60 protein-coding genes and 1 riboswitch (2 of these 61 cut by a window edge) are annotated in these 54793 nt (G+C 71.1%); of the genes, 26 read left to right on the top strand and 34 right to left on the bottom strand.

Annotation, left to right across the window (positions count from 1 at the left end; genetic code table 11):
• From ASE01_RS07810 to ASE01_RS07790, 5 genes are all read right to left on the bottom strand, one after another.
• Positions 1 to 574: the 5' portion of a SigE family RNA polymerase sigma factor gene (locus ASE01_RS07810; RefSeq protein ID WP_082605953.1), read on the bottom strand. It extends 8 nt beyond the left edge of the window; 574 of the gene's 582 nt are visible here — the first part of the coding sequence; the start codon lies at positions 572 to 574; its stop codon lies beyond the left edge, outside the window.
• A 66-nt stretch (positions 575 to 640) separates the two neighbouring features.
• Positions 641 to 1318: an SIMPL domain-containing protein gene (locus ASE01_RS07805; RefSeq protein WP_157537163.1), complete on the bottom strand. Its 678-nt coding sequence runs from the start codon at positions 1316 to 1318 to the stop codon at positions 641 to 643.
• Positions 1319 to 1342: 24 nt separating this feature from the next.
• Positions 1343 to 1942: a class I SAM-dependent methyltransferase gene (locus tag ASE01_RS07800; protein ID WP_056749612.1), complete on the bottom strand. Its 600-nt coding sequence runs from the start codon at positions 1940 to 1942 to the stop codon at positions 1343 to 1345.
• The gene (truA, locus tag ASE01_RS07795; RefSeq protein ID WP_056749611.1) at positions 1939 to 2820 is read right to left on the bottom strand and encodes a tRNA pseudouridine(38-40) synthase TruA; all 882 of its coding nucleotides are present in this window, start codon (positions 2818 to 2820) and stop codon (positions 1939 to 1941) included. The genes ASE01_RS07800 and truA overlap by 4 nt, the downstream gene beginning before the upstream one ends.
• A gap of 30 nt (positions 2821 to 2850) precedes the next feature.
• Entirely contained in the window at positions 2851 to 4182 is a 1332-nt protein-coding gene (locus ASE01_RS07790) for a hypothetical protein (protein ID WP_056749610.1), read from the bottom strand.
• 111 nt (positions 4183 to 4293) lie between these two features.
• On the opposite strand from ASE01_RS07790, the gene xseA reads away from it, so the two are divergent.
• Both xseA and ASE01_RS07780 read left to right on the top strand, forming a co-directional pair.
• A complete protein-coding gene (gene xseA / locus ASE01_RS07785) occupies positions 4294 to 5550 on the top strand; it encodes an exodeoxyribonuclease VII large subunit (RefSeq protein ID WP_056749609.1) in 1257 nt (418 codons plus the stop codon).
• Positions 5547 to 5759: an exodeoxyribonuclease VII small subunit gene (locus ASE01_RS07780; RefSeq protein WP_056749608.1), complete on the top strand. Its 213-nt coding sequence runs from the start codon at positions 5547 to 5549 to the stop codon at positions 5757 to 5759. Before xseA ends, ASE01_RS07780 begins: the two co-directional genes overlap by 4 nt.
• A 10-nt stretch (positions 5760 to 5769) precedes the next feature.
• On the opposite strand, the gene ASE01_RS07775 is transcribed toward ASE01_RS07780, so the two are convergent.
• The gene (locus tag ASE01_RS07775; protein ID WP_056749607.1) at positions 5770 to 6351 is read right to left on the bottom strand and encodes a DUF4245 family protein; all 582 of its coding nucleotides are present in this window, start codon (positions 6349 to 6351) and stop codon (positions 5770 to 5772) included.
• A 110-nt stretch (positions 6352 to 6461) separates the two neighbouring features.
• On the opposite strand from ASE01_RS07775, the gene ASE01_RS07770 reads away from it, so the two are divergent.
• The 5 genes from ASE01_RS07770 to glpX are packed head-to-tail and all read left to right on the top strand — an operon-like array spanning position 6462 to position 10558.
• The gene (locus tag ASE01_RS07770; RefSeq protein WP_056749606.1) at positions 6462 to 6872 is read left to right on the top strand and encodes a TOBE domain-containing protein; all 411 of its coding nucleotides are present in this window, start codon (positions 6462 to 6464) and stop codon (positions 6870 to 6872) included.
• A complete protein-coding gene (gene modA, locus ASE01_RS07765) occupies positions 6872 to 7654 on the top strand; it encodes a molybdate ABC transporter substrate-binding protein (protein WP_056749605.1) in 783 nt (260 codons plus the stop codon). The genes ASE01_RS07770 and modA overlap by 1 nt, the downstream gene beginning before the upstream one ends.
• The gene (locus ASE01_RS07760) at positions 7651 to 8436 is read left to right on the top strand and encodes an ABC transporter permease (RefSeq protein ID WP_056749604.1); all 786 of its coding nucleotides are present in this window, start codon (positions 7651 to 7653) and stop codon (positions 8434 to 8436) included. Before modA ends, ASE01_RS07760 begins: the two co-directional genes overlap by 4 nt.
• The gene (locus tag ASE01_RS07755) at positions 8433 to 9509 is read left to right on the top strand and encodes a sulfate/molybdate ABC transporter ATP-binding protein (protein WP_056749603.1); all 1077 of its coding nucleotides are present in this window, start codon (positions 8433 to 8435) and stop codon (positions 9507 to 9509) included. The genes ASE01_RS07760 and ASE01_RS07755 overlap by 4 nt, the downstream gene beginning before the upstream one ends.
• A gap of 35 nt (positions 9510 to 9544) precedes the next feature.
• Positions 9545 to 10558: a class II fructose-bisphosphatase gene (gene glpX / locus ASE01_RS07750; RefSeq protein WP_056749602.1), complete on the top strand. Its 1014-nt coding sequence runs from the start codon at positions 9545 to 9547 to the stop codon at positions 10556 to 10558.
• 10 nt (positions 10559 to 10568) lie between these two features.
• On the opposite strand, the gene ASE01_RS07745 is transcribed toward glpX, so the two are convergent.
• Positions 10569 to 11402 carry an esterase/lipase family protein gene (locus ASE01_RS07745; protein ID WP_056749601.1) on the bottom strand — a complete coding sequence of 278 codons (834 nt, stop codon included), beginning with the start codon at positions 11400 to 11402 and terminating at the stop codon, positions 10569 to 10571.
• 58 nt (positions 11403 to 11460) lie between these two features.
• Here ASE01_RS07745 and ASE01_RS07740 point away from each other — a divergent pair, with 58 nt between their 5' ends.
• Both ASE01_RS07740 and ASE01_RS24350 read left to right on the top strand, forming a co-directional pair.
• Entirely contained in the window at positions 11461 to 12399 is a 939-nt protein-coding gene (locus tag ASE01_RS07740; protein WP_056750113.1) for an alpha/beta fold hydrolase, read from the top strand.
• A 150-nt stretch (positions 12400 to 12549) separates the two neighbouring features.
• Entirely contained in the window at positions 12550 to 12927 is a 378-nt protein-coding gene (locus ASE01_RS24350) for a hypothetical protein (RefSeq protein ID WP_056749600.1), read from the top strand.
• Positions 12928 to 12943: 16 nt separating this feature from the next.
• On the opposite strand, the gene ASE01_RS07730 is transcribed toward ASE01_RS24350, so the two are convergent.
• The 4 genes from ASE01_RS07730 to ASE01_RS07715 are packed head-to-tail and all read right to left on the bottom strand — an operon-like array spanning position 12944 to position 17238.
• The gene (locus ASE01_RS07730; RefSeq protein ID WP_056749599.1) at positions 12944 to 14146 is read right to left on the bottom strand and encodes an ABC transporter ATP-binding protein; all 1203 of its coding nucleotides are present in this window, start codon (positions 14144 to 14146) and stop codon (positions 12944 to 12946) included.
• A 5-nt stretch (positions 14147 to 14151) separates the two neighbouring features.
• Positions 14152 to 14985 carry a carbohydrate ABC transporter permease gene (locus tag ASE01_RS07725; protein WP_056749598.1) on the bottom strand — a complete coding sequence of 278 codons (834 nt, stop codon included), beginning with the start codon at positions 14983 to 14985 and terminating at the stop codon, positions 14152 to 14154.
• Between the two features lies 1 nt (position 14986).
• A complete protein-coding gene (locus ASE01_RS07720) occupies positions 14987 to 15928 on the bottom strand; it encodes a carbohydrate ABC transporter permease (RefSeq protein WP_056749597.1) in 942 nt (313 codons plus the stop codon).
• Positions 15925 to 17238 (bottom strand): extracellular solute-binding protein, encoded by a 1314-nt coding sequence (locus ASE01_RS07715; protein WP_157537160.1) that lies wholly within the window; start codon positions 17236 to 17238, stop codon positions 15925 to 15927. Before ASE01_RS07715 ends, ASE01_RS07720 begins: the two co-directional genes overlap by 4 nt.
• A gap of 141 nt (positions 17239 to 17379) precedes the next feature.
• Here ASE01_RS07715 and ASE01_RS07710 point away from each other — a divergent pair, with 141 nt between their 5' ends.
• Positions 17380 to 18582, top strand: a complete 1203-nt coding sequence (locus tag ASE01_RS07710; RefSeq protein WP_056749595.1) for a DUF4032 domain-containing protein — start codon at positions 17380 to 17382, stop codon at positions 18580 to 18582.
• Between the two features lie 15 nt (positions 18583 to 18597).
• Here the strand turns inward: ASE01_RS07710 and ASE01_RS07705 are convergent, their stop codons facing one another.
• The gene (locus ASE01_RS07705) at positions 18598 to 19605 is read right to left on the bottom strand and encodes an asparaginase (protein WP_157537158.1); all 1008 of its coding nucleotides are present in this window, start codon (positions 19603 to 19605) and stop codon (positions 18598 to 18600) included.
• A gap of 54 nt (positions 19606 to 19659) precedes the next feature.
• Between ASE01_RS07705 and ASE01_RS07700 the strand changes: the two genes are divergently transcribed.
• Positions 19660 to 20337 carry a YdeI/OmpD-associated family protein gene (locus ASE01_RS07700; protein WP_082605951.1) on the top strand — a complete coding sequence of 226 codons (678 nt, stop codon included), beginning with the start codon at positions 19660 to 19662 and terminating at the stop codon, positions 20335 to 20337.
• Here the strand turns inward: ASE01_RS07700 and thiC are convergent.
• The 7 genes from thiC to ASE01_RS07665 form a co-directional block, all read right to left on the bottom strand.
• The gene (gene thiC, locus ASE01_RS07695; RefSeq protein WP_056749594.1) at positions 20268 to 22004 is read right to left on the bottom strand and encodes a phosphomethylpyrimidine synthase ThiC; all 1737 of its coding nucleotides are present in this window, start codon (positions 22002 to 22004) and stop codon (positions 20268 to 20270) included. The genes ASE01_RS07700 and thiC overlap by 70 nt on opposite strands.
• Positions 22001 to 22687, bottom strand: a complete 687-nt coding sequence (locus ASE01_RS07690) for a bifunctional hydroxymethylpyrimidine kinase/phosphomethylpyrimidine kinase (RefSeq protein WP_056749593.1) — start codon at positions 22685 to 22687, stop codon at positions 22001 to 22003. The genes thiC and ASE01_RS07690 overlap by 4 nt, the downstream gene beginning before the upstream one ends.
• Positions 22684 to 23244, bottom strand: a complete 561-nt coding sequence (locus ASE01_RS07685) for a thiamine phosphate synthase (protein ID WP_056749592.1) — start codon at positions 23242 to 23244, stop codon at positions 22684 to 22686. The genes ASE01_RS07690 and ASE01_RS07685 overlap by 4 nt, the downstream gene beginning before the upstream one ends.
• Positions 23245 to 23251: 7 nt before the next feature.
• Entirely contained in the window at positions 23252 to 24019 is a 768-nt protein-coding gene (locus ASE01_RS07680) for a thiazole synthase (RefSeq protein ID WP_056749591.1), read from the bottom strand.
• Entirely contained in the window at positions 24016 to 24219 is a 204-nt protein-coding gene (gene thiS / locus ASE01_RS07675; RefSeq protein WP_056749590.1) for a sulfur carrier protein ThiS, read from the bottom strand. Before thiS ends, ASE01_RS07680 begins: the two co-directional genes overlap by 4 nt.
• Positions 24216 to 25265 carry an FAD-dependent oxidoreductase gene (locus tag ASE01_RS07670; RefSeq protein ID WP_056749589.1) on the bottom strand — a complete coding sequence of 350 codons (1050 nt, stop codon included), beginning with the start codon at positions 25263 to 25265 and terminating at the stop codon, positions 24216 to 24218. Before ASE01_RS07670 ends, thiS begins: the two co-directional genes overlap by 4 nt.
• Positions 25265 to 25891, bottom strand: a complete 627-nt coding sequence (locus ASE01_RS07665) for a thiamine phosphate synthase (protein ID WP_082605950.1) — start codon at positions 25889 to 25891, stop codon at positions 25265 to 25267. The genes ASE01_RS07670 and ASE01_RS07665 overlap by 1 nt, the downstream gene beginning before the upstream one ends.
• Positions 25883 to 25993: riboswitch (TPP riboswitch) on the bottom strand. It overlaps the preceding gene by 9 nt.
• Positions 25994 to 26121: 128 nt before the next feature.
• On the opposite strand from ASE01_RS07665, the gene ASE01_RS07660 reads away from it, so the two are divergent.
• From ASE01_RS07660 to ASE01_RS07650, 3 genes are read left to right on the top strand one after another with little or no spacing between them, the layout of a single operon-like run.
• Positions 26122 to 26367 carry a hypothetical protein gene (locus tag ASE01_RS07660; RefSeq protein WP_056749587.1) on the top strand — a complete coding sequence of 82 codons (246 nt, stop codon included), beginning with the start codon at positions 26122 to 26124 and terminating at the stop codon, positions 26365 to 26367.
• Positions 26368 to 26369: 2 nt separating this feature from the next.
• Entirely contained in the window at positions 26370 to 27524 is a 1155-nt protein-coding gene (locus ASE01_RS07655) for a cupin domain-containing protein (protein WP_235535909.1), read from the top strand.
• Positions 27521 to 28426, top strand: a complete 906-nt coding sequence (locus ASE01_RS07650) for a sucrase ferredoxin (protein ID WP_056749585.1) — start codon at positions 27521 to 27523, stop codon at positions 28424 to 28426. The genes ASE01_RS07655 and ASE01_RS07650 overlap by 4 nt, the downstream gene beginning before the upstream one ends.
• Before the next feature lie 6 nt (positions 28427 to 28432).
• On the opposite strand, the gene ASE01_RS07645 is transcribed toward ASE01_RS07650, so the two are convergent.
• On the bottom strand, positions 28433 to 29518 hold the full coding sequence (locus ASE01_RS07645; protein ID WP_056749584.1) for an FAD-dependent oxidoreductase: 1086 nt from the start codon (positions 29516 to 29518) through the stop codon (positions 28433 to 28435).
• A 267-nt stretch (positions 29519 to 29785) separates the two neighbouring features.
• Here ASE01_RS07645 and ASE01_RS07640 point away from each other — a divergent pair, with 267 nt between their 5' ends.
• The 4 genes from ASE01_RS07640 (at position 29786) to ASE01_RS07625 (ending at position 34153) form a co-directional block, all read left to right on the top strand.
• The gene (locus ASE01_RS07640; protein WP_162260279.1) at positions 29786 to 31018 is read left to right on the top strand and encodes a choice-of-anchor P family protein; all 1233 of its coding nucleotides are present in this window, start codon (positions 29786 to 29788) and stop codon (positions 31016 to 31018) included.
• 84 nt (positions 31019 to 31102) lie between these two features.
• Positions 31103 to 32806 (top strand): fumarate hydratase, encoded by a 1704-nt coding sequence (locus ASE01_RS07635; RefSeq protein ID WP_056749582.1) that lies wholly within the window; start codon positions 31103 to 31105, stop codon positions 32804 to 32806.
• A 132-nt stretch (positions 32807 to 32938) separates the two neighbouring features.
• Entirely contained in the window at positions 32939 to 33229 is a 291-nt protein-coding gene (locus tag ASE01_RS07630; protein WP_056749581.1) for a zf-TFIIB domain-containing protein, read from the top strand.
• Between the two features lie 12 nt (positions 33230 to 33241).
• Positions 33242 to 34153 carry a serine hydrolase domain-containing protein gene (locus ASE01_RS07625; RefSeq protein WP_157537153.1) on the top strand — a complete coding sequence of 304 codons (912 nt, stop codon included), beginning with the start codon at positions 33242 to 33244 and terminating at the stop codon, positions 34151 to 34153.
• On the opposite strand, the gene ASE01_RS07620 is transcribed toward ASE01_RS07625, so the two are convergent.
• Positions 34143 to 35351 carry an acyl-CoA dehydrogenase family protein gene (locus tag ASE01_RS07620; protein WP_056749580.1) on the bottom strand — a complete coding sequence of 403 codons (1209 nt, stop codon included), beginning with the start codon at positions 35349 to 35351 and terminating at the stop codon, positions 34143 to 34145. The two genes, ASE01_RS07625 and ASE01_RS07620, sit on opposite strands and share 11 nt — an antisense overlap.
• Before the next feature lie 76 nt (positions 35352 to 35427).
• Here ASE01_RS07620 and ASE01_RS07615 point away from each other — a divergent pair, with 76 nt between their 5' ends.
• A complete protein-coding gene (locus ASE01_RS07615; RefSeq protein WP_056749579.1) occupies positions 35428 to 36015 on the top strand; it encodes a TetR/AcrR family transcriptional regulator in 588 nt (195 codons plus the stop codon).
• Positions 36016 to 36025: 10 nt separating this feature from the next.
• Positions 36026 to 37414: a class II fumarate hydratase gene (locus tag ASE01_RS07610; protein WP_200958778.1), complete on the top strand. Its 1389-nt coding sequence runs from the start codon at positions 36026 to 36028 to the stop codon at positions 37412 to 37414.
• A 3-nt stretch (positions 37415 to 37417) separates the two neighbouring features.
• On the opposite strand, the gene ASE01_RS07605 is transcribed toward ASE01_RS07610, so the two are convergent.
• A complete protein-coding gene (locus ASE01_RS07605; RefSeq protein ID WP_235535907.1) occupies positions 37418 to 37678 on the bottom strand; it encodes a GlsB/YeaQ/YmgE family stress response membrane protein in 261 nt (86 codons plus the stop codon).
• A 96-nt stretch (positions 37679 to 37774) separates the two neighbouring features.
• Here ASE01_RS07605 and ASE01_RS07600 point away from each other — a divergent pair, with 96 nt between their 5' ends.
• Positions 37775 to 39217: an acyl-CoA synthetase gene (locus ASE01_RS07600; protein WP_056749578.1), complete on the top strand. Its 1443-nt coding sequence runs from the start codon at positions 37775 to 37777 to the stop codon at positions 39215 to 39217.
• Positions 39218 to 39227: 10 nt separating this feature from the next.
• On the opposite strand, the gene ASE01_RS07595 is transcribed toward ASE01_RS07600, so the two are convergent.
• Positions 39228 to 39881, bottom strand: coding sequence for a hypothetical protein (locus tag ASE01_RS07595; RefSeq protein WP_056750096.1), 654 nt, complete (start codon positions 39879 to 39881; stop codon positions 39228 to 39230).
• A gap of 226 nt (positions 39882 to 40107) precedes the next feature.
• On the opposite strand from ASE01_RS07595, the gene ASE01_RS07590 reads away from it, so the two are divergent.
• Positions 40108 to 40455, top strand: a complete 348-nt coding sequence (locus ASE01_RS07590) for a DUF2200 domain-containing protein (RefSeq protein WP_056749577.1) — start codon at positions 40108 to 40110, stop codon at positions 40453 to 40455.
• Between the two features lie 3 nt (positions 40456 to 40458).
• Here the strand turns inward: ASE01_RS07590 and ASE01_RS07585 are convergent, their stop codons facing one another.
• From ASE01_RS07585 to ASE01_RS07550, 8 genes are all read right to left on the bottom strand, one after another.
• On the bottom strand, positions 40459 to 41784 hold the full coding sequence (locus tag ASE01_RS07585; protein ID WP_200958777.1) for a PhoH family protein: 1326 nt from the start codon (positions 41782 to 41784) through the stop codon (positions 40459 to 40461).
• Positions 41785 to 41991: 207 nt separating this feature from the next.
• Positions 41992 to 42729 (bottom strand): tRNA (guanosine(46)-N7)-methyltransferase TrmB, encoded by a 738-nt coding sequence (gene trmB / locus ASE01_RS07580; protein WP_056749575.1) that lies wholly within the window; start codon positions 42727 to 42729, stop codon positions 41992 to 41994.
• A gap of 91 nt (positions 42730 to 42820) precedes the next feature.
• Positions 42821 to 44014 (bottom strand): elongation factor Tu, encoded by a 1194-nt coding sequence (tuf, locus tag ASE01_RS07575; protein WP_056749574.1) that lies wholly within the window; start codon positions 44012 to 44014, stop codon positions 42821 to 42823.
• Between the two features lie 80 nt (positions 44015 to 44094).
• The gene (fusA, locus tag ASE01_RS07570) at positions 44095 to 46167 is read right to left on the bottom strand and encodes an elongation factor G (RefSeq protein ID WP_235535936.1); all 2073 of its coding nucleotides are present in this window, start codon (positions 46165 to 46167) and stop codon (positions 44095 to 44097) included.
• Positions 46168 to 46304: 137 nt separating this feature from the next.
• The gene (gene rpsG / locus ASE01_RS07565) at positions 46305 to 46775 is read right to left on the bottom strand and encodes a 30S ribosomal protein S7 (protein WP_056749572.1); all 471 of its coding nucleotides are present in this window, start codon (positions 46773 to 46775) and stop codon (positions 46305 to 46307) included.
• Position 46776: 1 nt separating this feature from the next.
• Positions 46777 to 47151, bottom strand: a complete 375-nt coding sequence (gene rpsL, locus ASE01_RS07560; protein ID WP_056708632.1) for a 30S ribosomal protein S12 — start codon at positions 47149 to 47151, stop codon at positions 46777 to 46779.
• A gap of 232 nt (positions 47152 to 47383) precedes the next feature.
• On the bottom strand, positions 47384 to 48592 hold the full coding sequence (locus ASE01_RS07555; RefSeq protein WP_235535906.1) for an MFS transporter: 1209 nt from the start codon (positions 48590 to 48592) through the stop codon (positions 47384 to 47386).
• A gap of 84 nt (positions 48593 to 48676) precedes the next feature.
• Complete coding sequence (locus ASE01_RS07550; RefSeq protein ID WP_056749570.1) at positions 48677 to 49123, bottom strand: MarR family winged helix-turn-helix transcriptional regulator; 447 nt, start codon at positions 49121 to 49123, stop codon at positions 48677 to 48679.
• Between the two features lie 58 nt (positions 49124 to 49181).
• On the opposite strand from ASE01_RS07550, the gene ASE01_RS07545 reads away from it, so the two are divergent.
• On the top strand, positions 49182 to 49469 hold the full coding sequence (locus tag ASE01_RS07545) for a DUF2530 domain-containing protein (protein WP_235535905.1): 288 nt from the start codon (positions 49182 to 49184) through the stop codon (positions 49467 to 49469).
• 10 nt (positions 49470 to 49479) lie between these two features.
• The gene (locus tag ASE01_RS07540; protein ID WP_056749569.1) at positions 49480 to 50127 is read left to right on the top strand and encodes a class I SAM-dependent methyltransferase; all 648 of its coding nucleotides are present in this window, start codon (positions 49480 to 49482) and stop codon (positions 50125 to 50127) included.
• A gap of 24 nt (positions 50128 to 50151) precedes the next feature.
• Here the strand turns inward: ASE01_RS07540 and ASE01_RS07535 are convergent, their stop codons facing one another.
• Positions 50152 to 50946, bottom strand: coding sequence for a DUF3027 domain-containing protein (locus ASE01_RS07535; RefSeq protein WP_056750090.1), 795 nt, complete (start codon positions 50944 to 50946; stop codon positions 50152 to 50154).
• Positions 50947 to 51038: 92 nt separating this feature from the next.
• On the opposite strand from ASE01_RS07535, the gene ASE01_RS07530 reads away from it, so the two are divergent.
• Positions 51039 to 52529 (top strand): MFS transporter, encoded by a 1491-nt coding sequence (locus ASE01_RS07530; protein ID WP_235535903.1) that lies wholly within the window; start codon positions 51039 to 51041, stop codon positions 52527 to 52529.
• 26 nt (positions 52530 to 52555) lie between these two features.
• On the opposite strand, the gene ASE01_RS07525 is transcribed toward ASE01_RS07530, so the two are convergent.
• The gene (locus ASE01_RS07525; RefSeq protein ID WP_056749567.1) at positions 52556 to 52951 is read right to left on the bottom strand and encodes a cold-shock protein; all 396 of its coding nucleotides are present in this window, start codon (positions 52949 to 52951) and stop codon (positions 52556 to 52558) included.
• Positions 52952 to 53084: 133 nt separating this feature from the next.
• Here ASE01_RS07525 and ASE01_RS07520 point away from each other — a divergent pair, with 133 nt between their 5' ends.
• Positions 53085 to 53672 carry a GNAT family N-acetyltransferase gene (locus ASE01_RS07520; protein ID WP_056749566.1) on the top strand — a complete coding sequence of 196 codons (588 nt, stop codon included), beginning with the start codon at positions 53085 to 53087 and terminating at the stop codon, positions 53670 to 53672.
• 9 nt (positions 53673 to 53681) lie between these two features.
• On the opposite strand, the gene ASE01_RS25415 is transcribed toward ASE01_RS07520, so the two are convergent.
• Positions 53682 to 54793, bottom strand: partial view of an RDD family protein gene (locus ASE01_RS25415; RefSeq protein ID WP_082605902.1) — the 3' portion only. The gene runs 88 nt beyond the window's last position; only the last 1112 of its 1200 coding nucleotides appear in the window; the start codon falls outside the window, past its right edge; its stop codon occupies positions 53682 to 53684.

Here is a 54793-nt window from a genome sequence, read left to right as displayed (position 1 = left end):
CGTCCCCACCTCCGTCAACGTCTGCACCCGCACCCGCACCAGCAGCGACAACAGCACCCAGCTGCTCGCGCAGGACCGCGATCCCCCGCGAGACCCGCGAGCGGACCGTCCCCTCGCGCACGCCTGTCAGCGCGGCGATCTCGTCGTACTCCAGCTGCTCGTAGTAGCGCAGCACCACCGCGGTGCGCTGCGCCTCCGGCAGCGCGCGACAGGCGAGCCAGAGCCGCCGCCTCTCGTCATGGCCCAGGTCCTCGCCGGGGCCTGGCGTGACCTCGCCGGTGCGCACGTCGGCGGCCGGCGACTCGCGGCGGCGGAACTTGCGCCACCACGACGTGTGCGCGTTGACGACCATCCGCTTCACGTAGGCGTCGACGTCCTCGACGCGGCCGATCCGCTCCCACCGGGGCAGTGCCCGGGACAGTGCGTCCTGGACGACGTCCTCGGCATCCGCGGCGTTGCCGGTCAGGACCAGGGCCAGCCGCAGCAGCGCAGGTCCGCGTGCTGCGACCCAGCGGTCGAAGTCCGGCGGGTCAGTCGCGGTTCCGCTCGCCGGCCCGGCCGCATCGTCCGTCATCAGTGCCTCCACACCCTTCCAACGCAACCACCGCCGATCCTGTTGCGAACGGGAGGCTGGCTCGACTCAGTCGACGACGAACCGGGCGTCGACCTCGGCCGACACCTCGATGTCGTCGGGCGCGAGCTCCATCTCCGAGCCGCCGCTGGAGTCCTTGGCCATCGCCGACATGCGCTGGTACGGCGCCGCAGCGCCCCCCATCGGCGAGAGGCCGGTGCTGAGCATCCCGGCATCGGCCACCGCCACGGCCCGCACGGGTCCGAGGCCGAGCGCGTCGGCGTACTCCTGCGCGCGGCGTGCCGCGTCCTGCACTGCGCGGGTCCGCACGGAGCGCTCGAGCTCCTGACGGTTCTTCTCGGTCAGCGCCCACACGACGCCGTCGAGGGAGAAGCCCTGCGTCGAGGTGACGTGTCCGCCGACCCAGGCCGAGAGCCTCGCGAAGTCCCGGAACTTCACCTCGACACCGACGCTGGCGTGGTGGACGAGCGGGAGCTGCTTGCCGTCCTGGTTCCACGGACGCTCCGCCCACGTGCGCACGTGCTTGGTCGACCACCAGGTCACCGGACCGTGCTCGGGGTCGTGCAGCGCCTTCACGGACTGCTGGACCGACTCGAGGTCGTGGACCACCCGGTCGTAGACGGGTTTCAGCTGCGGTCCCTCGAAACCGAGGGTGACGCGCACGGTGCCCCGCTCCGGCCGCTGGTAGGCGATGTGCGAGCCGCGCACGGTGAACTCGGTGGTCATGGACCCACCTTAGGCACCGGCCCGTCAGCCGCGGCGGGTCTCGAGGACCCGGAAGCCCTTCGCGCTCGCCGTGCGTGTGGTCGGGAAGCCCTGCTCTCCCAGCCACCGCTGCAGCGAGTCGGCGCCGAGGTTCTTGCCGACCACCATCACCGCGCGCCCCTCGGGCGCCAGCCGCGGGAGCCAGGCGAGGAGCAGGGCGTGCAGCGCGACCTTGCCGATCCGGATCGGCGGGTTCGACCAGATCTCGTCGAACGTCGCGTCCGCGGGAACCTCCTCGGGGAGCGAGGCGGTGAACCGGTCGGTGATGCCGAGCGACGCGGCGTTCTCGTTGGCGAGCAGGACCGCTCGCTGGTTGACGTCGACCGCGGTGACGACTGCCGTGGGGGCGGCGACGGCGCAGGCGAGCCCGATCACGCCGTACCCGCAACCGAGGTCGAGGATCCGCCCACCGGCGGGCGTCTCGGTCTCCCGGAAGAGCACGGACGTGCCGATGTCGACCCGACCGCGCGCGAACACCCCGGAGCCGCTCACCAGGTCGAGGTCGTGGCCCCACACCGACGCCGTGAGCTCGGCGCGCTCGAACGCGACCGACGGGTCGGCGGAGAAGTAGTGGTCCTCGTTCATCCCTCGAACTCCCCGGTCTGGTCTGTCTGGTCGGGCGCGCCGGCCCGCTCGATGGGGGTACGACGTGCGGCGGTCTGCTCGACGCGGGCAGCGAGCTCCGCGTCGGCCGGGTAGGCGACCTCCTCGAGGGTGAGCCCGTGCGCCGGGACCACCGTCACGAGCGGGTCGCGCCGGCGACCGCTCAGGATCTCGGCGGCCCAGGCGGGGCTCTTGCGCCCCTCCCCGACCGCGATCATGCAGCCCACCAGTGCGCGCACCATCGAGTGGCAGAAGGCATCCGCGCGGACGTGCCCGAGGATCACCCCGTCGACGCCGCGGCTCCACCCGAAGTCGAGCAGGGTGCGCACCGTGGTGGCGCCCTCCCGGTGCTTGCAGAAGGCCGCGAAGTCGTGGAGGCCGACGAGTCCCTGGGCGGCCTCGTCCATGCCAGCGACGTCCAGCGGCCGCGGCCAGGCGAGCACGTGGTTGCCGGTGAGCGGGTCGACCAGGGCCGGGTCGTCGACGATCCGGTAGGCGTAGCGCCGCCACAGCGCCGCGAAGCGGGCGTCGAAGCCCTCCGGCGCGGCACTGATCCGGCGTACTCGCACATCGCGGTCGAGCACACCGTTGACCCGGCGGGTGAGCACGTCGAGCCGCTGGAGATGGCTGGCGGCGGTCTCCGACCCGTCCGGGGGTACGTCGACGTGGGCCACCTGCCCGCGGGCGTGGACCCCGGAGTCGGTGCGGCCGGCGCAGGTCACCTGGAGCGAGCCCACCGGGAGCCGGAGCACGGTGGTGAGTGCGTTGGTGAGCTCGGTCTGGACCGTGCGCAGTGCCGGCTGTGCCGCCCAGCCACGGAAGTCGCCCCCGTCATAGGCAAGGTCGATCCGCAGGCGCACCCGAGGATCCTAGGCCGTGCCCCGGGTCCCTCAGGTCCAGGGAGTGGCGCCGCTGCCGTCCTTGACCTCGCGGTGGTGCTTCTCGAGGTCGTCCTCGGCGGCGGTGTCGGCGCGACCGATGTCCTCGATCGCGAGGTCGAGGGTCTTCGCACCGTTGCGCGTCTCCCACTCGAGGTCGCGGACCAGATCGATCAGGATCCACTGCAGCTCGGAGAACTCCGGACTGATGCCGTTGGACCCGCGCCCGATGCTGCCGTCGCGATAGGCCTCGTACGTCGCGAGGTAGGCCTGGCTCCGGGCCGAGTCGAGCTCGTCGGCCGTGAAGGGCAGGTAGGTGCGGGTGATCTCGTCGACCAGGGGCCGCGAGATCACGATGATGTCGGCCTGCGAGTCGTCGCTGATGTCGAGCAGACCCGGTCGCTTGAGGTCGTAGGACCCCTGGTCGGCGCGGACCTTGCCGGTGTTGAGCGTGAGGTTGTCGGCGAGCGCGTCCTCCTCCGCCTTGATCGCGTCGGACAGCTCCTGGAGGGAATTGCCGAAGCCCGTCATCAGGCTCTCGTAGTCGCCGGAGGGCGCGGTGGCCTTGGTGTCCTTCTTGGTGGTGGTCTCGGTCAGGATCTTCAGGCCCTGGCCGGCTCCCTTGAGCGCGATCTCGGCGCCGCCGGTCGCGAAGAGGCCGGCGCCCTCGACGGCGTACCCCGCCACCTGGAGGATGACCTCCCAGCTGATGTCGCCGCCCTCGGCGTAGGCGTGGAGGGCCTGCTGGGTCTCGCCGACGATGTCCGCGACGGTCTTGCGGGCCCGGATCCAGATCTCGTTGCTCGCCGCGAGCGCGCTGCCGAGGATGACGGTGATGCCGTGGTGACCGCCGATCGCCTTCTCCAGCTGCAGGAGGAACTCGGCCTTGAACGTCGCGATGGTGGTGCCCGACATCGCGTCGAGGTTCTCGTTGATGCCGGTGAGGTAGCCGGGGATGTTGCCGCCGCCGGTGCCACCGGACGGGGAGAAGGACAGGAGCCGGTTGGCCTGGCGCATCTGCTCGATGTCGTCCTCGAGCAGCGCGGCGGTGTCCGGCAGGTCCAGCCAGGGCTGCAAGGTCTCGTCGATGTTGGAGCGCACGGAGTCGAACGCCGCGCGCCACTTGGAGTCCTGGCCGTCGTTGCCGATGTCCCAGAAGCCGATCCAGCTCCAGTCGCCCCCGCCCGACCCGTCCGCGGCCGGGCGGGTCACGTTGCTGTCACCGAGGTGGTACTTCGTGCCGTCGTCGATGTGCCAGCCCTGGGACTTCATGTAGGCGTCGATCGCAGAGCGCTTGAGCTCGCCGATCAGCGTGGGCAGGTTCTCGTAGGTCCGGTCCGTCATCGCTTCCTCACTTGCTTCCAGTGCTGCCCGAGCCGGCATCGGCCGCGACAATCGCCCTGCGATCCTTTCCATCCCCGCGGATCCCAAACGGGCGGCGATAGGCTCGCCGCCGTGTCCCTGGAGACCTCCCTCGAGAAGCCGGCCCCGGTGCGGGCGATCGCCAACGCGATCTCCGGCTGGATCGACCGGCTGGGCGCGGTGTGGGTCGAGGGCCAGGTCACCCAGATCAGCCGCCGTCCCGGGCTCGCCACGGTCTTCTTGACCCTGCGTGACTCCGTTGCCGACATCTCCGTGCCGGTCACCTGCTCGAAGGTCCTCTTCGACAGCCTGCCCACCCCGTTGCAGGAGGGCGCGAGCGTGGTCATCCACGCCCGGCCGTCGTACTACGCCAACCGCGGCACGCTCTCCCTGGCTGCCCGCGACATCCGGCTGGTCGGCCTGGGCGAGCTGCTGGCCCGGCTCGAGCAGCGCCGCCAGCTGCTCGCCGCGGAGGGCCTGTTCGCGCTGGAGCGCAAGCGCCGCCTGCCGACGCTGCCGGCACGGGTCGGCCTGGTGACGGCCGCCAACTCTGCCGCCGAGCGTGACGTCGTCGAGAACGCCACCCGTCGCTGGCCCGCGGTGGCCTTCGAGATCGCCCACGCCTCGATGCAGGGCCACCGCTCAGCCGCCGAGGTCATCGAGGCCGTGCGCCGGCTCGACGCGCACCCCGAGGTCGACGTGATCGTGATCGCCCGGGGCGGTGGCTCCGTCGAGGACCTGCTGCCCTTCTCCGACGAGGGCCTGATCCGCGTCGTCGCCGCCGCCCGCACCCCGGTGGTGTCGGCGATCGGCCACGAGCCGGACTCGCCCCTGCTCGACCTGGTCGCCGACCTGCGGGCCTCGACGCCGACCGACGCCGCCAAGCTGGTCGTGCCCGACATGGCCCAGGAACGCGACCGCGTGCTCGAGGCACGGGCCAGGATCCGGCGCGCGATCCGCACCCGGGTCGAGCGCGAGCAGGCCCAGCTCGATGCGATCCGCTCGCGGCCGGTGCTCGCCGAGCCCACGGTGCTGCTCGATGCCCGCGCCGACGAGCTGGCCGACTGGCGCGGCCGGATCCGCCGACAGCTGGAGGCGCGGCTCGACCGGGCCGCCGACGACATCGACCACCGCCGGGCGCGGGTCACGGCCCTGTCCCCGCTCGCCACCCTGCAACGCGGCTACTCCGTGCTGCAGGACGCCGAGGGTCGCGTGGTGACCTCCATCGACGGTGTCGGCGCCGGCGCCGCACTGTCGGTCCGGGTCGCCGACGGACGGATCCTGGTCACCGCCACCGAGACCGAGCACCCCCACGACCGCACCGACCGCCCCGACCGAGGAGAGCCATGACTGACGAGACCACCGGCGACACCCCGTCCTACGAGGACGCCCGCGCCGAGCTCGTCGAGGTCGTGCGCCAGCTCGAGGCCGGTGGCACCACCCTGGAGGAGTCGCTCGCGCTCTGGGAGCGCGGCGAGAAGCTCGCGACCGTCTGCCAGGACTGGATCGACGGGGCCCGGGAACGCCTCGAGGCCGTCCTGGACCCGGACGAGGACTGAACCGGCGCGATCAGCCGAGCGGCTCGGTCGACAGCGAGTCGATGACGGACTGGAGGTCCTTCGCCGAGGCGGAGCCGTAGACCAGGACGGTCTCGTCGCCGCGCTCGGCGGCGTAGGCCGTGTCGCCACCGTCGTCGGTGTAGCCCTTCCACGTGCGGGCCACCGGGCGTCGTACGTCGTCGGGGACGGTGTAGCCGTCGGCCGGCTCGGTCTTCTCGTCGACGCGCGCGGCCAGCAGCGCAGGGATCGTGGCGTCCTCGAGCCGGATGCCGACGTAGCGGTTGCCCTCGGTGAGCAGGCTGATCTGGAAGGACGCGTCGTCGCCGGGCTCGACGTCCACGCGCGTCGCGATCCAGCCCTCCGGAAGGGCGGCGGGATAGACCGGACTCAGTCCGGCCTGCTGGGCGGACTCGACGGTCGCGAGGTAGTCGATGGACTCCGGCGTGGCCTCGAAGTCGTTGCGGAAGTTGCTCATGAAGTAGAGGACCGCACCGATCCCGAGCACCGTCACCACGAGGGAGGAGACGAGTCCGGCCGCCGACCGGTTGTACCTGCCGGGGCGCCCCGTGGGCTCGGCCTGTTCGCTGCTCATGAGGCCACCATTCTCCCAGCCCGTCGCGCTTGACCGACATCCAGGTGCCAGTTCGACGCAGATGCGTCTGATCGTGTGACTTTTCGCCGCGGATGCGCCAGTGTGCTGGCATGACCGACTACCGGGTCTCCGAGGCCGCAGAGCTGCTGGGCGTCAGCACCGACACCGTGCGCCGCTGGATCGACGCCGGGCGGATCACGGCCACGACCGCTGACGGGCGCACCGTCGTGGACGGCGTCGACCTGGCCGCCCTGGCCGCCACCCTGGTCGACGAGGCAGAGCGCGATCGGACCCGCGCCGGCTCGGTCAGCGCACGCAACCGGATGACGGGCATCGTCACCCGGGTCGTGGCCGACACCGTGATGGCCCAGGTGGAGATGGTGTGCGGCCCCTACCGGGTGGTGTCGCTGATGAGCGCCGAGGCCGCCGCCGAGCTCGGCCTCGAGCCGGGGGTGCGTGCCATCGCCTCGGTGAAGTCCACCAATGTCGTCGTCGAGCGACCCGTGCAGAGGAAGAGCTGATGAACAGGACCTGGGCCCTGGCCGGAGCCGCCGTGCTCCTCACCCTCCCGCTCGCCGCGTGCGGCGACAGCGACGACGGGGACGCGGGTGAGTCGGGGTCGGGTGACCGGACGACGCTCACCGTGTTCGCGGCCGCATCGCTCACGGCGACCTTCGAGCAGCTGGAGAAGCAATTCGAGGCCGACCACCCCGACGTCGACGTGAAGCTCTCCTTCGGCGGGTCCTCCGACCTGGTCGCGCAGATCACCGACGGCGCCGAGGCCGACGTCTTCGCCTCGGCCGACACGAAGAACATGGACAGGCTCGCCGACGCCGACCTCGCCGCCGGCGACCCGTCGGAGTTCGCCACCAACACCCTGGTCATCGCCGTCCCGCCGGGCAACCCGGCCGGTGTCACCGGTCTGTCCGACCTCGCGAAGGAGGACCTCAACGTCGTCCTCTGCGCACCCGAGGTCCCCTGCGGCAATGCGGCCGTCCAGGTCGCCGAGATGGCCGGCGTCGAGCTCAGCCCCGACAGCGAGGAGCAGTCGGTGACCGACGTCCTCGGCAAGATCGAGGCTGGGGAGGGCGACGCGGGACTCGTCTACGTCACCGACGTCGAGGCAGCCGCCGGCAAGGTCGAGGCCATCGCGTTCGACGAGTCGGGCGAGGTCGTCAACCACTACCCGATCGTCGTGGTCGAGGGCACGGAGGAGGCCGACCTGGCGAGGGAGTGGATCGACCTGGTGCTCGGCGACGGCCAGTCCGTCTTCACCGCGGCCGGGTTCGGTCCGCCGGCATGAGTCGCACCCGGCACGTCGGCCTCCCGCCCTGGGTCTTCGTCCCGGCGCTGCTGGCCGGCGTGTTCGTGGTGCTTCCCGTCGCCTCCCTGGCGACCCGCATCGCCTGGGCCGACTTCCCGGGGCTGATCACCTCCGACTCCGCCCGCACGGCCCTGTGGCTCAGCCTGCGGACCTCGTCCGCCAGCACCCTCCTGTGCCTGGTCTTCGGGATCCCGCTGGCCCTGGTCATCGCGCGCAGCGAGTCCCGCTGGCTCGGCGTCCTTCGCTCCCTGGTGCTGCTCCCCCTCGTGCTGCCCCCGGTGGTCGGCGGCATCGCGCTGCTCGCGACCTTCGGCCGCCAGGGCCTGCTCGGCGAACACCTCGACGCCTGGGGCATCAAGATCGCCTTCTCCACGATCGCGGTCGTGATGGCGCAGACCTTCGTGTCCCTGCCCTTCCTCGTCGTGAGCGTGGAGGGCGCGCTGCGCACCGCCGGCGAGAGGTACGACGTCGTGGCCGCCTCGCTCGGGGCCGCCCCCACCACGGTGCTGCGCCGGGTCACCCTCCCGCTGGTCCTGCCCGGGCTGGCGTCCGGCGCGGTGCTCGCCTTCGCGCGCTCGCTCGGCGAGTTCGGCGCGACCGTCACCTTCGCCGGCAGCCTCGAGGGCACCACCCGCACCATCCCCCTGCTGATCTACAACCTCCGTGTCACCGACTCCGATGCGGCGGTCGCGATGTCCCTGCTCCTGGTCATCGTCGCCGTCGCGGTGATCGGGCTGATCCGGCCGAGGGGTGCCCTGTGAGCCTGTCGGTCGACCTGCGGGTGCACGAGCGCGACGTCACCGTCTCCTTCGAGATCGCCGACGGCGAGACCGTCGCCCTGCTCGGACCCAACGGCGCCGGCAAGTCGACCACCCTCGACGTCGTGGCCGGGCTGCTGCGGCCCGACGCCGGCGAGATCCGCCTCGACGGGGAGGTCCTCACCGGTCCCGACCGGTGGGTGGCACCGCACGCACGGCGCACCGCGCTGCTCGCCCAGGACCCGCTGCTCTTCCCCCACCTCGACGTGCTCGAGAACGTCGCCTTCGGCCCCCGCAGCCGGGGCGTCGCCCGGCGCACCGCCCGCGAGACGGCCCGACACTGGCTTGCCGAGGTCGGCGCGGAGGACCTGGCCGAGCGCCGGCCTGCGCGACTCTCCGGCGGCCAGGCCCAGCGCGTGGCCGTCGCCCGGGCCCTGGCCGCCGACCCGCGGGTGCTGCTCCTCGACGAGCCGATGGCCGCCCTGGACATCGCTGCAGCTCCTGCGGTGCGCCACCTGCTGCAGGGCGTGCTCGCCGACCGCACCGCGCTGATCGTCACCCACCACGTCCTCGACGCGCTGCTCCTGGCCGACCGGGTCGTGGTGCTGGACGGCGGCCGCGTGGTCGAGGACGGGCCCACGGGCGTCGTACTCTCCCGACCGCGGAGCGCCTTCGCGGCCAGCTTCGCCGGCCTCAACCTCGTCACCGGAACGGCCACCCCGGGCGGCCTGCGACGCGAGGACGGCACGGTCCTGCACGGTACGACGGCCGATCCCTCGCCCGCGCACGGCGACCCCGTCGTCGCCGTGTTCCGACCGTCCGCGGTGGCGGTGCACCGCGACCCACCGGGCGGCAGCCCCCGCAACGTGCTCCGGACCAGGGTCAGCGCGATGGAGCCGCTCGGCGGCACCATCCGGGTGCGGGCCGGCGAGCTCGCCGCGGACGTCACCCTCGAGGCCGCAGCGGAGCTCGGGCTCGCGCCGGGAGAGGACGTCACCTTCGTGGTCAAGGCGACCGAGGTCGACATCCACGGCGCGTCAGGGCCCTCACGGCATTCGCATGGTGGCGCAGAGTAACCAAGCACCGGCCGTTCAACGATAAGATTCGATCCATGAACGACGCCCTCGCCGTGGAGCCGCCCGCCCCCGACCGCAACCTCGCCCTCGAGCTGGTGCGGGTCACGGAGGCAGCCGCCATGGCCGCGGGCCGCTGGGTCGGACGTGGGGACAAGAACGGCGCCGACGGCGTCGCCGTCCAGGCGATGCGCGTGATGATCTCGACGATCGGCATGAACGGCACCGTGGTCATCGGTGAGGGCGAGAAGGACAACGCCCCGATGCTCTACAACGGCGAGCAGGTCGGCGACGGCACCGGTCCCGAGTGCGACGTCGCGGTCGACCCGATCGACGGCACCACGCTGACCGCGAAGGGCATGGCCAACTCCATCGCCGTCCTCGCCGTGTCGCCGCGCGGCACGATGTACGACCCGTCGGCCGTCTTCTACATGGAGAAGCTCGTCACCGGCCCCGAGGCCGCCGACGTCGTGGACATCCGCTACCCCGTCGCCGAGAACATCCACCAGATCGCGAAGGCGAAGGGCTCCAACCCCTCCGACGTGACCGTCGTGCTCCTCGATCGACCGCGCCACAACAAGCTCGTCGAGGACATCCGCGCCACCGGCGCCCGGATCAAGTTCATCTCCGACGGCGACGTCGCCGGCGCGATCATGGCAGCGCGGGCCGACACCGGCATCGACCTGCTGCTCGGCATCGGCGGCACCCCCGAGGGCATCATCGCCGCGTGCGCGATGAAGGCGCTCGGCGGCACGATCCAGGGGCGCCTCTGGCCGACCGACGACGAGGAGCGCCAGCGCGCCATCGACGCCGGCCACAACCTCGACCCCGACCACATCCTCACCACCGACGTGCTGGTCACCGGCGACGACTGCTTCTTCGTCGCGACCGGCATCACCGACGGCGAGCTGGTCCGCGGCGTCCGCTACCGCGGCGGCGGCGCCGTGACGCAGTCGCTGGTCATGCGCTCGCGCAGCGGCACGATCCGCACGATCACCTCCGAGCACCAGCTCTCGAAGCTGCGCGGCTTCTCCAGCATCGACTTCGACTGAGCCGGACCGCTCAGGCGGTCTCGACCACGCTGAGCGGTGTCGCGACGGCGGAGCTCTGCCGCAGCAGCGACGTCGCCACCAGGTCCATCACCCGCGGGTCGAGGGCCATGCCGATGTGCGACGCGCGCACCTCGACGGCGTCGCCCTGGGGGTCGATGCACGCCTTCCAGTCGACGATCCCGTCGCGGCGGGAGTAGATGTTGGTCATCGCCACGTCGTGGCGCAGTGACTCCTGCGACTCGGTGAAGCTGAGGTGGGCGCACTCCCCCGCGACGCAGTCCTCGGAGAGCAGCGAGGAGAACCCGGCGTCGGAGAGCCGGTTGAGCACCCGGACACCGCGGGTCAGCACGGCGTGGTGGGCGGCGGGGGCCCGCATCGGGCTGCCCATCGTCACGATGCCGGCCACCAGGTCGGGGCGGCGGGCGGCCAGGCCACGGGCGATCATGCCGCCGAGGCTGTGGCCGACGATCTGCACGCGAGCACCGCGGCGCTCGGCCAGGTCCTCGAGGCGTCCCTCGAGGGTGAGCGCCGAGTTGAGGGTGCACCCGACGTTGGCGTGGATCTGGGAGCGATAGGTGCGAAAGCCCCGGGCGCGCAGGTCGGCCGCCATCGCGGTCAGCGTCCAGTCACCGGCGAGGAACCCGGGGACGAGCATGACCGGCTCCGCAGCGCGGGCAGCGGCCCGCGCAGCATAGGGAGTACGACGTCGCACGGTCCGCGTCGTGCCTCGACGGACCGCCAGGCGGCCCGCCTCTGTCACCAGACTGCCCTCGCGCAGCAGCGCGGCCAGTGCCGGTCGGCCGTAGCCGTCGGGCAGCAACCAGGGGGCCATCGTGTTGCTCACGTCACAAACGGTACCCAGTTGACACCTCAACTACACGGGATTCGGCACACTGGTGGACATGTCCCCGCGCCGAGACAACCGGCAGTTGCCGGAAGTGGTCATCTCCGACGAGCTCATCGCCCCCGTCTGCTCCGGTGTCGAGCTCTGCTACCAGACCTTCGGTGACCCCGACGCCGAGCCACTGCTGCTCGTGATGGGCCTGGGCGGCCCGATGACCTGGTGGGACACCGAGCTCTGCGTCGAGCTCGCCGGACAGGGGTTCCACGTCATCCGCTACGACAACCGCGACACGGGCAGGTCCTCGCGGTCGAGCGGCCGGGTCACCCGCCCCACCTTGATGCGCGCCTTCCTCGGCGCGCCCACCCGGGCGCCGTACTCGATCTCGGACCTGGCAGCCGACGCGTTCGGCCTGCTGGACCACCTCGGCCTCTCCTCCGCGCACGTCGCCGGGGTGTCGATGGGCGGGATGATCGCGCAGACCATGGCGCTCGAGGCACCGGACCGGGTGCGCAGCCTGGCCAGCATCATGTCCTCGACCGGGCGTCGCACCGTCGGTCGCCAGCACCCGAGCCTGCTCCCGACGCTGCTCCTCGCCCGCAAGGACCGCGACAGCTATGTCGAGGGCAGCCTCGCGGTGTGGCGCATCATCGGGTCCCCGCGCTTCCCCAAGGACGAGGACGAGCTGCGCGCCCGCGGTCGCGAGACCTGGGACCGAGGTGTCTCGCGTCCCGGTGTGCTCCGCCAGATGATGGCCGTGCTCACCCAGCCGGACCGCACGCGCGCGCTCATGTCCCTGGCGGTCCCGACCCTGGTGATGCACGGTTTGGCCGACAAGATGGTGCACGTCTCCGGTGGCCGGGCCACGGCAGCGGCCGTGCCCGGAGCCCGGGTGGTGATGATCGAGGGCTGGGGTCACGACCTCCCCACCCCGCTCTTCGCGACCTACGCCCGGGCCATCCGCAGCAACGCCGACCGCGCGACCGCAGTGGTCTCCTGAGCACCTGACCGGGCCACGCCTCCTCCACAACGCCTCCCGTGGGCGCCGTCGTCCACAGCCCTCGCACCGCCTGACCGCGGGACCGGCCCTGCGCTCCTAACGTCTGTCTCCCGCGCCGGACAGGTCGGCGCACGAGGACGAGGAGTGCAGATGGGACCGAGGACGATCGGCATGGCCGGGGCCATGGGTGTGCTGGCCGCCGGGCTGGTGAGCGGTCTGCTCGCCGCACCGGGCGACGCGGCGACCGGCGAGCGTGAGCGCGGACCCCGGTGGCAACCGGCGGGCGAGACGATCGTGGCCGTGGAGGGGGACGCCGACAACGGCTTCACCATCCACCACCACGACGGCACCACGCTGTCCCCGCCGACGCTGTCGGAGAGCACGGCGGAGTGCAGTGAGTACGACACCGAGGTGCAGGTGGTCGCCTGCCAGGTCGAGACGGAGACGTGGTTCCGCGACCTCGCAGCGACCAGGGCCGCGATCGCGTGGGCGAGGTACGACGCGTCGCGTCCCCGCCCCGGGACCTGAACCCGGAGGCGTCGGGTCAGCCGGCGCCGACCTCCGCGCCCGGGATCCGTCCGGCGCGCTCGCGGTCGACGGTGAGGTTCTCGCCGGTCGCGGGGTCGAACAGGTGGATCTTGCGCCCGTCGACCCAGATCTCGGCATCCTGACCCTCCGCGATCCGGCTCGCGCCGTCGAGGGACACGACCAGCTGGGTACGCATCGCCTCGCCGTCGAGGTCCTTCTCCAGCTGGTGGAGCTGGGCGCGGACCTCCTCCGGAGCCTCGAAGGGGATGTAGGCGTAGGTCTCGTTGCCCAGCCACTCGACGGCGTCGACCTTGGCGGTGAACGTCGACCCGGCCCTGCCCTCCTCCGAGGCCAGGGAGGCGTCCTCGAAGTGCTCGGGACGGATGCCGGCGATGAGCAGGCCCCGGCCGGCGGCCCGCTCGGCCTTCTCTGCCGGGATCTCGACGCTGCCGAAGGGCAGCTTGATCGAGGAACCCTCGACCGTGGCCGGCAGGAAGTTCATCGGCGGTGAGCCGATGAAGCCGGCCACGAACAGGTTGCCCGGGTTCTCGTAGAGCTCCCGGGGCGTGGCGAGCTGCTGCAGCAACCCCCGCTTGAGGACGGCGACCCGGTCACCGAGGGTCATCGCCTCGGTCTGGTCGTGGGTGACGTAGACGGTGGTGATGCCGAGCCGCTTCTGGAGCCGGGAGATCTCGGTGCGCATCTGCCCGCGCAGCTTGGCGTCGAGGTTGGACAGCGGCTCGTCGAAGAGGAAGGCGTCGGCCTGCCGGACGATCGCGCGGCCCATCGCCACCCGCTGGCGCTGGCCACCCGAGAGGTTGCCGGGCTTGCGCTCCAGGTGCTCGTCGAGCTCGAGGGTCGAGGAGGCCTCCCGCACCAGCTTGTCGATCTCCGCCTCGGGCTTCTTGGCCAGCCGCAACGGGAACGCGATGTTCTCGTAGACGGTGAGGTGCGGGTAGAGCGCGTAGTTCTGGAAGACCATCGCCAGGTTCCGCTCGCGCGGCGCGAGGTCGTTGACCCGACGATCTCCGATCAGCATGTCGCCCGAGGTGATGTCCTCCAGACCCACGATCATCCGCAGGAGCGTCGACTTCCCGCACCCGGACGGTCCGACGAGGATCATGAACTCACCGTCGGCGACGTCGATCGACACGTCGTTGACGGCCGGGAAGCCGTCGCCGTACTGCTTGACGATGTTGTTCATCGTGATGCCGGCCATGTGCTCTATCCCTTCACGGCGCCGGAGGTGAGGCCGGCAACGATCTTGCGCTGGAAAATCAGGACGATGACGATGATCGGGATCGTGGCGATCACGGCTCCCGCGGCCAGCAACGATGCCGGCCGGTTGAACGGATCCGCGCCGACGAAGAACGACAGCGACGCGGGTATCGGACGGGCGTTCTCGGTGGAGGTGAGCGAGATGCCGAAGACGAAGTCGTTCCAGGCGAAGAAGAAGGTCAGGATCGCGGCGGTGAAGACACCTGGTGCCGCGAGCGGGACGATCACCTTGCGGAAGGCCTGCCACGAGGTGGCGCCGTCGACCTGGGCGGCCTGCTCCATCTCCCAGGGGATCTCGCGGAAGAAGGCGGACAGCGTCCAGATCGCCAGCGGCAGCGTGAAGGACATGTACGGGATGATCAGTCCGGGCCACGTGTCGTAGAGCCCGATCGCCCGCCACATGTCGAACAGCGGACCCACCAGCGAGACCACCGGGAACATCGCGATCGCCAACGAGATGGTGAGCACCAGCTTCTTGCCGCGGAACTCCAGCCGGGCGATCGCGTACGCCGCCAACGTCGCCACGATCACCGAGAGCAGCGTGGCGATCAGGCTGATCCCGATCGAGTTGAAGATCGCTCGACGGAACTGCTCGTTGTCCCATACCGCCTGGTAGTTGTCCCAGCCGGCCCCGCCTCCGTCGGAGGGGAAGAAGCCGGGACTGCCGTTGGTGATCGCGGCCTCGGACTTGAAGGACAGCGAGATGATCCAGGCGACCGGCAGCAGGCACCAGACAAGGATCAGGCCGCAGCCGACGATGATGCCGATTCTGTTCTTCATCTCAGGACTCCTGCCGTGCCTGGGCGAGATCGACGCGGAAGAGTTTGACGATCCCGAAGGCCACGACCAGCACGGAGAGGAAGAGCAGCACCGAGAGCGCCGAGCCCATGCCGAGCTGGAACTGCTCGATGGTCTGGCGGTAGGTCAGGAAGCTGATCGACTCGGTGTTCACCGCCCCTGCGGTCATCACGAAGATGTTGTCGAAGATCCGGTAGGCGTCCAGCGCACGGAACAGGACGGCCACCATGATCGCCGCCCGCATGTTCGGCAGGATCACCTTCGTCAGCCGCTGCGTCCAGGTGGCTCCGTCGACCTTGGCGGCCTCGATCATGTCCTCGCTGACCTGGGCGAGGCCCGCGAGCAGCAGCAGGGACATGAAGGGCGTGGTCTTCCAGATCTCGGAGACCATGATCGCGATGATCGCCGAGGGCGTGTCGGCGAACCAGTCGAACTTGTCGCCGATGAACGGCAGCCAGCCGTTGACGAACCCGTTCTTGAACGAGAAGGCGAACTGCCACGCGAAGCCCGAGACGACGGTGATGATGCCGTACGGCACGAGGATCGAGGTCCGGATCACGCCCCTCGCGAAAATGACGCGGTGCATCACCATCGCGAAGGCGAAGCCGATCACCAGCTCCACCGCGACGGTCACCACCATGTAGAAGACGGTGATGCCGGTCGTCTGCCAGAAGAGCGGATCGGTCAGCGCCGTGACGTAGTTGCCGACACCGATGAACTCGCGCTCCTCCGGAGCGGTCAGCGCATAGTCGAAGGTGGAGAGGTAGATGGCCCGGAGCATCGGGAAGGCCGTCACCAGCAGCATCAGGATGATCGCCGGGGCGACCAGCTTCTGGCCGAGCCGGGTCTCGGCCTTCGAACGGTCACTGGGACCGGTCTTCTTCTGCTCCGGCAGCGCTGCGGCGGGAACACTCGTCGAGGTCACAGCAGGGACTTCCCTTCCAGCACGGCCTTCAGGTAGTCCGCGGACTCCTTCGGCGTCGAGTCGGGGTCGACCGAGTTGGGCGAGTGCCACCGCGCCTGGATGGCGCCGGAGATCATCGCGTAGAACGCGCTCTTGGGTCGGGGTCCGCCCTCGTCGACGCTGGTGCGGAAGAGCTCGACCAGGTCCTTCGGGTAGTCGCCGCTCGCCGCCACCTTGTCGTAGGCGGCATTCGTCGAGGGCATCAGGCCCGCCTCCAGGGCGAGGTCGACCTGGGCCTGCTCGGAGGTGATGCACTCTGCGGCCGCCATCGCCCAGTCCGGGTGCTCGGAGTAGGCGCCGACCCCGATGTCGATGCCTCCGACGGGCGGCTTGGACGTCTCGCCCTGCACCGTGGCGGGGTAGCGCGCCCAGGCCAGGTCCTTGAAGGTCTCCTCGGTGGGGCCACCCGGCTTGCCGATCAGGCCCTCGTAGTTCTTGTAGACGAAGGTCCAGTTGGTCATGAACTCGCCCGCGCCCCCGTCCGGGAACATCTGGCCCAGGCTGGTGCCCTCGTTGGACGAGGTCAGGTCGGGCTGGGCGGCAGCGGAGTCGGCGAGCTTCTGGACGACCGCGGCGGCCTTGCGCCCGGCGTCGGTGTCGATGCCGACCTTGGCGTCGCGCCCTGCCTCGGTGTCGGAGACGAGCTCGCCGCCGGCACCCTGCACCAGGGCGTTGATCCAGACGACGTACGCCTCGTACTTGCTGGCCTGGACCCCGACGGTGCCGCCGTTGTCGCTGGCCGCGTCGATCACCTGGTCCCACGTGACCGGCCCGGACATGTCCAGGCCCGCGGCGTCGGCGAGGGACTTGCGGTACCAGAGGACCTGGGTGTTGGCCCACAGCGGGATGGCGTACGCCGTGTCCTCCCAGATCACCGTGTCGGCAGCGCCCGAGAGATAGTCGCCCTCCCCCTCCACGCTGCCGGTGATCCGGTCGGCGAGGTCGCCCTCGACCTCCTGCAACCAGCCCGCGTTGGCGAACTCGGCGACGAACACCGGGTCGAGGTTCATCAGGTCGGTGGAGGAGTCCTCGGCCGCCAGCCGCCGCGCGAGCTGCGTGCGCTGGTCGGTCGCCCCGGAGGGCAGGAGCTGGACCTCGATGTCGTAGTCAGCGGTGCTGCACTCATCGGCGTAGCGCTCGAAGACGGGGACTCCGTCCGGATTGACGTACCAGTTCAGCACCGGCTTGTCGGACCCACCGCACGCAGCAAGAGTCCCCGCGGCGAGCGCCGCGACCGCCAGCCGGGCAATGGCCCGTCGTGTCGATCTCATCGTCCAGATCACCCTTCCCGTAAGTGTGGCCTGCGTCACACAGTGCTACCCCACGAAGGGCCCCGTTGTCCATGTCCCCTTGCCTGCCACTGCCCGTTGTCACGATTCCCAGACGGGTCACGGGCACGTAGGTTGCAGGACATGGCGCTCCACGTCGTCGCCGCACGCACCGACCCGGACCTGATCCGGTTGCCGTGGTCGCGCGCCCTCGCCGAGTGGGAGGACTGGTACGTCGTCCCCCTCCCCCTCGGCCTGTCCCGCCACGTCGTCCGCGTGGTGCAGGTCAACCGCCAGTTCCTCGCCGTCAAGGAGACCGAGGAGGCGATCGCCCTGCGGGAGTACGACCTGTTGCGTGGGCTCCAGCGGCTCGGTCAGCCCACCGTGGTGCCGCGCGGGGTCGTCCGCGGCCGGACCGACGTGGACGGCAACCCCCTGCCCGCGGCACTGCTCACCGAGCACCTGCACTACTCGATGTCCTACCGCACCGTCTTCCAGCGCGGCCTGCGCGCGGAGCAGGTCCCGGCACTGGTCGATGCCCTCGTGGTGCTCCTCGTCCGTCTCCACCTCGGCGGCTTCTTCTGGGGGGACGTGTCGCTGTCCAACGCGCTGTTCCGCCGCGCCGCGGGAGGGTTCGCGGCGTTCCTCGTCGATGCCGAGACCGGCGAGCTGCGCGACAAGGTCTCCGACGCGATGCGCGAGCACGACGTGACCGTCGCGGTGGAGAACATCTTCGCCGAGCTCCTGGACCTCGCCGCCAGCGGCGACACCGACGTCGAGATCGACGGCCAGGAGGTGGTCGCCCAGCTGGCCGAGCGCTACCACGCCCTCTGGGACGAGCTGACCGCCGTGGAGGAGTTCGGAGCCGACGAGTGGTACCGCGTCGAGCAGCGGATCTCCCGTCTCAACGATCTCGGCTTCGACGTCGACGAGCTCGACGTGCGCACGGAGTCCGACCGGGTCCGGATCCAGCCCAAGGTGGTCGAGGCGGGCCACCACCGACGCGAGCTGCGCGAGCTGACCGGACTGCTCGTCGAGGACGGCCAGGCCCGCAAGCTGCTCAACGACCTCGCCGCCTTCACCGCCCACGGTGGCTACGACGACCTCGATCGCGAGACGGTCGCTCGACGCTGGCTCGCCCGCGTCTACCAACCCATCGTCGATCTGCTTCCGGACGACCTGAGTCGCAAGATCGCCCCGGCGGAGTACTTCCACGAGGTGATGGAGCACCGGTGGGCGTTGTCCGACGCCGCCGGACACGAGGTCGACATCTTCGAGTCGGCGCGCGACTACGTCGCCACCGTCCTGCCCGGGCGCCCCTCGGACGCACCGTCCGGGCTGGGCTGACCCGGCTGGGCTGACTCAGGGCCTGCCGCGCACCTCGAACTCGGCCACCACGTCGGCGCGGGCGACGGGGCCGCGCAGCGCGAGCGCCCACAGCAGCAGGCGCGCCTTGACCGGGGAGAGCCATCCCGCACCGACCGCGCCGCGGGCGACCAGGTCGATCTCGGAGCCCGGGTAGCCGTACATCGCCCGACCTGTCGGGCCCGAGCCCGTGCGGGAAGCGAACACCACCGGCACCTGGCGGGCAAGGCGGCCGACGGCCTCGGCCATCCGTGCCGACACGTGTCCCGCGCCGAAGCCGGCGATCACGATCCCGTCGATGTCGTCGGACCGGATCGCGTCGAGCACGTAGCCGTCGTCCCCGAGGTAGGTCGCGACGAGCGGCACCCGCGGGTCCTCCGACTCCGCACCCCGCGACAACCGCAGCGCGGGCACCCGGCCGGCCGGGACGCCGTACACGACCTCGGCCTCGACGCAGCGCCCGATCGGACCGAACACCGCGGAGCGGAAGGCGCTCGTCGACATCGAGTCGGTCTTGGACACCCAGCGGGCCTGGTGGATCTCGTCATCGAAGGCGACCAGGACGCCACGCTCGCGCGACGCCGTCTCGACCGCACACCGGACCGCCGTCAGCAGGTTGGCCGGACCGTCGGCACCCGCCGCCTGCGACGAGCGCATCGCGCCGGTGACGACGAGCGGCTCCTGGCGGTCCCAGAACAGGTCGAGCAGGTAGGCCGACTCCTCGAGGGTGTCGGTCCCCTGCGTGAGTACGACGCCCGTCGCTCCTGCCTCGACCGCCGACCGCGCCCAGGCAAGGGCCCTCATGATGGTCGGCTCGTCGAGGGACGGGCTCGGCAAGGTGGCCAGTGTCTCCGCGCGGACCGAGGCGACGGCGTCGAGCCCCGGGACCGCGGCCGCCAACGACGAGGCCGACAGGGTCGGGACGATCTCGCTGCCGTCGTCGGCGCTCGAGGTGGAGGCGATGGTGCCGCCGAGTGCGCCGATGGCCACGGTGGGAGTGCTCACGTGTCCATCCTCTCCGATCCGGTGGTTGTCGGTGCGACCTGACAGGCTCGTCCCATGGCGAAGCGAGGAGTGCCGGGTCGCATGGGTGGCAGCGAGGAGCGGCCGGCCCGTTTCTTCGCCGATGCCGAGGAGTTCGACGCGTGGCTCGCCGCCCACCACGACACCGAGACCTCCCTGTGGATGGGCCTGCTCCGCAAGCACGTCCCCGACCACGGCCTCACCTGGGCCGAGGCGGTGCCCGTCGCCCTGTGCTGGGGCTGGATCGACTCGGTCGCGCAACGCATCGACGAGGACTCCCGACGCCAGCGCTGGACCCCGCGCAAGCGGACCAGCAACTGGAGCAAGGTCAACCTCGACCTCGTCGAGCGGCTGACCGCCGAGGGACGGATGCAGCCCAGTGGACTGGCGATCTGGGAGCAGCGCCGCGTGGAGCCGGCGCCCTACACCCACGAGGCCGACGGCGAGATCGTCCTGCCCGACGGCTACGCCGCCCAGCTCGCCGCCGACCCCGCCGCCACCGCCTTCTGGGAGGCGGCGACGAAGACCTATCGCAAGGTGTGCTCGAACTGGGTCCTCACCGCCAAGCAGGAGACGACCCGCGATCGCCGCATGGCCCAGCTGGTGGAGGATTCCGCCGCGGGCCAGCTGATTCCCATGCAGCGCTACGGCGAGATCCCGAGGTGGGTCGAGCGGGCTGCGGCGGCGGCCCAGGACGCGTCCGGCTCCACGTAGACCGACGCCCCCATCTCGAGGAACTCCGCCGACTTCTCCTTCATCCCGAGCGCCGCGTCCTCGGGCGAGAGGTCGGCGCCGAACCGGTCACGCACGTCCTGGCTGATCTTCATCGAGCAGAACTTGGGGCCGCACATCGAGCAGAAGTGCGCCGTCTTCGCGTTGTCGGCCGGGAGGGTCTCGTCGTGGAAGGACTCCGCGGTGACCGGGTCGAGGGACAGCGCGAACTGGTCACGCCAGCGGAACTCGAAGCGTGCCTTCGACAGCGCGTCGTCCCAGTCCCGTGCGCCCGGGTGGCCCTTGGCGACGTCGGCCGCGTGGGCGGCGAGCTTGTAGGTGATGACGCCGGTCTTCACGTCGTCGCGGTTCGGCAGGCCCAGGTGCTCCTTGGGCGTGACGTAGCAGAGCATCGCGGTGCCGTGCATCGCGATCGTCGCGGCACCGATCGCCGAGGTGATGTGGTCGTAGCCGGGCGCGATGTCGGTGGCGAGCGGGCCCAGCGTGTAGAACGGCGCCCCGTGGCACCAGTCCTGCTGCAGCCGGACGTTCTCCTCGACCAGGTGCAACGGCACGTGCCCCGGTCCCTCGACCATCACCTGCACGTCGAGCTCCCACGCACGAAGGGTGAGCTCGGCGAGGGTCCGCAGCTCGGCGAACTGCGCCTCGTCGTTGGCATCCGCGGTCGAGCCGGGGCGGAGCCCGTCGCCGAGGGAGAAGCTGACGTCGTACTCACGGAAGATCGCGCAGAGCTCGTCGAAGTGCGTGTAGAGGAAGTTCTCCTCGTGGTGGGCGAGGCACCACCCGGCCATGATCGATCCGCCCCTGCTGACGATTCCGGTCACCCGGCGGGCCGTCATCGGGACGTAGCGGAGCAGTACGCCGGCGTGGATCGTCATGTAGTCGACGCCCTGCTCGCACTGCTCGATGACGGTGTCGCGGAAGATCTCCCAGGTGAGCTTGTCGGCCTCGCCGTTGACCTTCTCGAGTGCCTGGTAGATCGGCACCGTCCCGATCGGGACCGGGCTGTTGCGGATGATCCACTCGCGGGTGGTGTGGATGTCGTCGCCCGTCGAGAGGTCCATGACCGTGTCCGCACCCCACGTGATCGCGTGGGTGAGCTTGTCGACCTCCTCGGCGATCGAGGACGTCACTGCCGAGTTGCCGATGTTGGCGTTGATCTTCACCAGGAAGCGGCGCCCGATGATCATCGGCTCGGACTCGGGGTGGTTGACGTTGACGGGGATGATCGCGCGGCCCGCTGCGACCTCGCTGCGGACCAGCTCCACGTCGCAGCCCTCGCGCTCGGCGACGTAGGCCATCTCCTCGGTGACGACCCCCGCCCGGGCGTAGGCCATCTGGGTCACCGCCGGTCCGGTCGTACGACGCGGGGCACGCCGCCCGCCTCGCCACTCGCCCTCGGCCGCTCCCCGGCGGACCGCGGTCCGGCCGTTGTCGAGCAGCTGGGTCTCGCGGCCGTCGTAGGTCTCGGTGTCCCCGCGTCCCTCGATCCATGCGGACCGCAGTGGCGGCAGCCCGACCTCGGGCTCGGAGCCGGGGCCCTCGGTGCAGTAGCGGTCGAAGGTGTCGCCGTTGGTGAGGGCGACGCGGGTGATCGGGACCTTCAGGTCGCCGATCTCGAGGCGGGTGTGGGCGGGGTGGACGGTCATCGGTTCTCTCCTTGGATGTGAGCGACGGGACCCCGGCCGCGGCCGAGGTCCCAGTTCTTGCCGAGATGGAGCTGGTGTGAGACGTAGGCCGCGGCGCGGTCGGCTGCGGTCGCCGGGTCGGCGCCGAGCGCGAGATGGGCGGCCAGGGCGCTGCTGTGGGTGCACCCGGTGCCGTGGTCGTTGGTCGTCGCGATGTCGCCGCCGCGGGTCACCAGCACGCCGGGTCCCTCGGGGCGTCCGAGCGCGATGAACTCGTCCTCGTTGGGCGTGAGGACACTCGCGAGGGGCAGCAGGTGCTCGCGGTAGGCGGCGACGACCGCGTCGGTGGCCAATGTCGCGCCGGTCGTGGCGCGCAACACCGGGTCGACCACGAGCAGGGGTCGGGTGCCCGGCAACGCCTTCAGTCGGTTGCTCAGACCCACGACCGTCTCGGCGGTGGCGAGCATGCCCGTCTTGATCACGGCGACCGGGAGGTCGGCGAGCACGGCGTCCAGCTGCGCGAGGACCACCTCGGCGGGCACCGGGTGGATCGCGTGGACCGCCGTCGTGTCCTGCACGGTGATCGCGGTGACGACGCAGGCGCCGTGGACGCCCAGCGCGGCGAAGGTGGCCAGGTCGGCGGCGAGTCCCGCTCCCCCGCCGGGGTCGGTCGCGGCGATCGAGACGACGACGGGCGGGTTCACCGGACCGCCTCGATCAGCGCAGCCACCACGGCTGCGGGGTCCTCGGCCCGCATCACCGCACCCATCACCGCAACGCCCCAGGCCCCGGCGCCGCGGGCTGCCGCGGCGTTGTCGGGTGTGATGCCACCGAGGGCGTAGACCGACAGCGGCAGCCCGGTCCAGGCGGTCGGGGGCAGCGGCGGCCCGTGGCCGGGCTTGCTCCGCGTCACGGCGTACGGCGACAGGGTCGCCCACCACGCGCCGTCGACCGCCGAGGCCGTCACGTCGGCGCGACGGTGGCACGAACGGCCCCAGCGGGTCGGGAACCCGGGCGCGGGAGCGGCCGAGGGCAGGTGGACCCCCGAGCAACCGGGCACCGCGCGATGGGCGGCCACCACCTCGAGCCCGGCAGCACGGGCGTGCTCGGCGATTCTCGCGCGCTCGACGTCGGGCAGGTCGAGCTCGCGGAGCAGCACCGTGGTGAGGCCGGCGTCCGCGGAGGCAGCGAGAACCTCGCGCAGGGTGCGGCCGGCGGGGACCTGGGTGCGGTCGGTCAGCACGACGAGTCGCCTGCTCACGAGCCGCTCACCCGACCCGACCGGCCATCGGACTGGACGCGCGGGCCACGTCGCGGCGCGGGATCCGGCCCGCCCGATGGGCCAGGTGTCCGGCCTCCACGCCCAGACGCAGTGCCCGGGCCATCGCCACGGGGTCGTCGGCGCGGGTCACGGCGGTCGCGGCCAGGACGGCGTCACAGCCGAGCTCCATCGCCAGGGCCGCGTCGCTCGCCGTACCGATCCCGGCATCGAGCACCACCGGGACCTCGACCGATGCCCGCAACGCCTCGATCGCGTGCGGGTTGCGGATCCCGAGGCCGGAGCCGATGGGTGAGCCCAGTGGCATCACCGCGGCACACCCGACGTCGACGAGGCGGCGGGCGACGACGGGGTCGTCGCTCGTGTAGGGCAGGACCGTGAACCCTCGACGGACCAGCTGCTCGGCGGCATCCACCAGCTCGACCACGTCGGGCATCAGGGACTCCTCGTCGCCGACCACCTCGAGCTTCACCCAGTCGGTGGCGAGCGCCTCCCTGGCCAGCTCGGCCGTGAGGACGGCCTCGCGGGCGGACAGACATCCGGCGGTGTTGGGCAGCAGCCGCACCCCCGCGGCGCGGAGGCCGGCGAGCAGTCCGCCGTCGGCGAGCGAGGACGTGCGCCTCATCGAGACGGTGACGAGCGCCGGCCTCGCGGCGGCCAGCACCGGCGCGAGCAGGGACAGGTGCGGCAGCCCGCCGGTGCCGAGCAGCAGTCGGGAACCGAAGGTCTCACCCGCGACCTCGAGGTCGGTGCTCATCCGCCCTGCACCGCCGTGACGATCTCGACCACGTCCCCCTCGAGCAGCAACGGCGCCGCCCAGACCGAGCGCGGCAGGACCTCGCCGTTGACGGCGACGGCGACGCCGGGAGGGGCTGGCTCCCCGAGACGGGCGGTCAGCAGGTCGGCGAGCGAGCACGCCGTGGTGCTCACCGCCTCGCCGTTGCAGGTGATGGTCATCGCAGTGCTCCTCGGGGAGGGACGGACGGGACTGAGCGGAAGGACGGGAGGGAGGCGAACCGGCGGGGGTCGACGGCGGGATCCGGGGCCGCGGTCGCCGGCCCGGCCTCGAGGTGGTCGGCCACCAGACGGGCCGTGAGCGGGGCGAGCAGGACGCCGTGGCGGTGGTGTCCGGCCGCGAGCACGACGCCGTCGACCCCACTGGGACCGATCAGCGGCAGCCCGTCGGCGCTCGCCGGACGATCCCGGGCGGTGGCCTCGAGCAGCTCGGCCCGGTCCAGGGCGGGCCACAGCTGGCGGGCCGCAGCGAGCAGGCGCAACGCGCCGCCGGCGGTGACCACGGGCGGGCCGTCGTGCTGCTCCGTGGTGGCGCCGAGGACCAGGCGTCCGTCACCGCGCGGCACGAGGTAGACCGGCACGCCCGCGACCCATCCCCGGACGGTCCGGGCGGGCGGGTCGTCCGAGCGCAGCCGCAGGATCTCGCCGCGCACCCCCGAGACGAGGTGCGTCCACGGCTCGGGCAGCCGGGCGCCGGTCGCGACGACGGTGACGTCGGCACCGGTCGGCACCGGCTGGAGCCGCACCCGCGCGAGCAACGCCGCGCAGACCTCGCGCGGATCCACGCTGGCCTCGTCCGGGAGCAGCGCGCCACCGGCGATCCGCGCCAGGGAGGGCTCGTGCTCCCGCACCCCACCCCGGTCGAGCACGACGGCGTCGCAACCGTGCCGACCGAGCAGCTCCACCTGCCGGTGCACCTGCTGGAGGTCGCCGGCGTCGTACCCGACGAGGAGGGTGCCGCGGCGCTGCAGTCCGACGCCGAGCCGGGCGGCCAGGTCGGGCCACAGCGCGAGGGAGGCAGCGCCCAGCCGCAGCACGTCCTCCTCGCCGTGCCAGACCTCGGCGGCCGGACTGAGCATGCCGGCCGCGGCGTACGACGCCCCGCGAGCGGGTTCCGGGTCGACCACGCCGACGTCGTACCCCCGCCGCTGCAGCTCGTCCGCCACGGTCAGCCCGATGATGCCGGCGCCCAGGACCTCGACCCGCATCAGGCGAGCGCCGCCACGAGTCCCTTCGCTGCTGACACGGGATCGGGATGTCGCCAGATCGCGCCGATCACGGCGACGCCGTGCGCGCCGGCAACCCGCGCCTCGGCGGCGGTGACGGCGTCGAGGCCTCCGATCGCGACGAGCGGCAGCACGCCGGAGGCGTCGGTGATCGAGGCGAGACCGAGGGCTGCGGGCAGGCCCGGCTTGGAGGCCGACGTGCCGATCGGTCCGAACCCGGCGTAGTCGGCGCCGCCCGCCGCCGCAGCGAGGACCTCCTCGCGGGAGCGGCAGGTCGCGCCGATCACCAGTCGCGGCGCGATCCTCCGGGCATCGGCGACCGCGAGGTCGTCGGCACCGAGGTGGACGCCGTCGGCGTCGGACGCCAGCGCCACGTCGAGCCGGTCGTTGACCAGCACCGTCGAGCCGTGGGGACCGACGGCGTCGCGGACGGCACGCACCAACGCCACGAGGTCGCGGGTGCCGAGGTCCTTGGCCCGGACCTGGAAGCCGTCGACGCCTGCGGCCGCGATGGCGGGCAGCAGGGAGAGGTCGTCCAGGTCCGAGACCAGGCAGTGCACGCGTGCCGGGCCGTGCGGTCGCGGGGGGAGCGCAGGAAAAGCAGTCATCTTCGTCCGTTCCTTCGCCGGCATGATCCGGATCAGGTGTGACGGTCGGAGCGGCTGCAGCTCCCTCTCAGCCCGCTGCCGCGGACTCCCGTGGGTGGTCGGAACTCACGCTAGCGCACCGGGGCGGGCAGCCGGTAGGAAGGGACCGGGATGACCGGACGGGAGTCGGGGTAACTCCGGACCAGCCCGCCCGGCCCGCCGGGAGCATCCACCGCCCCTCAGGAGGAAAAATGAGCACCACACCCGAAGAGCCGCTCAGCGACGACGACATGGTGACGACGCCGACGGGCAGCGCACCCCAGCCCGGTGGCGACGCCGACGGGACCGACGGAGGCGACGCGGACGGCACCGACGGCGACGCGACCGACACGACGGACGGCGACACCACGGACTCCGATGGCACGGACAGCGACGGCACCGACTCCGACGCCTCCGACGGCGACGCGAGCGACACCACGGACGGCGACGCGTCCTGACCGTGCCCGACCCCGTGCCCGGCTCTGCGCCCGGCTCTGCGCTCGACCTGCTCAGCGGCGACGCCCAGACCTTCCTGACGAAGGTCTGGGCCTCGCGCGTGCACCTGCACCGCACCGAGCCGGCTCGGCTCGCCGGGCTCCTGTCCCTCGACGACGCCGACACCCTGCTGACCTCCTCGGCCATCCGGACGCCGTCGATCCGGGTCGCTCGTGACGGCGCCGTCCTCCCCGAGTCGGGCTACACCCGCGGCGCCACCCTCGCGGGCAGGCCGCTGACCGGTCTCGTCGACGCGCGCAAGGCCCTGGAGCTCTTCGCCGAGGGCGCGACCGTCGTGTTCCAGGGCGTCCACCGCTACTGGCAGCCGATCACCGATCTCGTCGCCGAGCTGGAGCTCGAGCTCGGCCACCCGTGCCAGGCCAACGCCTACCTCACTCCTCCGGGAGCGCAGGGCTTCGCGGTCCACTCCGACTCCCACGACGTCTTCGTCTTCCAGACTGCCGGTTCCAAGCAGTGGGAGATCCATGGTCCCGACGGCGTCGAGGACGTGCTGCTCGAGCCCGGACTGTCCCTGTACCTGCCCACGGGCACCCCGCACGCGGCCCGCGCCCAGGACACCGTCTCGCTCCACGTCACCCTCGGCATCAACCAGCTCACCTGGCGCGGGTTGCTCGAGCGCAGCGTGGCCGGCGTCCTGGCCGAGATGCCCGACGCGCACCTGCCGGCCGGCCACCTCGAGGAACCGACGCGGCTCACCGCACCCCTGGCCGACCACCTCCAGGACCTCGCGGACCGCGTCCGCGCGCTCGACCCCGATGCCGCCGTCGAGCGCGAGACACGGCGCTTCCTCACCTCGCGCAGCCCACGCCTGGCCGGGGGCCTGCACGACGTGCTCGCCGCCGAGGCGATCGAGGACCACACCCTGCTGCGCCGGCGGACGGGCCACCCGTGTGCACTGATCGCCCACGGCGACCGGCTGGAGGTCCTCCTCGGCGACCGCTCCATCGACGTGCCCGGCCGGCTGCGTCCTGCGCTGGAGGAGCTGCGCCTCCGCCGTACGATCCGCCCGGCCGACCTCGGCGGGCACCTCGATCCGCAGAGCCGGCTGGTGCTCTGCCGCCGCCTCGTCAGGGAAGGCCTCCTCGAGGTCGTCCGGTGACCTCGCGTGACCCGGCCTTCCGGTGCGCCGTCGCGAGCGGCCTGCGCGAGGAGTCCGCAGCCGGCACTGCCTCGACCGTGCGCGCGTTCCTGCTGATCGAGAACACCGGTCCGTGGGGCGCCGACGCACTGCGTGACGCCCGGTTGCCCGACGGTCTGGGCAGCGCTGTGTCCCGCGCCGCCGCAGCAGCCGGCGTCCGGCCGCTGCTGGTCCGCCGCCCGGACCGGACGACCCACGACGCCGGGATCCGGGTGTTCGCCGCGTTCGCCCACCCTGCTCGGCCCTGGCTGGAGAGCACGGTGCTCGCCGACCCGCACCACCTGCTCGAGCTCGACCTGGCGGCACTGGGGCAGGGGCGCTCCCCCGGACTCACGCCGTACGACGGCCGGCTGCTCTGCGTGTGCACGCACGGCCGTCACGACGCGTGCTGTGCGGAGCAGGGTCGCCCGGTGGCCTCGGCGCTCGCTGCGGAGCACCCGGACGCCACCTGGGAGGTCTCCCACATCGGCGGCGACCGGTTCGCGGGCAACCTCCTCGTGCTCCCCGACGGTCTCTACTACGGCCGTATGGACCCGCCCGCCGCGCTCCTGGTGGCGGACGAGCTCGACGCGGGACGACTGGAGCTGGACCACCTGCGGGGACGATCGTCGTACGCGATGCCGGTGCAGTTCGCCGAGATCGCCCTGCGCCGCGAGCTCGGTGAGCGCCGCAGGGATGCCGTTCGCTTCGCGTCGCGGCGACGCGACGGCGAGGTCACGGAGGTGGAGTTCGACGTCGAGGACACCCGCTGGCAGGTGCGGGTGCGCTCCGCCTCCGGCTCCGAGCCGCTCCAGCTCACCTGCCGGGCGACCCGTGACAACCCGGTCCCCACCCACGAGCTGGTCTCCCTCGAGCGGCAGTAGCTCGCCTCAGCCGGCGGCGACGCCGGTCACGACCGGGTGGCCCGCGAGGTGTCGCCGTACGGCGAGCGCGGCCGCTCGGCCCGCACGGTTGCCGCCGATGGTGCTCGCCGACGGCCCGTAGCCGACCAGCTGCACCCGGGGGTCCCGGTCGACCTCCGTGGCGGTCTGCACGTCGGCACCGCTCTGCACCAGGGCGATCCCACCGTGCTCGCTGCGCAGGTGCAACGGGGCGAGGTGGGCGAGCGCCGGACGGAACCCGGTGGCCCACAGGATGACGTCAACCTGCTCGAAGGACCCGTCGGCCCATCGCACGCCGTCCGGTTCGATCCGCGCGAACATCTCGCGACGCCGGTCGTAGGCGCCGAGCCGGGCCGCCTCCTGCTCCTGCGGACGCAGGGCCAGGCCGGTGACGCTCACGACGCTGGCGGGCGGCAGGCCCGCGCGCACGCGTTCCTGGACCAGACCGATCGCTTCGCGGCCGGTCTCCTCGCCGAAGTGGTCACGCCACACCGGCGGGCGCCGGGTCACCCACAGCACCTCGGTGCGCGGAGCGAGCTCGCCGAGGAACTGCACGGCCGAGGCTCCCCCGCCGACGACCAGCACCCGACGGCCGTCGAAGTGCTCCGGGCCGGGGTAGTCGTGGGTGTGCAGCTGCTCGCCCAGGAACGTCGCTGCTCCCGGGTACGCCGGCACGAACGGCTGGGTCCAGGTGCCCGTCGCGTTCACCAGCGTCCGGGTCGTCCAGGTGCGCGCACCGGCTCGCACCTCGAGCAGCTCGCCGCTGGTGACCACGCTCTCGACCCGCACCGGACGTTCCACCGGCAGGGAGTGCTCCGACTCGTAGCGCCCGAACCATGCAGGCAGCACCAGGTTGGCCCGGTCCGCGGAGCCTCCGGGCGCCGCGGCGTCGGGGAGGTCGGCCACACCGTGGACGTCGTTCATCGACAGCGAGTCCCACCGGTGCTGCCACGCGCCACCGGGCGCCTCGTCGGCGTCGAGGAGGACGTGATCGATCCCCAAGCGGGCGAGGTGGTACGACGCCGACAGGCCCGCCTGTCCGGCACCGATCACCACCGCGTCGTAGGTGTGCACGACGGCTGGAACACGGTGAGAGCCAACGCCGATACCGGATCCGGCAGCGATCTGCGTCACCCGTTCGGCACGCGGCACCCTCAGGCAGTAGCCTAAGGGTGACCTGCCGTGACCTCACGCGACCCGAGTCGTTGAGTTCATGGAAGGCTTATTGACTTTCCGCCTTTCGGGCGGGGGGTTCCTTGGGGGGAACTCACACATAGAACTTCAATGGGAATGGGGTCCCAGACCGTGCGCAAGCTCGTCTCTCTTATCGCTTTCGTCCTGATGGGCGCTGGACTGGTGGCCATTCCGGCGACGCCGGCCCACGCTGCCGTCGACGAATGGAACTACTCCGCCAACACTGGCGCGACCTACATCAAGGCGCTCGGCGGTGTGGTGCAGTCCGACCTCACCGCGCAGACCGCCATCGCCGGTGGTGCGCAGGGCTCGCAGAAGAACAGCACCGCTGCGGCCAACGTCGGCACCCTCGTCAGCGTGGGCGCGGCCGAGACCAAGACCACCTCGGTCAAGTCCGGCGGCAACATCGAGCTGACGTCGAACGCCCGCGTGGCCGGTGTCAACCTGCTCAACGGCCTGATCAAGATCGACGCCGTCGAGACCACCGTCACCACGACCGGCAAGCCTGACGGCACGTCGTCGCACGTCGCCAACACCAAGCTGGCCGGCATCAAGATCCTCGGCATCAACCTGCCGCTGGACATCCCGAAGAACTACGGCGTCAACATCCCGGGAGTCGCGGCGATCAGCCTCAACTTCTCGGCGCACGCCGGCACCCAGGAGCTCTCCGCCACCCGCGGCTGGGCCGTGGCCGTGCAGCTGCTCAAGGCACAGAACGGCTTCGACGCCGGCACCACGATCGTGCTGAACCCGGTCAACCACTACCTGCAGGAGGCGGTCCCGGCCGACAACGCTCCTCGCCTCGGTGGCTTCACCTACGCCAGCCGCATCTCGGCCAAGGTCGGCACGCAGATCAACGTCGTCTCCGACCCGACCGCCTTCGTCGCCACGCCGTTCAACGGCAGCAACGGCAACGAGCTGCGCAACACGACCGCGACGATCAGCCTCCCGGGCATCGCCACGGTCGGCGCGATCACCTCGACGAGCACCTCCAAGCGTGACCCCAACGGTGACGCCGAGATCGTCAACGCCAACAGGACTGCCAAGATCAACGTCCTCGGCGGTCTGATCAAGGCCGACGCGATCCAGGTCGAGGCCACGGGCAAGCTCGTCAACGGTGTCTGGACCCAGTCGCTGAAGATGACGACGCTCAACCTCGTCGTCGCCGGCATCCAGCTCCCGGTCAACGTGTCGCCGAACACCGCGATCGACGTGCTGGGCCTCGGCAAGGTCGAGCTCAACAAGCAGGCCGTGGCGCCCGGATCCAAGGCCAACCGCATCGACGGCCTGAAGATCACCCTCGACACCGCTCAGGCAGGCCTTCCGGTCGGCGCGGTCATCGAGTTCGCCATCGCGGGAACGCTGATCACCACCAGCTGACCGCACAGCATCATCGGTGGGGGCCGGGTCGCACAGCGACCCGGCCCCCACTGCTTTTCCCGAACAGAGATATCCTCGTTGCTCGTGGCTGAAGCAGAGTTCCGGTACTCCGACCTCCTCCCGATCGGCAAGGACGACACTCCTTACCGCCTGATCACCTCCGAGGGGGTCGAGACGGTCGAGGGACCGGACGGGACCACCTTCCTCAAGGTGGACCCGGAGGCCATCCAGCGCCTGACGGCCGAGGCGATGCACGACATCAGCCACTACCTGCGCCCGGCCCACCTCGCCCAGCTCCGCAAGATCATCGACGACCCGGAGGCGTCCGGGAACGACCGCTTCGTCGCCCTCGACCTGCTCAAGAACGTCAACATCTCCGCCGGCGGTGTGCTGCCGATGTGCCAGGACACCGGCACGGCGATCGTGATGGGCAAGAAGTCCGAGGGTGTCCTGACCGGCGCCGACGACGCCGAGTGGGTCAGCAAGGGTGTCTACGACGCCTACACGAAGCTCAACCTGCGCTACAGCCAGCTCGCCCCCCTGACGACGTACGACGAGAAGAACACCGGCACCAACCTGCCCGCCCAGATCGAGCTCTACTCGACGGCCCAGGGCGAGAAGGGCCCGGAGTACAAGTTCCTCTTCATGGCCAAGGGCGGCGGCTCGGCCAACAAGTCCTTCCTGTTCCAGGAGACCAAGGCCGTCCTGAACCCCAAGCGGATGCTGGAGTTCCTCGACGAGAAGATCCGCTCCCTCGGCACGGCCGCGTGCCCGCCGTACCACCTCGCGGTGGTCATCGGCGGCACGTCGGCGGAGTTCGCGCTGAAGACCGCGAAGTACGCCTCGGCGCACTACCTCGACAACCTGCCGACCGAGGGCTCGATGAGTGCCCACGGCTTCCGCGACCTCGATCTGGAGGAGGAGGTCTTCAAGCTGACCCAGTCCTTCGGCATCGGCGCCCAGTTCGGCGGCAAGTACTTCTGCCACGACGTCCGGGTCGTGCGGCTCCCCCGCCACGGTGCCTCCTGTCCGGTGGCGATCGCGGTGTCCTGCTCGGCCGACCGCCAGGCGCTGGGCAAGATCACCAGCGAGGGCGTCTTCCTCGAGCAGCTCGAGATGGACCCCGCGCAGTACATGCCCGACGCCGGCGTGGCCGAGGACATCACGGGCGGCGAGGTCGTCGAGGTCGACCTCAACCAGCCGATGAGCGAGATCCTCGCCCAGCTCTCGCAGTACCCCGTCAAGACGCGGCTCTCCCTCACCGGACCGCTCGTGGTCGCCCGGGACATCGCGCACGCGAAGATCCAGGAGCGCCTCGACGCCGGCGAGGAGATGCCGGAGTACCTCAAGAACCACCCGGTCTACTACGCCGGACCGGCCAAGACCCCCGAGGGCATGGCGTCCGGGTCGTTCGGGCCGACCACCGCCGGCCGGATGGACTCCTACGTCAAGACCTTCCAGGCTGCCGGCGGCTCGATGGTGATGCTCGCCAAGGGCAACCGCAGCAAGCAGGTCACCGAGGCGTGCGGCGAGTACGGCGGCTTCTACCTCGGCTCGATCGGCGGACCTGCCGCCCGTCTGGCCCAGGACTGCATCCGGAGCCAGGAGGTCATCGAGTACCCCGAGCTCGGCATGGAGGCGGTCTGGAAGATCGAGGTCGAGAACTTCCCCGCGTTCATCGTCGTGGACGACAAGGGCAACGACTTCTTCACCGATCCGGGTGGGACCGTCACCGTCCCGCTGAGCTCGATCGTGGGGCAGGGACTCCGGGTGCGCTCCGCGGAGTGAGCCGGCCGGCGCGCCGGTCGGCGTCGGGACGTCATACGAAGTGGTCCCCCAAGCAGCCAGATCGCATGACATCCACCGGATGCTGACCGAACCCCACGGGAACCCGCAGCCACCGTGGTCCGTTCTCCAGTCATGCGTTGTCCTGTGGACGAGACCACCCTCGTGATGAGTGACCGGAACGGCATCGAGATCGACTACTGCCCGCAGTGCCGGGGCGTGTGGCTCGACCGTGGCGAGCTCGACAAGATCATCGACCGCTCGGTCGGTCAGGCTCCGCCTGCGCCGCAGGCGCCCCAGGCTCCCCAGCAGGGCTATGACCGGTACGACGGTGGGCGCCGCGACGACCGAGGCGGCCACGACCGCGATCGCGACCACTACAAGAAGCGTCGCAAGGAGAGCTGGCTCTCCGAGCTGTTCGACTGACCGGGCGCCACGATGGACCTCGGCGACGTCCCCTGGGGCGTGGCCGTCGTCAGCGGCGGCGAGATCACCACGTCGAGCCACCGCCTGCCCGATGACGGCGACGTGGAGATCGGCTCGGTCTCCAAGGGCGTGACCGGGCTCGTGTACTGCGATGCCCTCACGCGGGGCAGCGTGTCGCCCGAGGACCGGCTCGCACTGCACCTGCCCCTCGACGGCTGCCCGGCCGGCGAAGTGACCCTGGGCGCGCTGGCCCAGCACCGCTCGGGGCTGCCCCGGCTGCCGGCGGTGCCCGACATGGCACGCCGGTCGTGGGGACTGTGGCGCCACCGGGCGAACCCGTACGGCGACACGCTCGCCGAGCTGCTGGAGCAGACGCGCGCGACGAAGCTGGGGCGGCCCCGGGCTTCGTACTCGAATCTGGGGTTCGAGCTGCTCGGCCATGCGGTCGCGGCGGCCGAGGGCACCACCTATGCCGACCTCGTGCGCACGCGGATCGCGGACCCGCTCGGCCTGGACAGCTGGTACGTCCCCGCCTCAGCAGCCGAGCTGTCCCCCCGTGCGGTCGCCGGGACCGCACGAGGCCGGGGCGCCGAGGCCTGGACAGGGGAAGCCCTGGGTCCTGCGGGTGGGATCAGGTCGACCCTGGCCGACCTGGGCACCTTCGCTGCCGCGCTCCTCGACGGGACGGTCCCGGGGAGTGACGCCCTGGAGCCGACCACGAGCTTCGCCGGGCCGGCCGTGAGGATCGGCGCCGCCTGGCTCACCACCGAGGTCCGCGGGCACGTCCTCACCTGGCACAACGGCGGCACCGGTGGCTGGCGCTCCTGGCTGGGAGTGGACCGCGAAGCCGCCCGGGCCGCCGTCGTGGTCCGGGCCACCACGCGATCCGTCGACCGGATCGGCGTCGACCTGCTCACCCGGTGATGTCGCGCCCGATCAGTCGGCGCGCGACGATCCACTGCTGCAGCTCGTTGGCGCCCTCGAAGATCTCCAGGATCTTCGCGTCGCGGTACATCTCCTCCAGCCGCACCGACTCGCCCGTCTCCCCCACCTGGCGGGAGAAGCCGAGCGCGCCGTGGACCTGGATCGCCTCGCGCACCAGGTCGTTGGCCAGCCGGGTGCCGTAGGCCTTGGCCATCGCAGCCTCCGGCTCGGCTGTCTGGTCGCCGCGGTCGAGCAGCATCGCTGCCTTCTGGTAGAGGCTGCGCGCGCACTCGATCTCGGTGGCCCGATGCGCCATCACGAACTGCCAGTGCTGCATCGCACCGAGCGGACGACCGAACACCTCGCGGGTCTGCAGCCGGTGGACGGCCAGGTCGAGGGCGGCCTGGGCCACCCCCACGCCGGCGGCGCCGATCCCGATCCGGCCGCGCACCAGTGCGGTGAGGGCGACGGCCATGCCCCGGCCCTGCTCGCCGAGCAGGTTCTCGCGGGGAACGTGCACGTCCTCCAGGATGATGTCGGCGGTGATCTGGCCGCGGTGGCCCATCTTGAGGTCAGGAGTGCCGATCCGGACCCCCGGGCTGCTCAGGTCGATCAGCAGCATGTGCGCGCGGTCGCCGTCGCGACCGGCCCGCACCAGGATCGAGACCCAGCCGGCGACGACGCTGTTGGTGATCCAGCGCTTGCGGCCGTTGACCACGAAGCCGTCGGGCGTCTCCTCCGCCCACGTCTGCAGGCGCGAGGCCGTCAGGTCCGAACTGGTCTCCGGCTCGGTGGTCGCGAAGGCGAAGGCCTGCTCCCCGCTCACCAGGTCCGGGACCAACCGGTCACGGAGTGCGGGCTGCGCGAAGGCGAGCGTCGCGGGCACGAGGATGCACTGGCCGTCGTACACGCCGGCCATCGAGGAGGACTCGTAGGCGATCTCCTCCGCGACCGTGCAGACGCCGAGCATCGGGTGCTCGACGCCCTCGAACGGCACCGCGAAGAGGCCCTCGGAGGCCAGGCCGCGGAACGCCTGCCACGGGAAGCTGTCCGCCGACTCCTCCCGGGCGCCGATCTCGCGGGCCACCGGTGCGAGATGGGTCGCGACCGCCGCCCGCGCCCGCTGGCGCAGGGCGATGGTCTCCTCCGGCAGGAAGATGTCGTGGGTCATCCGGTCCTGGGTGCGCGGGACGGTCATGGCGGTCTCCTCGTAATCTGACAATCGTACGATTCTAGAATAATCGTACGGACGTCAGTTTCGCTAGGGTGGCGTCGTGGAGATCGGTGAGACCAAGGCGGCGCGGACCCGCCGACGCATCCTGGAGGCGTCCGCACACGAGTTCGCGCTGCACGGGTACGGCGGCGCCAGCCTCCGCCGGATCGCCGATGCCGCCGACCTCAAGGTCGGCAGCCTCGCCTTCCACTTCCCCAGCAAGGACGACCTCGTCGCCGCCACGCTGGCCGAGGGCGTCGACTCGGCGCGCGCCGCCCTCGAGGAGGCGATCGCCGCCGTACCCGACGACGCCTCCCCCGCCGATCACCTGCGTGCCGCGGTGATCGGCCACCTGGCAGCCCTGCACGCCAGCGACGACCGCGCCGCTGCCGTCGTCCGGATGGTGGAGACGCTGCCGCCGCACCTCCGAGCCGCCCACGTGGAGCACGAGCGAGGCTTCGGGCGCGTCTGGCTCTCCGTGCTCGAGCGCGGACGCGAGGCCGGCGTCGTGCGCGGCGACGTCGACCTGCGGGTGCTGCGCAACCTGGTCGTCGGTGCCCTCAACAGCACCTCGACCACCAGCCCGGCAGCCGCGCCGGACCTCGAGGCCGTCACCGGGGCCCTCGTCGTGCTCCTCGCGCCGCGCTAACGTCGATGTCGTGAGCAGCGACGACTTCCGTATCGAGCACGACTCCATGGGCGAGGTCCGGGTGCCCGCCGATGCGTTGTGGCAGGCCCAGACCCAACGCGCGGTCGAGAACTTCCCGATCAGCGGCACCCCGATCGAGCCCGCCCTGGTCCACGCCCTGGGCGCGGTGAAGGCGGCGGCAGCACGCGCCAACAGTGAGCTCGGCGTCCTCCCGGCCGAGCTGGCCGCGGCCGTGTCGAGCGCGGCAGCCGCCGTGGCCGGCGGGGAGCACGACGCCGAGTTCCCCATCGACGTGTTCCAGACCGGTTCCGGCACCAGCTCCAACATGAACGCCAACGAGGTGATCGCCTCGCTGGCCGCCCGCGCCGGCGTCACCGTGCACCCCAACGACCACGTCAACGCGAGCCAGTCGAGCAACGACGTCTTCCCGACCGCGATCCACGTCGCGGCCACGTCCTCCGTCGTCAACGACCTGCTGCCCGCCCTCGACGTCCTGGCGGCCTCGCTGGAGGCGAAGTCGGTCGAGTTCGCCGACCTGGTGAAATCCGGTCGCACGCACCTGATGGACGCCACCCCGGTGACCCTGGGCCAGGAGTTCGGCGGGTACGCCGCCACCGTGCGCTACGGCGCCGAGCGACTCGAGTCCGTGCTGCCGCGGGTCCGGGAGCTGCCGCTGGGCGGCACCGCCGTCGGCACGGGCATCAACACCCCGCCCGGGTTCGCCGCGGCGGCCATCACCGCCCTCTCCGAGGCCTCCGGCCAGCCGTTCACCGAGGCCCGCAACCACTTCGAGGCGCAGGGCACCCGCGACTCCCTGGTCGAGCTGAGCGGCGTGCTGCGCACCATCGCCGTCGGACTCACCAAGATCTGCAACGACCTGCGCTGGATGGGGTCGGGACCCACGACCGGCCTGGCCGAGATCCACCTGCCCGACCTGCAGCCCGGCTCCTCGATCATGCCCGGCAAGGTGAACCCGGTCCTGCCCGAGGCGACGCTGATGGTCTGCATGCAGGTGATCGGCAACGATGCCGCGGTCACCGTCGCCGGGGCGAGTGGCTCCTTCGAGCTCAACGTCGCGATGCCGGTGATCGCGCGCAACCTGCTCGAGTCGGTCCGACTGCTCTCGACGGCGTCCACGACGCTGGCTCGCCGCTGCGTCGACGGCATCAGCGCCGATGCCGAGCGGATGCTGCGCTACGCCGCGTCCTCACCGTCGGTGGTGACGCCGCTGAACAAGTACCTCGGCTACGAAGCCGCGGCCAAGGTCGCCAAGCAGGCGCTCGCCGACGGAGCGACGATCCGCGAGACCGTGCTGGAGATGGGGTACGTCGAGCGCGGCGAGCTCACCCTCGACCAGCTCGACGCGGCGCTGGACCTGGCCTCGATGACCCGGCCCTGAGGACTACTTCTTCTTGCCGGCGATCCCCTCGGCGACGGGGATCAGCACGATCGCGGCGATCACGGCGACCACGAAGCCCAGGAAGTCCAGCTCGTCGAGGCTGCCCGTGCCGAGCAGCGTGGCCACGATGCCCCCGACGAGCGCGGCGACCAGGCCCACGCCGACCGTCGCGCCCATGCTGAGCCCTGACCGGCCGGGACGGAGCACACGCGCGAGGACACCGATGACGACGCCGATGAGGAGGAAGCCCAGGATCTGGATCATGTCCCCATCACACACCCGGCCGGGGGCAGTGTCCATCGCGCCGCGCCGCTCCGCGACGATGGTGTCCGACGGCACCCCCGGACCACCAGGCAGGCCATGACCGAGCTCCTCACCTCCCTCGTCGACGGGCAGGGTCGCCCCGTCACCGTCGACGGCACCACCCTGGCCTCCGCCGACCTGCTGGGCGCCGCGGCCGCGCTGGCCGCCCCGCTCGCCGGACGGACCCGGGTCGCCGTCCACGCGACGGCCACGATGGAGACCGTCGTGGCGATCGTGGGGGCACTCCTGGCGGGCACGACCGTCGTCCCGGTGCCACCGGACTCCGGGGCCGCCGAGCTGCGCCACCTGCTCGACGACAGCTCGCCTGACTGCTGGCTGGGACCGCAACCTCCGGCCACCCACGGCCTCGAGCACCTCGCCGTGGACCTGGGCGCGCGGGCGTCGTACACACCGGCGGAGATCGCGCCGGACGACCTCGCCTTCGTCCTCTACACCTCCGGCACGACCGGCCTGCCCAAGGGCGTCCTGGTGCCGCACGCTGCTCTCGCCGCCGACCTGGACGGTCTCGCGGACGCGTGGGACTGGACGGCCGACGACGTGCTCGCCCACGGCCTGCCGCTCTTCCACGTGCACGGCCTCGTGCTCGGCGTCCTCGGTCCGCTCCGCGTCGGCAGCGGACTCCACCACGTGGGCCGACCGAGCCCCGAGGCGTACGCCGCCGCCGCCCACGCCGGCGCCACCCTGTTCTTCGGCGTCCCCACCGTGTGGAGCCGGATCGCGGAGTCCCCCGAGCACGCCGCGGCGCTGCGCGATGCCCGCCTGCTCGTCTCGGGCAGCGCCGCCCTCCCGGTCCCGGTCTTCAACCGTCTGCGGGACCTGACGGGCCGTGAGGTGGCCGAGCGCTACGGCATGAGCGAGTCCCTGATCACCGTCGCGACCCGCGCGGACGGGCGCCGCGAAGCCGGCTGGGTCGGCGTGCCGATCGCCGGCACCCAGACCCGGCTGCGCGACGAGCACGACCAGCCCGTGCCCCACGACGGCGAGACCGTCGGCCAGCTGGAGGTGCGCGGTCCGACCCTCTTCGCGGGCTACCTGAACCGGCCCGAGGCGACCGCCGAGGTCTGGACCCCTGACGGCTGGTTCCGCACCGGTGACGTCGCCTGCATCGCCGCCGACGGGCGCCACCGGATCGTCGGACGCGCCTCGATCGACCTGATCAAGTCCGGCGGCTACCGGATCGGGGCCGGTGAGGTCGAGTCCACCCTCCTGGGCCACCCCGCGGTCGCCGAGTGCGCCGTCGTCCCTCGCCCCGACGACGACCTCGGCCAGCGGATCGTGGCCTACGTCGTGCTTCGCGCCGACCGCCCCGACGGCCCCGACGGCCCCGACGGCATGGACGAGCCGTCCCTCGCCGAGGACCTCACGACGTACGTCAGCACGGAGCTCGCCGCCCACAAGCGCCCCCGCGAGGTCCGCTTCGTCGCCTCGCTGCCCCGCAACGAGATGGGCAAGGTCCAGAAGTCCCGGCTGCTCGAGTAGCGGCCCGAGCTCAGTACCAGTTGTGGGACTCGGAGTGTCCCCACGCAGCACACGGGCTGCCGTACCGCGCCTGGATGTAGCCCAGGCCCCAGCGGATCTGCGTGGCGGGGTTGGTGGCCCAGTCGGCGCCGGCCGACGACATCTTGGAGCCGGGCAGGGCCTGCGGGATGCCGTAGGCGCTGGAGGTGGGGTTGTCGGCGTTCCAGCGCCAGTTCGACTCGCGGGTCCACAGCGAGTCGAGGCAGCCGAACTGGCTCGCGGAGAAGCCGAACTCGCTGAACAGCGCCTTGGCGATGTCCTTGGGGTCGGAGTCGGAGAGCTTGCGCTGGTCGGTCATCGCGGCGCTGGCGGTCTCGTCGAGGCCGGCGGTCTTGGCGGGGTCGGCCTCAGGGCGCCGGTCTGCTCGGGACACGACGGCGTCGCGCTCGGCGGTGACCTGCGGGTCGAGCTGCCCGGCGGCGGCCAGGGTCTCGGCGTCGACGCTGGCGGCAGGCGGGGTCGTGTCGTTGCCGAGGATGCCGGCGGCCACCGACACTCCGGTCACGGCGACAGCGACCGAGGACAGGACCACGACGTTGCGGGCGGCCCGACGGGGCGCCTCGGCGATGTGGGCGTGCTTCGGGGCTCCGCGGTGCTTCGGCGCAGGCTTCGCGTGCTTCGACAAGGGCTCGTTTCCGGGCTCGACTGCGGTGGGCGTGGTCGCCTCCCAACCGGGCCCGACGCCGTTGTCATCACCTCTGGCGACCAGGTTCCACCATGCCTGACCCATTCGCACCGTGCAAACCGAACCGCCAGATTGGTCGCCACCTTCCGATCACTTCTGTCACACCCACACCACGGGTTGCATGCGCCACGCGCTCCGGGATTCCGTCCCGACCTAGGGTGGGCCCATGAGCCGGATCTTCACCAGCAGTGTCGCCTCCGTCCACGTGCACTACGTGAACAAGGTGGAGCGCAAGGGACGGACCCGGGCCGAGCTCGACGAGGCGATCTGCTGGCTGACCGGGTACGACGCCGCCGAGCTCGAGCAGCACCTCGCCGCGGAGACGACCTTCGAGGACTTCTTCGCCCGGGCGCGACTCAACCCGCACGCCACGCTGATCACCGGGGTGGTCTGCGGCGTGCGGGTCGAGGATGTCGAGGATCCGCTGATGCAGAAGATCCGCTACCTGGACAAGCTCGTCGACGAGCTCGCCCGGGGCAAGGCACTGACCAAGGTGCTGCGCACCCCGGCCTGAGCCTCACACGACGACGCTCTCCAGCATCTCGGTCACCAGCGCCGCGATGGGCGAGCGCTCGGACCGGGTGAGGGTGACGTGAGCGAACAGCGGGTGCCCCTTGAGCTTCTCGACGACCGCGACCACGCCGTCGTGGCGGCCGACGCGCAGGTTGTCGCGCTGGGCCACGTCGTGGGTGAGCACGACCTTGGAGTTGGCGCCGATGCGGGAGAGCACGGTCAGCAGGACGTTGCGCTCGAGGGACTGGGCCTCGTCGACGATCACGAACGAGTCGTGGAGCGAGCGTCCCCGGATGTGGGTGAGCGGCAGGACCTCCAGCATGCCCCGGGCGAGGATCTCCTCGACCACCTCGCGCGAGGTCAGGGCGCCGAGGGTGTCGAAGACGGCCTGTCCCCAGGGCGACATCTTCTCCGACTCCGAGCCGGGGAGGTAGCCGAGCTCTTGGCCACCGACGGCGAACAGGGGCCGGAAGACGACGACCTTCTTGTGCTGCTGACGCTCCATGACGGCTTCGAGGCCGGCACACAGGGCGAGGGCCGACTTGCCGGTGCCCGCGCGCCCGCCGAGGGAGACGATGCCGACCTCGGGGTCGAGGAGCAGCTCGAGCGCGATCCGCTGCTCGGCGCTGCGTCCGTGGATGCCGAACGCCTCCCGGTCACCCCGCACCAGGTGGACCTGCTTGTCCGGTCCGACCCGGCCCAGCCCCGTACCGCGCTCGGACAGCATCACCAGGCCCGTGTGACAGGGCAGGTCGCGGGCCTCGGCGAGGTCGAGCGTGCCGTCGTCGTACAGCTCGTCCAGGTGGTCCGCGGAGACGTCGATCTCGGTCATCCCGGAGTAGCCGGTGTCGGAGTCGCTGATGGACTCACCGCGGTAGTCCTCGGCCGCGAGTCCGACGGCGGAGGCCTTGATCCGCATCGGGAGGTCCTTGGACACCAGCGTGACGTCGTGCATCTCGTCGGCCAGGTTGCGTGCCACGGCCAGGATCCGGGTGTCGTTGTCGCCCAGACGGAAGCCGGAGGGCAGCGAGGATGCGTCGGTGTGGTTCAGCTCGACGCGGACGCTGCCGCCCTCGTCCCCGACGGGCACGGGGGTGTCGAGGCGGCCGTGGCTGACCCGCATCTCGTCCAGCGCGCGCAGCGCACTGCGGGCGAAGTAGCCGAGCTCCGGGTGGTGCCGCTTGGCCTCGAGCTCGGTGATCACGACCACCGGCAGGACGACCTCGTGCTCGGCGAAGCGCCGCAGAGCCCCGGGATCGGCCAGGAGCACGCTGGTGTCCAGGACGTAGGTACGACGCTGCGTGCTGGGCTGGTCCTTGGTGTTCGACACGATTCACCTCACCGGACCGCACGCGCCCCAAGGGGCCGCCCGGCCCTATCCCTTGGAGTAGTGGACCGGGGTGCTCATTCGCGACTGCATCACGTCGGGCCTCCCGATGTGGCCGGCTTCCCCACCTGCCACTGATCGGAAAGTACGCCTCCCCGGGGTCTCGGAAGGAGGACACGCCCGAACGCGTGTGTGAACTTCACATTGCCGTCACACGCGGCGGTACAGCAGGTCGGCGATGGTGCGGTCCTTGGCCAGGCCCTTGCGCTCGAACTTGGTGACCGGCCGCTCCGCCCAGCGCTCGACCGCTCCCCCCTCGAGCAGGGGCTCGGCGTCGAGCACCTCGACGATCTGCTCCGCGTAGTGCTCCCAGTCGGTCGCGAGGCGCCACGCCGCGCCCGGCGCGAGCCGGGAGGCGATCAGGCGGGCGTTCTCCTCGTTGACCAGGCGCCGCTTGTGGTGGCGGGTCTTGTGCCACGGGTCGGGGAAGAAGGTCCAGAGCTCGGCGAGGGCCTGCTCGGCGACGAGGTGCTCGAGGGTCCAGACCGCGTCCACGCTGCAGAAGCGCACGTTGGTCGCACCGGCCTCACCGACGCGCCACATGCCCTCTGCGACGCCCGGCACCCAGACCTCCAGCGACAGCACGTTGACCTCGGGCCGCGCAGCGGCCAGGGCTGCGGTGGCCTCACCGACCCCGCCGCCGATCTCGACCACCATCGGTGCCTCCCGGCCGAACCAGTCGGCCCACGCGAACCCGGGGGCGTCGACCGCCTCGTCGGGGATGACCCACTGCTCGGCGTACGCCTCCCAGCCGCGCTGCTGGCGCGGGGTGTTCAACCGGCTGCCCCGACGGGCGTAGGTCAGCACCTCACGCACCGTGCGACCGTCGTCGTTGAGGTTCTGGTGGGGGCGTGCGGGGCGGACACCCTCGTGCTGCTGGTCGTTCACCCGGCCATTCTCCCGACGGATCGCGTCGACCCAAAAAGCAGGAAGCCCCGCGGCCCGAAGGCTGCGGGGCTACCCGATGAAGCAGGTCAGATCACTTGGTGATCTTGGTGACCCGGCCGGCGCCGACGGTGCGGCCACCCTCACGGATCGCGAACTTCAGACCCTCGTCCATGGCGATGGGCTGGATCAGCTCAACGGCCATGTCCGTGTTGTCGCCCGGCATGACCATCTCCGTGCCCTCGGGGAGGGTGACGACGCCGGTGACGTCGGTCGTACGGAAGTAGAACTGCGGGCGGTAGTTGTTGAAGAACGGCGTGTGACGGCCGCCCTCCTCCTTCGACAGGATGTAGACCGAGGCGTCGAAGTTCGTGTGCGGGGTGGTGGTGCCCGGCTTCACGACGACCATGCCGCGCTCGACGTCCTCGCGCTTGGTTCCACGCAGGAGCAGACCGACGTTCTCGCCAGCCTGGCCCTCGTCGAGGAGCTTGCGGAACATCTCGACACCGGTGACCGTCGACTTGAGCGAGGTCTCGCGGATGCCGATGATCTCGACCTCCTCGTTGACCTTGACGATGCCGCGCTCGATACGACCGGTGATGACGGTTCCACGACCGGTGATCGTGAAGACGTCCTCGACGGGCATGAGGAACGGCTTGTCGACCTCACGCTCGGGCTGCGGGATGCTCTCGTCAACGGCGTCGAGCAGCTCGAGAACCGAGTTGCCCCACTTCTCGTCGCCCTGCAGCGCCGGGAAGGCGGCAACGCGGACGACCGGGATGTCGTCGCCCGGGTAGTCGTACTCGGAGAGGAGCTCGCGCACCTCCATCTCGACGAGCTCGATGAGCTCCTCGTCGTCGACCATGTCGCACTTGTTGAGCGCCACGACCAGGGCCGGCACGCCGACCTGGCGGGCGAGCAGCACGTGCTCGCGGGTCTGCGGCATCGGACCGTCGGTCGCGGCAACCACCAGGATCGCGCCGTCCATCTGCGCAGCACCGGTGATCATGTTCTTGATGTAGTCCGCGTGACCGGGGCAGTCGACGTGCGCGTAGTGGCGCGCCTCGGTCTGGTACTCGATGTGCGCGATCGAGATCGTGATACCGCGCTGACGCTCTTCGGGGGCCTTGTCGATCTGGTCGAACGCCGAGGCCTCGTTGAGGTTGGGGTACTTGTCGTGCAGGACCTTCGAGATCGCCGCGGTCAGCGTGGTCTTGCCGTGGTCGATGTGACCGATGGTGCCGATGTTGACGTGCGGCTTGGTCCGCTCGAACTTGGCCTTAGCCATTGCTGGCTCCTCCTGGGATTGTTACTTGACTCGTACTGGGTTGGGTGGTGCGCCGAGGGCGGCGGAAAGCAGTCGGAAGACTACTCGCCACGAACCTTCTTGATGATCTCGTCGGCGATGTTCGTGGGAACCTCGGCGTACGAGTCAAACTCCATCGAGTACGAAGCCTGGCCAGAGGTCTTGGACCTCAGGTCACCAACGTACCCGAACATCTCGGACAGCGGCACGAGGGCTGCCACGACGATGTCGCCGTGACGCTCCTCCTGTGCACGGATCTGGCCGCGACGGCTGTTGATGTCTCCGATCACCGTACCGAGGAAGCCCTCGGGGGTGGTGACCTCGACGGCGAACATCGGCTCGAGCAGGCACGGCTTCGCCTTGCGAGCGGCCTCCTTGAACGACTGGATGCCGGCGATCTTGAACGCGAGCTCGGACGAGTCGACGTCGTGGTAGGCGCCGTCCTCGAGGGAGAACTTCACGTCGACCATCGGGTAGCCGGCGAGGACGCCGAACTCCATGGCCTCCTGGCCGCCGTTGTCGACGGACGGGATGTACTCGCGGGGAACGCGTCCACCCGAGACGTTGTTGGCGAACTCGTAGCCTGCGCCGAGGCCGGTCTCCGGGTCGATGTTCGGCTCGAGGGAGATGACGACCTTCGCGAACTGGCCCGACCCACCGGTCTGCTTCTTGTGGGTGTAGCTGTGGTTCATGACGGCCGCGCGGATGGTCTCGCGGTAGGCGACCTGCGGCTTGCCGACGGTGGCCTCGACCTTGAACTCGCGCTTCATGCGGTCCACGAGGATCTCCAGGTGGAGCTCGCCCATGCCGGAGATGATGGTCTGGCCGGTCTCCTCGTCGGTCTTGACGACGAAGGTCGGGTCCTCCTCGGCGAGACGCCCGATGGCGACGCCGAGCTTCTCCTGGTCAGCCTTGGTCTTCGGCTCGATGGCCACCGAGATCACGGGCGCCGGGAAGGTCATCGACTCGAGCACGACCTGCTTGGACGAGTCCGAGAGGGTGTGACCGGTGCGGGTGTCCTTGAGGCCCATGACGGCCACGATCTGGCCAGCACCGACCGAGGCGATCTCCTCACGCTTGTTGGCGTGCATCTGGTAGACCTTGCCGATCCGCTCCTTGCGGCCGTTGCTCGTGTTGAGCACGGTGCCACCGGCCTCGAGCTTGCCCGAGTAGACGCGGACGAAGGTCAGCTTGCCGAGGTGCGGGTCAGCGGCGATCTTGAACGCAAGCGCGGCGAGGGGCTCCTCGGACGACGGCTTGCGGACGATCTCGTTCTCGGGGGTCTCCTCGGAGTTCGGCTTGTGGCCGACGATGCCGTCCACGTCGAGCGGCGAGGGGAGGTAGTCGACGATCGCGTCGAGCAGGGGCTGCACGCCCTTGTTCTTGAACGCGGTGCCGGTGAGGATCGGGTTGACCTTGTCGGCCAGGGTCGCGCGACGGATGGCGGCCTTGAGGGTCGGCACGTCGAAGACGTCGCCGTCCTCGAGGTAGACCTCCATGATCTCGTCGTCGGCCTCGGCGAGGGTCTCGACGAACTTCTCGCGGTACTCGGCGGCCTTGTCGGCCATGTCCGCGGGAATCTCCTCGACGACGTAGTCCTCGCCCTGCTCGGTCTCGCCACGCCACACCTTGGCGTTCATCTCGACCAGGTCGACGATGCCGATGAAGTCACCCTCGGCGCCGATCGGGAGCTGGAGCACCAGCGGGGTGGAGTTGAGCTTGGCGACGATGGAGTCGACGACGCGGTAGAAGTCGGCGCCGGTCCGGTCGAGCTTGTTGACGAAGCACATGCGCGGCACGGAGTACTTGTTGGCCTGGCGCCACACGGTCATGGTCTGCGGCTCGACGCCGGCCACGCCGTCGAACACCGCGACGGCACCGTCGAGGACGCGCAGCGAGCGCTCGACCTCGACCGTGAAGTCGACGTGTCCGGGGGTGTCGATGATGTTGATCTGGTGCTTCTTCCACCAGCAGGTCGTCGCGGCCGACGTGATCGTGATGCCGCGCTCCTGCTCCTGCTCCATCCAGTCCATCGTGGCGCCGCCATCGTGGACTTCACCGATCTTGTACGTGATGCCGGTGTAGAACAGGATGCGCTCGGTGGTGGTGGTCTTGCCGGCGTCGATGTGCGCCATGATGCCGATGTTGCGGACGGCGTTGAGGTCCGTCGTGATGTCGACTGCCACGTGAGTCAGCGTTCCTTAGGTATTGGGGATGGAACCGGTGGAGCCGGAGCGGGCAACCGCGCAGTGCGGAGCCCGCCCCGACGAGATCACCAGCGGTAGTGGGCGAAGGCCTTGTTCGACTCGGCCATCTTGTGGGTGTCCTCGCGCTTCTTCACCGCGGCACCGAGGCCGTTGGCAGCGTCGAGGAGCTCGTTCTGGAGGCGCTCGGCCATCGTCTTCTCGCGACGGTCCGAGGCGTAGCCGACGAGCCAGCGCAGCGCGAGCGTGGTGCCACGCGTGCCCTTGACCTCGATCGGGACCTGGTAGGTCGCGCCACCGACGCGGCGGGACTTGACCTCGATGGCGGGCCGGATGTTGTCCAGCGCGCGCTTGAGGGTGATCACCGGGTCGGTGCCGGTCTTCTCACGGGTGCCTTCGAGCGCGGAGTAGACGATGCGCTGCGCAACCTGCTTCTTGCCATCCTGCAGCACCTTCGACACGAGCTGGCTGACCAGCTGGGATCCGTAGACCGGGTCCATGTCGATGGGGCGCTTCGGAGCGGGGCCCTTGCGCGGCATGTCAGCTCTTCTCCTTCTTGGCACCGTAGCGGCTGCGAGCCTGCTTACGGTTCTTCACGGCCTGGGTGTCCAGAGCGCCGCGGATGACCTTGTAACGAACACCGGGGAGGTCCTTCACACGACCGCCACGGACGAGCACGATGGAGTGCTCCTGCAGGTTGTGACCCTCACCCGGGATGTAGGCGGTGACCTCGACGCCACTGGACAGGCGCACGCGAGCGACCTTGCGCAGGGCGGAGTTCGGCTTCTTCGGGGTGGTGGTGTAGACGCGGGTGCAGACACCGCGACGCTGGGGCGAACCCTTCAGGGCAGGCGTCTTGCTCTTGGACACCTTGTCCTGGCGGCCCTTGCGGACCAACTGATTGATGGTGGGCACCTGGTGGTTCCCTTTCCTGTTACTCACACGGCTCGGCAACCTGCCGGGCTCGGGATGTTGCTCACTGCTGTAGTGCCGGACGTGCCACCCCTCGTGGGGCACCGGATCAGGACTCAGGGTCCGGAGAATGGTTCCGGGCATGCTCGACGTGTCGGGTCTCCCCAGACACAAGAATCGAGATTACCGGCCGCTCCATGCAGGGTCAAAATGCGGAATCCCGCCTGAAATCGGCTCAGCCGACGTGGAGAACCCGTTCCGATCCCGCACGCGGCCCCGAGGACTCCCCGCGACGCTCCTCGACCAGTGCCCGCACCAGCACCGCGAGGGCCACGCCGACCAGCACGAGCGCCCCGCCGACCACGAGTGTCCACCGGGCACCCCACTGCTCGCCGATCCACCCGATCAGGGGCGCGCCGAGCGGCGTACCGCCCATCACGATGGTCATGTAGATCGCCATCACGCGCCCGCGCATGGCCGGGTCCGACTCGATCTGCAGCATCGCGTTGCAGGAGTTCATCACGGTGATCACCGAGAAGCCGAGGAGCGGGCACAGCAGCACGAACACGGGGTACGACGGCGCCAGGCCCGCCACGATCTCGAGGACCCCGAAGCAGATCGCCGCCCCGAAGGCGAGGCGCAACCGGACCCGGGTGCGTCCGGCAGCGACGAGCGCACCGGCCAGCGAACCGATCGCGAGCACGGAGCCGAGCACGCCGTACTCGGTCGCGCCCTTGCCGAACTCCTCGGTCGCCATCAGGGCGGAGGTGATCTGGAAGTTCATCCCGAAGGTGCCGACGAAGAAGACCATCACGAGGATCATCAGCATCTTCGGTTGGCCACGCACGTAGGCCAGGCCCGCCCGCAGCATCCCGGGGGTGCGCGCCGTCAGCCGCGGCGAATGGAGCGTGTCGGGATCCATCCGGCGCAGCTGTCCGATGACCGCGAGGTAGGACACGGCGTTGACGAGGATCACCCAGCCGGTCGCCCGCATCCCTCCGCCGCCGAGGCCGATCAGCAGTCCGGCGAGGCCGGGGCCGACCAGGCGAGCGGTGTTGAAGGCGGCCGAGTTGAGGCTGACGGCGTTCACGACGTCGTCGGCGCCGACCAGCTCGGAGACGAATGCCTGGCGCGCGGGGGCGTCGAACGCCGCACCGAGGCCGAACACGAAGGCGAGCAGGTAGACGTGCCAGGTCTGGGCCACCCCGAGCGCGGCGATGACACCGAGCACCAGCGCGGAGAGGGCCATGACGGTCTGGGTGACCTGCAGCAGGCGCCGCTTGTCGAAGCGGTCGGCCACCACGCCGGCGTACGGCGAGAGCAGGAGGACGGGCAGGAACTGCAGGCCGGTGGTGATGCCGAGCGCCGCTCCCCCGTTGCCGGGGATGGTCAGGACCAGCCAGTCCTGGGCGACGCGCTGCATCCAGGTGCCGGTGTTGGACACGATGCTGCCGGCGAAGTACAGGCGGTAGTTCGGGTGGGCCAGGGATCGGAATCGGGGACTCGTGGGGGCTCCTTCGGTCGTGGGTCAGTCGGCAGCGGCCAGGCGCTGCAGGATCGGTGCGGCTCGGCGCAGGACGTCGCGCTCGTCGGGCGAGAGCTCCTCGAGTCGCCGCGAGAGCCACTTGTCGCGGCGGGCTGCGTCGGCCTGGACCACCGTCCGGCCGGCGTCGGTGAGGCGGACGACCACCTGCCGACCGTCGTCGGGATGGGACTCGCGCACGACGAGGCCGGACTCCGCCAGGCCGTTGACGGTGCGGGTCATGCTGGGCGGCTGGACCTGCTCGCGCGAGGCCAGCGTCCCGATCGAGGCCTCCCCCAACCGGTGCAGGCCCCAGAGGACGGCCATCGCGGGCAGGCTCAGGTCGTTGGCGGGGTGGCGCTCGCGCACCAGCCGGCGACGCAGGCGCATCACCGAGAAGCGCAGCTCGGTCGCGAGCCCCGCGTTCGTCCGTACGTGCAGGTCCTGGCTCATGTCCTTAGCCTAAGTCATTACCCGAGGTAAGTATTCCCGCGAGCGGTAGGATCGGTGCGTGGAACTCCGCGACGATCAGCCGACCCAGCACGAGTTCGGCCGTCGGACCTATCTCATCGCTCCCGTCGAGCCACTCGACGTCGACGGCGTGCGGACCGTGCAGGTCGGCACGGCGCTGTTCGCGCTCGCCTTCCTCGCGCTGCTGCCGTTCTACGGCCGGCTCGAGGAGGAGGACCGGACCTGGCTGCTGTGGATGTGCCTGACGGGCGTCGGCCTCGGGCTGCTCGGCATGGAGCACTGCAAGCGGCGGCGCCAGATCCGCGCCGAGCGCACCCACGAGGAATGAGCCCGCTCCGATGAGTCCGGTGGACCCCGCCGTCCCGGCGAGCGACCTGCCGCCCACCCGCTGGGCGCTGAGCGGACCGAAGACCGTCGGCTACGGCGCCCGGTTCGCCGAGATGATCGAGCGCGGCGACGACGTCGTCGGGGAGGCCCGACTGGCCGACACCCTCGTCGGTCGCGACGCCCGGATCCTCGACGCCGGTGCCGGGATGGGCCGGGTCGGTGCCCACCTGCAGGCCTCCGGCCACCAGGTCGTCGCCGCCGAGCCCGACCTCGCGCTCGTCGAGCAGGCGCGCGCGACGTACCCGGAGCTCACCGTGGTCCCGCTCGAGATCCTCGCCCTGACCTCGGAGGCGCTCACCGCCGCCGGTGGGCCCGGCGAGTTCGACCTGGTCGTGTGCGTCGGCAACGTGCTGACCTTCCTCGCCGAGGGCACCGAGGTCGCCGTGCTCGCACGGCTCGGTTCGCTGCTCGCGCCCGGTGGCCGGATCCTGGCCGGCTTCCACCTCTCCGGCGGACCCGCGACCGCCCGCTCCTACCCGCCCGAGGAGTTCGTCACCGACGCCACTGCGGCAGGGCTGGGCATCGTGCACCGGTTCGGCGGCTACGACCTGCGCCCGGTCGACGACGAGTACGCCGTGTGGATCCTGGCCGCGAGCTGACCCGCCCCACCAGCGCCGGTCGAGCTAGAAGACTTCGAGGTCGTCGAGCGAGATCGTGTCGATGACCGGCGGCGCGGGCGGCTGGGCCTGCTGACGCTTGGTCAGCCGCACCTCCGAGTGCGCGCCGCAGCCGTGCTGGTGGGCGACGACCCTGGCGTCGTCGTTCGCGTCGCCGTTGGCGCACACACCGAACATCTCGGAGAGCGGCCCCGCGAGGCGAACGAGGAAGCCGCACGAGTGGCAGGAGTGGGGCGCCGACTTGGCGATCGCGGCCTCGGGGCCGGCGTCGCCGTCGTACCAGCGCTCGGCGGCGCGGTCGCGACCCTCGGGCGAGAGCGTGCGGACCCGGCCCAGGCCGAGGTCCTTGGCGACCTCGCGGACCTGGGTCTTCTCGTCGGTGTCGAGCGGGTCGTCACCGAAGGAGTACGTCGGGACGAGGCGGGCGTCGTCGTCGTCGACCGGCAGCAGGTCGCCGGGCGACATGTCGCCGGGCTGCAGGCGCTCGCGGTAGGGAACCCAGGCGGGAGCGATGATCGCCTCGTCGCCGGGCAGCAGCACGACCTCGACGACGGTGACCTTGCGCTGACGCGAGGCCCGGGTCAGGGTGACCGCCCACTGCCAGCCGCGGTAACCCTTGCGGGCGCAGTCGAAGTGGTGCGTCACGACACGCAGGCCGTCGATCTCGTGGCCGAGGTAGTCGCCCACGTCGTTGGCGCCGACCTCGTCGAGCAGAGCGGTGCGGGCATCGTCGACGGCGTCGGCCGTGACGGCGTCAGTCAGCTTGCGCTCGAGGGTGGACACGGGCACAGCATTCACCATTCCGGCGACGATCGTCACCTCGGGGCCGAATCGCGGGCGTCCTGAGGGGCCTCCGGACGTGTGTCGTCGGCCCCGACGGGCAAGATAGGGACGTGAGCACCGACGGAGCAGGCCCCCGCGCACCCGGTGACCACCCGCGGCCCGACGCCGCCGGCCACCCGCCGCCTCCGCCGCCGCCTCCGGGCGCACCCGCGAACGAGGTGCACGGCGAGGCCGGCTCGGTGCGTGCAGCCCGCGCGGCCGCTCGTGGCGTGAAGGGCGTCGCCCGGGTCACGGGCCGGGCGAGCCGCTCGACGGTGCGGACGGCGCGCAAGGCCGCGGGCGCCCAGGGCGCCGAGCGGTCGGGGCTCAAGCGACTGATCGAGCTGCACGCGTTCAACGCCGCCGGTGACTCCGCCTTCGCCATCGCTCTCGCCGGCACGGTGTTCTTCGCCGGCGCGACCAGCGGCCAGCGTGGCCCGGTGCTGCTGTTCCTCGGCCTGACGATGGTGCCCTTCGCCATCGTGGCACCGCTGATCGGTCCCTTCCTCGACCGCTTCAGCCACGGTCGCCGCTGGGCGATCGGCGCGACCTTCGCCTTCCGGGCCTTCCTGTGCTGGGTCCTGGCCGGCACGCTCGCGAGCGGCTCGCCCTGGTTCTACGTCGCGGCGCTGGGTGTCCTGGTCTCCGGCAAGGCCTACGGCGTCGCGAAGGCCTCGGCCGTGCCTCGCCTGCTCCCCCACGAGATCACCCTGGTGAAGGCCAACGGTCGCGTCGCCCTCGCCGGCGTGGTCGGGGCGTGTGCCTCGGCACCGCTCGCCGGGGCGGCGTACTGGATCGGACCCGAGTGGGCCTGCCGCTACGCCTTCCTCGTCTTCATCGTCGGCACCGTCGCCGCGATCCTCCTGCCCAGCCAGGTCGACTCCTCGACCGGCGAGGAGTCGATCGACGCCCCGCGCGTCACGGCGACCGGCGCCCGTCGCGGCACCGGACTCCCGCCGCGCGTCGCCTTCGCACTCCGCGCCAACTGCGGTCCGCGCCTGCTGTCGGGCTTCCTCACCATGTTCATGACGTTCGTGCTGGCGACCGAGCCGCTCGACGGCTGGGAGACGAAGACCAAGTCGACCCTGCTCGTCGGCCTCGTGATCGGTGCGGCCGGTCTCGGCAACACGATCGGGATCGTCGTGGCGTCGGTCGCGCGCAAGATCAACCCGGCCGTGATGGTCGTGGTGGCGCTGCTGGCCGACATCGTGGCGCTGGTGTTCGCGACCCTGTTCTACGGCCTGTTCCTGCTGGTCGTGCTGGGCCTGACCGTCGGCCTGATGCAGTACCTCGCCAAGGTCTCCCTCGACTCCACGATCCAGACCGGCGTGCCGGTGCGGTCGCACGCGAGTGCGTTCGCCAAGGGGGACACCACCCTGCAGCTCGCCTGGGTGATCGGCGGCTTCCTCGGGGTGATCCTGTCCTACCCCGCCGTCAACGACTTCGGGCTCGCCTTCGCCGCCGTCCTGCTGGGCAGCTGGGCGGTCTTCGTGCTGCGCTCAGCGCCGACCCGGCGGCGGCGCGACGACGCGCCCGAACCCGTCGCCACCGTCACGCAGTAGCAGCTGCGGCGCGCTGGCGCCGTTGTTCAGAGCTCGAGCTCGTCGGCCAGCGCGCGCAGGACCTTGGCGACCGGCTGGGCCGCACGACGGTCGGGGTGACGTCCGTGGCGGTAGGCCTCGCCGACGCCGTCGAGCAGACGGATCAGGTCCTCGACGATCGGGACCATCTCCTCCGGCGTCTTGCGCTTGGCCTGCTGCTGGTTGCGGGAGACGGAGGCGGGCGCGTCGATGAGCTTGACCTGCAGCGCCTGGTCGCCGCGGCGACCCTGGGCGATGCCGAACTCGACCTTGGTGCCGGCCTTGAGCGTGGCGACGCCCTCGGGCAGCGCGTCGGAGCGGACGTAGACGTCCGGACCGTCGGTCTGGGAGAGGAAGCCGAAGCCCTTCTCCGTGTCGTACCACTTCACCTTGCCAGTCGGCACGGACTCGACCTTCCTCGTCTGCTCGTCAGCACTCGCGCACCGTTGTGGCGCGCGACGGCACATCGTAGGACATCGGTTCGACCGTACCGAAAGCACTTTCGCCCGGCCCCCGGATGCGTCCTAGTCTCAGGCCATGGGTTCCGAGCCGACACTGCCGCCGCCCCTCCTCCCCGTGGCCACCGAACGCCTCCTGCTGCGCACGGTCGTGCCGGGTGACCGGGACGCGATCGGCAGGTACTGCAGTGATCCCGAGGTCACGCGCTACCTCCCGTTCGCGGCACTGGACCAGGACGGCCTGACCCACCGGATGGAGCGTCTGGTCGGCGGGACCGCACCCCAGGCGGTGGGCGAGCACCTGACCCTAGCGGTCGAGCACGAGGGCGTGCTGGTCGGCGACCTGATGCTGCGGTTCACCGCCCAGCACGGCCCCGACGACCTCCCCTCGATCGCCGAGCTGGGCTGGGTCTTCGCCCCCGAGCACGCCGGCCGGGGATTCGCGACCGAGGCGGCCCGGGCGCTGGTGGACCTGGCCTTCACGCACTACCCGCTGCACAGGCTCGTGGCCCAGCTGGACCCGCGCAACCTGGCGTCGGCACGGTTGTGCGAGCGGCTCGGCATGAGGCACGAGGCCCACACCCGCCAGGACTACCCCGACCGCGACGGCAGCTGGAGCGACACGTCGGTCTACGGGCTGCTGCGCAGCGAGTGGTCGCAAGCCTGAGGGACGGCCTCAGCCGCGCTCGACGCGCATGGTGCGGTCACCGAAGCGCACCTCGTCGCCGGCCAGCAGGGTGCTGGGCCGACCGGGCACCAGCGCCTTCGACAGGCCGCCCCGGATGACGTAGGACCCGTTGGTCGAGCCCCGGTCCATCACGACCAGCGCACCGTCGGGAGCGACCTGGAACTGCGCGTGGGTCTTGGACAACGACATGTCCGAGCTGCGCAGGGGGACGACGTGGCGCACGGGCTCCTCGGGACGGGGCTCGGGACGACGGCCCACGACGGCCAGGCCCTCGACGGCGAACGCCTCGCCGGTGTCGAAGGCGACCCGCCAGCGCACCACCGGCGCCGGCGGCGGGGTCGGTGGGGTCGGCGCAACGGGGGGCAGGGCCACCGGATCGGCCCCGCGGACCCGGGTCTGCTCGTCCAGGGGACGCGGCGAAGCCGCCGATGCGACCGGGACGGGCGCCGGGGGCTGGGCCGGGGGCTGGGCCGGGGGCTGGGCCGGTGCCGGGATCGGCGCGGGCGCCCGGACCGGCGGCGGGCTCGACGGCGGATTCGACGGCGGGACGGGGGCCGGCGCGGGAGCGGGAGCGGGTGCCGGCCGGTTCGGGACCGGTGTCGGGATGGGCACGGGCGGTTGGGCCGGATCCACGACGGGCACCGGCATCAACCGCAGCGCGGTCAGGTTCACGATCTGCTGCGGGCGGGCGTCGTCGTCGTCGTCGGTGGCACTGACCGGTACCGGTCGCACGTCGATCACGACGGCCTCGCCGAACTTGTCGTGCAGGCCCAGACGCTGCCGGCTGGGGTCGGCGGCCGCCGTCCAGGCCAGCGTCGCCAGCCCCATTCCGATGGTGGGCAGTCCGGCCACCCCGAGCACGATCGTGCGCCCGATCGCCGGAAGGACCCCGATCGGTCGACCGTCCGGGCGTCGTACGACGCGCAGGCCCACCGCCGCCTTGCCGGGCGTCAGGCCGGTCGTGCCGATGAGGACCGCGTTCACCAGGCCGAGCAGGACGGCGCACCCGACCCCGCTGAGGATGGCGGTGGCGACGCTCGTGTCGACAAAGCGCCACACGGCGTAGCCGACGGCGGCCGAGACCCCCCACCCGATCAGGC

This window comes from Nocardioides sp. Root190 (assembly GCF_001428565.1).
Taxonomy (GTDB): Bacteria; Actinomycetota; Actinomycetes; order Propionibacteriales; family Nocardioidaceae; genus Nocardioides.
Note: the sequence above shows the minus strand (reverse complement) of the source record. Positions and strands in the feature narration are given on the sequence as shown.

Bases quoted from the DNA above. Each gene is read 5' to 3' on its own strand.
- ASE01_RS07605 (WP_235535907.1), bottom strand. From the start codon at position 37,678: ATGATCCAGATCCTGGGCTTCCTCCTCATCGGCGTCGTCATCGGTGTC.
- ASE01_RS07520 (WP_056749566.1), top strand. From the start codon at position 53,085: ATGGGTTCCGAGCCGACACTGCCGCCGCCCCTCCTCCCCGTGGCCACC.
- ASE01_RS07630 (WP_056749581.1), top strand. From the start codon at position 32,939: ATGCGTTGTCCTGTGGACGAGACCACCCTCGTGATGAGTGACCGGAAC.
- modA (WP_056749605.1), top strand. From the start codon at position 6,872: ATGAACAGGACCTGGGCCCTGGCCGGAGCCGCCGTGCTCCTCACCCTC.
- ASE01_RS07770 (WP_056749606.1), top strand. From the start codon at position 6,462: ATGACCGACTACCGGGTCTCCGAGGCCGCAGAGCTGCTGGGCGTCAGC.
- ASE01_RS07600 (WP_056749578.1), top strand. From the start codon at position 37,775: ATGACCGAGCTCCTCACCTCCCTCGTCGACGGGCAGGGTCGCCCCGTC.
- ASE01_RS07800 (WP_056749612.1), bottom strand. From the start codon at position 1,942: ATGAACGAGGACCACTACTTCTCCGCCGACCCGTCGGTCGCGTTCGAG.
- ASE01_RS07740 (WP_056750113.1), top strand. From the start codon at position 11,461: ATGTCCCCGCGCCGAGACAACCGGCAGTTGCCGGAAGTGGTCATCTCC.
- rpsG (WP_056749572.1), bottom strand. From the start codon at position 46,775: ATGCCGCGCAAGGGCCCCGCTCCGAAGCGCCCCATCGACATGGACCCG.
- ASE01_RS07790 (WP_056749610.1), bottom strand. From the start codon at position 4,182: ATGACGGACCGGACCTACGAGAACCTGCCCACGCTGATCGGCGAGCTC.
- ASE01_RS07540 (WP_056749569.1), top strand. From the start codon at position 49,480: ATGAGTCCGGTGGACCCCGCCGTCCCGGCGAGCGACCTGCCGCCCACC.
- ASE01_RS07725 (WP_056749598.1), bottom strand. From the start codon at position 14,985: ATGAAGAACAGAATCGGCATCATCGTCGGCTGCGGCCTGATCCTTGTC.
- thiC (WP_056749594.1), bottom strand. From the start codon at position 22,004: ATGACCGTCCACCCCGCCCACACCCGCCTCGAGATCGGCGACCTGAAG.
- tuf (WP_056749574.1), bottom strand. From the start codon at position 44,014: ATGGCTAAGGCCAAGTTCGAGCGGACCAAGCCGCACGTCAACATCGGC.
- ASE01_RS07760 (WP_056749604.1), top strand. From the start codon at position 7,651: ATGAGTCGCACCCGGCACGTCGGCCTCCCGCCCTGGGTCTTCGTCCCG.
- ASE01_RS07660 (WP_056749587.1), top strand. From the start codon at position 26,122: ATGAGCACCACACCCGAAGAGCCGCTCAGCGACGACGACATGGTGACG.
- thiS (WP_056749590.1), bottom strand. From the start codon at position 24,219: ATGACCATCACCTGCAACGGCGAGGCGGTGAGCACCACGGCGTGCTCG.
- ASE01_RS24350 (WP_056749600.1), top strand. From the start codon at position 12,550: ATGGGACCGAGGACGATCGGCATGGCCGGGGCCATGGGTGTGCTGGCC.
- ASE01_RS07620 (WP_056749580.1), bottom strand. From the start codon at position 35,351: ATGACCGTCCCGCGCACCCAGGACCGGATGACCCACGACATCTTCCTG.
- ASE01_RS07670 (WP_056749589.1), bottom strand. From the start codon at position 25,265: ATGCGGGTCGAGGTCCTGGGCGCCGGCATCATCGGGCTGACCGTGGCG.
- ASE01_RS07775 (WP_056749607.1), bottom strand. From the start codon at position 6,351: ATGAGCAGCGAACAGGCCGAGCCCACGGGGCGCCCCGGCAGGTACAAC.
- ASE01_RS07590 (WP_056749577.1), top strand. From the start codon at position 40,108: ATGAGCCGGATCTTCACCAGCAGTGTCGCCTCCGTCCACGTGCACTAC.
- fusA (WP_235535936.1), bottom strand. From the start codon at position 46,167: ATGGCGCACATCGACGCCGGCAAGACCACCACCACCGAGCGCATCCTG.
- ASE01_RS07730 (WP_056749599.1), bottom strand. From the start codon at position 14,146: ATGGCCGGCATCACGATGAACAACATCGTCAAGCAGTACGGCGACGGC.
- ASE01_RS07780 (WP_056749608.1), top strand. From the start codon at position 5,547: ATGACTGACGAGACCACCGGCGACACCCCGTCCTACGAGGACGCCCGC.
- ASE01_RS07715 (WP_157537160.1), bottom strand. From the start codon at position 17,238: ATGAGATCGACACGACGGGCCATTGCCCGGCTGGCGGTCGCGGCGCTC.
- ASE01_RS07805 (WP_157537163.1), bottom strand. From the start codon at position 1,318: ATGACCACCGAGTTCACCGTGCGCGGCTCGCACATCGCCTACCAGCGG.
- ASE01_RS07640 (WP_162260279.1), top strand. From the start codon at position 29,786: ATGGGCGCTGGACTGGTGGCCATTCCGGCGACGCCGGCCCACGCTGCC.
- ASE01_RS07710 (WP_056749595.1), top strand. From the start codon at position 17,380: ATGGCGCTCCACGTCGTCGCCGCACGCACCGACCCGGACCTGATCCGG.
- ASE01_RS07665 (WP_082605950.1), bottom strand. From the start codon at position 25,891: ATGACTGCTTTTCCTGCGCTCCCCCCGCGACCGCACGGCCCGGCACGC.
- glpX (WP_056749602.1), top strand. From the start codon at position 9,545: ATGAACGACGCCCTCGCCGTGGAGCCGCCCGCCCCCGACCGCAACCTC.
- ASE01_RS07680 (WP_056749591.1), bottom strand. From the start codon at position 24,019: ATGAGCACCGACCTCGAGGTCGCGGGTGAGACCTTCGGTTCCCGACTG.
- ASE01_RS07625 (WP_157537153.1), top strand. From the start codon at position 33,242: ATGGACCTCGGCGACGTCCCCTGGGGCGTGGCCGTCGTCAGCGGCGGC.
- ASE01_RS07535 (WP_056750090.1), bottom strand. From the start codon at position 50,946: ATGGTGAATGCTGTGCCCGTGTCCACCCTCGAGCGCAAGCTGACTGAC.
- ASE01_RS07700 (WP_082605951.1), top strand. From the start codon at position 19,660: ATGGCGAAGCGAGGAGTGCCGGGTCGCATGGGTGGCAGCGAGGAGCGG.
- ASE01_RS07550 (WP_056749570.1), bottom strand. From the start codon at position 49,123: ATGAGCCAGGACCTGCACGTACGGACGAACGCGGGGCTCGCGACCGAG.